The following is a 48,500-nucleotide window of genomic DNA, read 5'->3' on the forward strand; positions in this document are numbered from 1 at the left end:
AAATGTTAAGATACTAAAAGCGAAGACTTGGACGTTAGATGGCGAGCTCGTTGAAGAAGCAGTAGAGGTGAAATAAAAATGGCACAATATACGCGAAAAGAAGTAATTGAAGAGGCTCATAAATTAGCAAGGATGATGGCAAATATCGAAGAAATTGATCGATTTAAGCAATTAGAAGCTAAGTTAAATGAGAATCAAAAAGTTCAAAGTATGATTAAGAAAATTAAAGCTTTACAAAAGCAAGCAGTTAATTTTCAAGCCTATGGGAAGCATGAGGCACTAAAAAAAGTTGAGGCTGAAATTGATCGTATCCAAAATGAAATTGATGAAATTCCTATTGTTCAAGAATTTAAAGATTCTCAAGTTGTTATTAATGATATTTTACAATTAATATCAAATACCATTGCCCGTGATGTAACGAATGAAGTGATTCGGTCTACTGGTGGAGATTTACTATCAGGAGAAACTGGTTCGAAAATTAATAATGGGTCTGGTTGTGGACATTAATTTAATTAGGAATGAATTACTAGAGGATGCCTGAGGTGGGGCATCCTCTTATTTTTTACGCTGTTTTCTTAAAGATTACTATTATTATGCGTAACATACGATTAATACGCAGTACAGTGAAATTAAAATAGTGCTGAGATATCGCTTCGGCAGAATACTTCGCTGCGGGTCTCACTTTGGCAAATGTTCCCGCAGGTCAAGGAAGGCTTCGGCAGCGTTACATCACATGAAGAAAATTGACTTTATTTTCGAGTAGTCTACATGTATTTCCTACGCTGTATAGTGGATTTATATATTCGTGTAATTCATCGAGGAAAATGAGTAGAAACTAGACGAAAAGCTGACATTCGTGTAATTCATCAAGGAAAATGAGCAGAAATTAAACGAAAAGCTGACATTCGTGTAATTCATCAAGGAAAATGTGTAGAAACTAAACGAAAAGCTGACATTCGTGTAATTCATCAAAGAAAGTGAGCAGAAATTAAACGAAAAGCTGACATTTGTGTAATTCATCAAGGAAAATGAGTAGAAACTAAACGAAAAGCTGACATTCGTGTAATTCATCAAGGAAAATGAGCAGAAACTAGACGAAAAGCTAATATTCGTGTAATTCACAAGAAGGCTCACCAGCCACCCGCGGAAAGCGAAGTGTATTTCCGGAGCGCGTATCCAAGCTCACCTTTTGTTGCGCATTATAGGTCTATTATGCAATAAACAAGGAATACGAAAAGAGCTTATTTTTATAAAAGGTATTCAGTAATTTTTTAAAGTTTTTTGCTTTTATCCGTACACATTAGTGGGCAGCTGCATAGGATGAACTAGAAAACCTTTACTGGGTCTACTTCCATCATATGTGAAAAATAGTTATGCACTTTAGGTAGATAACCTGCATAAAATGACTATGAAAAAAAGAGGAGGTTTTGGTTCATATGTCTTTTCTTGATCAAGAATATCGGGAAATTATTACGAAAGCTGTCATCGGAAAAGGGCGCAAATTTACGCAGGACACAAACAAGATTACACCATCACATAGACCGGCAAGCATATTAGGGTGCTGGGTTATAAACCATCTCTACAATGCAAAGAAAAAAGGTGACGAAATTGTAGAAGTCAATGGAAGCTATGATGTAAACATTTGGTACTCTTATAATGACAACACAAAGACAGAAGTTGTTACAGAGCGTGTTTACTATACGGATCACATTAAACTAGCAGTCAAGGATGCACACACGTTAAATCACGATTTTGAAGTATTTGCCAAAGTTATTCAACAGCCGAATTGTCTAGAATGTGACATTGCTAACCATGATCAAAAAATTGTGGTTGAAGTGGAACGTGAATTTCTTGTTGAAGTTCTTGGGGAAACAAAAGTAACAGTTAAAGTAGATCCAAATGGTATAATTGCTGACGATGACGATTGGGACTTTGAATTGTCTGATGACGAGTTTGATGAAGTCGATCCCGATTTTTTAGCAAACGTTGAAGAAGAATGATACAAATATTGTGATTGGAGTGCGAATATTTATTTGCACTCTTTTTTTGTGATCAGAAATTTTTTACGACATGATGGTCAGTTAATTCAAGTGAAATAACTACACCAAATTAGCATCGGAGGGACTTGGATAAGTACTTGTGGCTAAACAAGATTTTCTTATTCGAATGCTACGAGTTGTTTTCAGTGATATGATATAATTAAAAGAGAATTTTGGATCGTGTTGGGGGAATAAGTATGGCATATACACCAATGATACAGCAATATCTAAAGATAAAGGCAGATTATAAAGATTGTTTTTTATTTTTTAGGTTAGGCGATTTTTATGAGATGTTTTTTGATGATGCAATGGCCGCATCTAGAGAACTAGAAATAACGCTTACAAGTAGAGATGGTGGAGGAGAAGAAAGAATTCCTATGTGTGGAATTCCCTATCATTCTGCGGAAGGTTACATAAAGAATTTAGTTGAAAAGGGTTATAAGGTTGCTATTTGTGAACAAGTAGAAGATCCGAAAGCTGCAAAAGGAGTTGTGAAGCGAGAAGTTGTTCAGTTGATTACCCCAGGTACTGTTATGGAAGGGGGAATGTTAGAGGAAACGGAGAACAATTACTTAGCAAGCATAAGCTTATTTCCTGATAACTCGTTTGTCGTTGCATATAATGACTTATCCACTGGTGAAACGAATGTCACGATCATTGATAGTGGATGGCAGGCTTTATTAAGTGAATTATATAATCGTCCAATTAAAGAAGTAGTCGTATCTACCGATATGGATCATGCGCTTCAAAGTGATTTAAAGGAGAGGTTACAAGTAACGATCTCTTATCAAGACAGTACGGCAATTCCTGATTCACTTAACTACTTGATGGCTAATTTAACAGATGAGCGGTTAATAGAGTCTTTTGGCAGAATGTTAAATTATATTCAATCTACGCAAAAACGTTCGTTAGATCATTTAAAGCCTGCCAAAGAAATAGAATTAAAGCAATTTATGTCACTTGATATGTTTTCAAAAAGGAACTTAGAATTAACAGAAACAATTCTCCGAAAAGGTAAACAAGGAAGCTTACTGTGGGTGATTGACCAAACGGTGACTGCTATGGGTGCTCGTATGTTAAAAAAATGGCTAGAGCGACCAATGCTAAATCGTGCTAGGATCGAAGAACGGTTTAATCTAGTAGACGGATTTTTAGAGCAATATTTTGAACGTGAATCAACTAGAGATATATTGAAATCTATCTATGATCTGGAGCGATTATCTGGGAGAGTTGCATACGGAAATGTGAATGCAAGAGATTTAAATCAATTAAAAATTTCATTACAAAAAATTCCTGAATTAAAGGAATTATTAATGAAATTTCAAAACCAGCGGGTACAAGCCCTAGGAGAAGAAATCAATCCGTTAGATGATTTATTTGAGCTGCTCGATAATAGTCTTATCGAGGATCCGCCTATTACAATTAAAGAAGGCGGTTTGATAAAAGATGGATTTAATGGGCAGTTGGATGATTACAGAGACGCATCTAGAAACGGAAAAAAATGGATTGCCGAATTAGAACAAAAAGAAAAACAAGAAACAAATATTAAATCATTAAAGATTGGTTATAATCGAGTGTTTGGTTATTATATCGAAGTAACGAGAGCTAATCTTCACTTATTGCCGGAAGGAAAATATGAGCGGAAGCAAACACTAACAAATGCAGAAAGGTTTATTACACCTGAGTTGAAAGAAAAAGAATCCCTGATTTTAGAAGCAGAGGAAAAGAGCGTTGATTTAGAGTATCAATTATTTATTAAGATTCGTGATCAAGTAAAGGAATATATTCCACAACTACAAGATTTAGCTGACAAAATTAGTAGAATAGATGTTTTACAAGGATTTGCTACGATTAGCGAACTTAACGATTACCATCGACCATCGTTTAATGATCACCGAGAAGTTAATATTCAAGAGGGCCGCCACCCAGTAGTAGAAAAAGTAATGAAAAATGAGGCCTTTGTACCTAATGATGTATCGATGGATAAAGATACCAACATTTTGCTCATTACTGGCCCAAATATGTCGGGAAAGAGTACTTATATGCGCCAATTAGCGTTAACATCGATTATGGCTCAAATCGGCTGTTTTGTACCATGTTCAACAGCTAATTTGCCAATCTTTGATCAAATATTTACAAGAATTGGAGCGGCAGACGATTTAGTTTCAGGTCAAAGTACATTTATGGTGGAAATGCTTGAAGCAAACCATGCCATTACTAACGCATCTGAAAATAGTTTAATACTTTTTGATGAAATAGGAAGAGGAACAAGTACATATGATGGGATGGCATTAGCGCAAGCAATTATCGAATATTTACATGATCATGTTCATGCGAAGACCTTATTTTCTACACACTATCATGAATTAACAACTTTAGACCAGAGCTTGAAGCAATTGAAAAATATTCATGTTCGTGCAGAGGAATACCAGGGGAAGGTTGTCTTTCTCCATCAAATTCAGGACGGAGCAGCAGACGAAAGCTATGGGATACATGTTGCAAAGCTGGCAGAATTACCCGATTCCTTAATTAATCGTGCCAACGTCATATTGAATCAATTAGAAAGTAAACAAACGGATTCAGCAGATAAGAGTAATCCATTGGATGATGATCAGCAGCTATCCTTTTTTATTAATGAAAAAAAATCAAACCAAACAGAAAAGTCGTTCAAAAAAAATGATAACAATCTAATACAAAATATAAAAAGCTTAAATCTGATGGAAATGACACCCATGGAAGCAATGAATGAATTGTATCAATTGCAAAAGAAAGCGAACGAGAAGTGAAAGGAGAATCCAAATGAAAATATTTCAAATGCCTGATTCTCTTGCGAATAAAATTGCAGCAGGTGAAGTAGTTGAGCGTCCTGCTTCCGTAGTAAAGGAGCTTGTAGAAAATAGCATCGATGCTAATAGTAGTTGGATTAAGGTGGAGATTAGGGAAGCTGGTTTAGAGCAAATTAAAATTACGGATAATGGAGAAGGAATGTCAGAGGAGGACTGTTTGCTAGCCTTTCACCGTCATGCGACTAGTAAAATCCGAAATGAGAAAGATTTATTTCATGTTCGAACTTTAGGTTTTCGTGGCGAGGCTTTGGCCAGTATTGCAGCTGTTAGTCGGTTAACAATTAAGACTTCCACTGGAGAACAAGCTGGTACCATGGTGGAATTAGAAGGTGGAAAGGTTGTTGAAACTTCCAAAAGTGATGCAAGACAAGGCTCAGAAATTAACATTCAAGATTTATTTTTCAATACACCTGCTAGGTTAAAATATATGAAAACCATTCATACAGAGCTAGGTCACATTACAGACGTTATTAATCGTATGGCATTATCACACCCAAATATAAGGTTTGAACTTATTCACAATGATAAACAACTTTTTTTATCATCAGGACGAGGGGATTTGCTACAAATTATTGCTCAAATTTACGGGATGTCTGTTGCGAAAAAAATGATTCCCGTGGAGCATCAAACACTTGATTTTACAATTAAAGGGTATATTGCTAAGCCGGAAGTTACTCGAGCGTCAAGAAACTATATTTCAACAATCATTAATGGGAGATATATTCGTAATATTCCTCTTACAAAGGCAATTACGAATGGGTATCATACATTACTTCCAATTGGTCGTAATCCTTTAGTCGTATTAATGATCGAAATGGATCCTATTTTAATTGATGTAAATGTCCACCCAGCTAAGCTGGAGGTTCGATTTAGTAAAGAAAAAGAGTTATATGAAGCGGTGGAATCAACGATTAGAAGTGCATTTCGGAAAGAAACATTGATTCCAAGTGTCCAACAACAACAACCAAAAAAACAAAAAGACACTTCTCATCAAGATACATTCTCGTTCAACAGTCATGATAATAGAAAATCTGACCTGTTCGGTGATGATACCTCAACCGTTCAAAATGAAAAAGAATCGCAATTAATGGAAGATGCCTTTTTAGCTGCTCAGCAATCGGCTGCTGAAACAGTTACCGGTTATTCTGCCCCAACTGAAAACAATGTGGAAGATCATCCGGATGAAGAAATGGAAAAGCCTACAATTGCAATCGATTCGAATCGAGTACCAGTTATGTATCCAATTGGTCAGCATCATGGAACGTATATTTTAGCTCAAAATGAAAATGGACTATATATCATCGACCAACATGCTGCACAAGAACGAATTAAGTATGAGTATTTCCGTGATAAGTTAGGAGAGGTTCCTAATGAATTACAAGAGCTACTCATTCCACTTACTTTTGATTTCTCTCGGCCAGAAGCACTAATGATTGAGCAATACCAAGAGGAATTAAAGAGGGTTGGTCTGTTCTTTGAACACTTTGGTCAACAAAGCTATGTTATCCGTGCACATCCCCAATGGTTCCCAAAAGGGTTTGAAGAAGAAGTAATCCGAGAAATTGTGGAGCAAGTCATTACTGAAGAACGAATAAATATTGCCAAAATAAGAGAAGAAGCAGCCATATTGATGTCTTGTAAACGATCTATTAAAGCCAATCATTACTTAAATACGGATGATATGTTTCGTCTATTAGAGGATTTACGGAAAACTACGGATCCATTCACTTGTCCTCATGGCCGGCCAATTATTATTCACTTTTCGGAATATGAAATGGAAAAAATGTTTAAACGTGTGATGTAATTTATCGGGGCTGTCCCTTTGCGTTTGTGACAGCCCCATTTTTTGTGTGGTTGAGGAGGTTAGATCATTACTTTATGGTCAGCCTATTTTCTTTTAAAAAAGGTTAGCTATTATCGGTTGATGCATTATCATATGGATCTTCACTTTCTTTTCCTTTTTCATCGTGAGTAGGATGTGCACCTGGTACTTTTCTCGGAAGATCTTCATGAAAGTTACGTCCTTCATAGGTAAAATTACTATAAAACTGCTGTCCTTCCTTCCAAGGAGTATCTTTATTTCTGACAAGCTCCGTTTTGTTCGTTAATGAACCATACGGACCTTCAGGATATTCTTCAGATGTTAAAAAATTTCTCTGTGTTTCTACATTGGAGAAATCTGTATATTTTCGGTCTTTTTCACTCATAATCAACACCTCCGTTTAAAATTAGTGTAAACATGAAATGAAAAATTATGTTCTATTAAAGTTGGATGATTGAATTTTGAAGCACTCGAAATCAGTAGAAAATTAATGAAAGATGCGGTTTCCCAGGTAATAATCTATATTTCAGTCCATAACTTTAAAAAAATACCAGAAGTTGTTCCAATACTAAAATTGTCACAAAGGCGAATAAAAATTGGATCCTAACCAAAAATAGTGAAGAGACGTTAGAAAGGTAGGTGAGGGTCGAATGCAAGATAATCAAAAGTTAATTAATTTTTTAAATCAAGAATTATCCAATTTTGCTGTGCTTTACATCAAGCTTCATCGTTATCATTGGTTTATTCAAGGTAGGCATTTCTTTAAGTTACATGAGGTGTTCGAAGAGCTTTATAATGAAGCGGCAGAAGATTTAGATGAAGTGGCGGAAAGAATCCTAGCCATCGGAGGAAAACCTTTGGCAACGATGCATAAATACATTAAGGAAGCAACCTTACAAGAAGCACAAGCAGATGATAAAGAAAATGAGATTATTCACCAATTGTCTGAGGATTATAAAACAATGATTAAAGAAATTAAAGAAACTGGAGTGCCATTAGCAGATGAAATGAATGACCAGCCAACAGTTGACTTGCTAAATGACATTCACGGAAGATTCGAAAAACATGTGTGGATGCTTAGAGCGTATATTGCTTATGAATAAATAGGAAGGTTGTCGCTTATTTAAGCGACAGCTTTTTGTAATCAATAAAGTACATTGCAGAAATACTTGCATCGTGTATAATGATAAATCAGATACATAGATGAAAAAGTCTTTAGGGGAATGGTGATGAAACAAAAAGTAGTTGCAATAGTAGGACCTACAGCTGTTGGGAAAACAAGTTTAAGTGTAGAAATCGCAAAGCGGTTTAATGGAGAAATCATTAGTGGTGACTCTATGCAAATTTATAAGGGAATGGACATTGGAACAGCAAAAGTAACGGAGGAAGAAAAAGAAGGTATCCCACACTATATGATTGATATAAAAGAACCATATGAATCCTTTTCTGTTGCTGAGTTTCAATCACTAATACAGCAATATATTCAAGTTATTGCAGGCAAAGATCGCCTACCAATTATTGCTGGTGGAACTGGATTATATATACAAGCAGCATTATATGACTATAATTTTGCTGAAAAGGAAAGAGACGAGACATATCAAAAAAAAATCGAACAAGAAATCGAAGAGTATGGAATGGAAAATGTATTTAAACGGCTTAAATCAGTAGATCCGGAACAAGCTGATAAAATACACCCAAATAATAGAAGACGAGTGATACGTGCATTGGAAGTTTATGATCGGACTGGGATGACCATGTCTGAATACCATGAGCAACAGATGGGGGATTCAGGTTATGAACCAATTATTATTGGACTTGAAATGGATCGGAAAGAGCTCTATAAGCGGATAAATCAAAGAGTCGATCTTATGATTGATTCAGGACTAATTGACGAAGTCCGCTCATTATATAATCGGGGAATAAAAGATGCTCAAGCCATGAAAGCAATTGGATATAAAGAACTCATTCCATATATAGAAGGTACGATGTCCTTAGAGGCGTGCGTGGAGGTATTAAAGCGTAATTCTAGAAGGTACGCCAAGCGACAATATACATGGTTTAAGAATAAAATGGATGTTCATTGGTTTCCAATATCAGTTGAGCAGAAAGATGAAAACTTTAGAATTATTTTAGATGATTTAGCAGGAAAGCTCTAAAAAAAATAGAAATAATAATTTATAGATAGAAAAGAGGAGGATAAACCAATGACACAATCAGTGAACATTCAAGATCAATATTTGAACCAATTACGTAAAGATCGTATTCAGGTTACTGTATTCTTAACAAATGGCTTTCAAATCAGAGGAGTAGTAAAAGCATTTGATAATTTTACAGTGTTAATCGATACAGACGGTAAGCAACAATTGATTTTTAAGCACGCTATCTCTACATTTGCACCATCCAAAAACGTTACGTTAGAAAAAGAATAGTTATGAACAAAAGGGTGCCTGTATCCTAAACGGTCTGGCACCCTTTTATATTGTTTAAAAAGCTATTTTAAAGTTTTATTAAATCTTTCCATATCTAGGTCCTTCTTTAATCTATTCACATGAAAAGGATTAGCTGATTCCTTATTTGCCTCCGTGCGTATTCCAATTTGTTTTCCAACTGAATCAGAGATAATTCCCTCTTTTTTTCCATCGAAATGTGGGTGTTGTTCACCATAATCCCAATCTTGCATGATTACATTCACCTCCTAAGTTTAGGGTTCCTAATTAAAATGAAAAAATCCATTCGTACCTTTAAGAGGATAATGAAAAGTAGAATAATTTTATAACTGTATTACAAAGCTATAAAGGATAAGTTTTCGGAAATCACAATGAAAGGATTGTATCAATGAAAAAACAATTTGTGCTTCTATTTAGTTTGATTTTATTCATGTTACTGAATATATCTCCAGCGCATGCAACGAATAATCCCAGAAATATATATGAGGTCAAATCAGGGGATTATTTATGGAAAATTGCAAATACCTATGAGACTTCTGTGAAAAACTTGAAACAAATCAACGGTCTGCAATCTGATTTACTATTAGTTGGTCAGAAATTAAGGGTTCCCGTCATGTACGAAGTTGTCTCTGGGGATACCTTATGGAAGCTTTCTCAAGCATTTAATTCTACAGTCCAGTCCATAAAAACAACAAATGGACTTACATCTAACATGATTTATATCGGTCAAAAATTAAAGATTCCTCCTAAAAAACTGAACATGCAGGGACAATATGTTCTTATGACCAGGGAAGAATTTAAGGATTGGCTATTTAACCATAAATTCACTAGAGAAATTGGTACCATCCAACAACATCATACGTACCAACCATCCTATCAGCAATTTAATGGTTCGAATCATTTTGCGCTGTTGAAGGGCATGGAAGATTATCATGTTAATGGGATGGGATGGAGCAATATTAGTCAACAGCTGACTACATTTCCAGATGGGACAGTAGCAGTTGGTAGGCCATTTAACACACCTCCCGAGGGTTCTTTTGGTTTACTAGATGATTCTGTCATGCATGCAATTGAAGCTAATGCACTGGCTATTGAAAATGTTGGGAATTTTGATGCAGGTAATAATCAAATGACCGCGGAACAAAGGGACACGATTATTACGGTCACTGCCTTACTCATGCTAAAGTTCGGACTAACGCCTTCTATTGACAGTATCACATACCATCATTGGTGGGATATTAACACGGGAGAAAGAGTCTTGGATAACGGTGAAGGACATGCTATTAAAACTTGTCCAGGTACAGGATTTTTTGGAGGGAATTCCACGACTACTGCAAAAAATAATTTTTATCCATTAGTTAGGCAAAAAATGCAAGAAATTTTAGCATCTATGCCATAGTTGTCTCCCTCGCTAATATTAAATAAATTTAACACCATGAACCGCGTCAAATTAATGATTGTAACTAATTTTTATAGGCATTTGTCACATACTTTAGCTTATTTGCGTATAATGTGGTGAGTAAGGGGTGGTGACGTGGATTCTCAAGTATCATTAAATAAAAATGGTCAAATTAATATTGTATTGCATGAAAGAGAGAATGTTGTCATTGATAACAAACAGCAATTCAAAAATGAAGAAAATAGTCCTTTTCAAAGGATTGATCAGGAGTTTTCCTCTTTTATTGGAATGAACCGCCTAAAAGAAACCATTAAGGAAATTTACGCTAACATTCAAATAAATCAAAAGAGAGAAGAAGTCGGACTGAAAACACAAAAGCAAGTACTCCATATGTTATTTAAAGGGAATCCAGGTACCGGGAAAACAACTGTTGCAAGAAAACTAGCAAAGGCATTTTATGAAATGAACGTATTATCCAAGGGCCATTTCGTAGAAGCGGAACGTGCGGATCTTGTAGGGGAATATATTGGCCATACAGCTCAAAAAACAAGAGAACTAGTTGAAAAAGCAATGGGGGGTATTTTATTCATTGATGAAGCATACTCCCTAGCAAGAGGTGGAGAAAAGGATTTTGGAAAAGAAGCAATTGATACGTTAGTGAAACATATGGAGGATCATCAGAATGAATTTATTTTAATTCTTGCTGGGTATCCAAATGAAATGGATCATTTTTTAACATTAAATCCCGGTTTAGCCTCACGGTTTCCAATTGTTATGGAATTTGAGGATTATACTGTAGATCAACTGTTACAAATCGCTAGACAGATGGCAGTTGAACGGGAATATCAATTAACAAAAGAAGCGGAGTGGAAGTTAAGAGATTATTTGATTAAGCAAAAGCAAGGCTATAATAATCACAATTTCTCTAATGCTCGATTTGTACGGAATGTTATAGAAAAATCCATTCGAAAGCATGCTGTACGCTTAATGAAAAAGAATACGTTTAATACCGAGGAGTTAATGTTAATTAACAAGAGTGATTTAACCTTTGAGTAATCAAAAAAATCAAAACTCAATTTAAGTAGTTCAATACTGTTGGATGGAAATCTCTTCGAGCATAGAGGTAAATTAACAATAGAATTAGACACAGACAATAACGCATGGATAATAATGAATCCATGCGTTTTAATCATCTAAATATGAATATTAAAAATTGAGTTGTTTGGGAAAATTACTAACGTATGGTTATTTTTGTCTCATCGTTTGAAATCAGTTTAGCAATAATGTGAGTCAAAAGTTAAAGCTAAGATATGGGAAATTCCACTTTCTCTGCCATTTTTGGTAAAATAAATGAACGTATTTAAAAATAGACGAACGCAAATTAGAAATGAGGTTTACGAATGCAAGAAAAAGTTTTAATTGTAGCAGTTTATCATAACAACAAGGACGATGAGGAACGATTCCAGTACTCTTTGGACGAACTTCAATCATTAACCGAAACCGCGAAAGGTGAGGTTTTAAAAGTTATTACCCAGAAAAGGGATAGGATCCATCCAGCCTTGTATTTGGGGGATGGGAAGATTGAGGAAATTAGGAAATATGTTGAGGAAATGGAAATTGATTTAGTTATATCAAATGATGAATTGTCTGCAGGGCAATTAAGAAATCTTAATGATCGTTTAGGTGTACGGATTATAGATAGAAGTCAGCTGATTTTAGATATATTTGCACAACGAGCAAATACGAAAGAAGGTAAGCTGCAGGTTGAATTAGCTCAGTATCAATATATGCTGCCTAGATTACAGGGACAAGGTCAAGCTTTATCGAGACTTGGAGGTGGTATTGGGACAAGAGGTCCTGGTGAAACCAAGCTTGAATCAGACCGGAGACATATTAGACGAAGAATAGATGAGATAAAGAGAAGGCTGTCAACAGTGGTTAACCAGCGAGAACAATACCGAAAGAGAAGAAAGGAAAATCGAGCATTTCAAATTGCCATTGTTGGTTATACGAATGCTGGGAAGTCAACGCTATTCAATCGTTTAACAAATAGCAAATCTTTGGAAGAAAATCAATTATTTGCAACATTGGATCCAATGTCGAGGCAAATCCAATTGCCCTCAGGTTTACGTGCAATTATAACGGATACCGTTGGATTTATTCAGGATCTTCCGACATCTTTAATAGCTGCTTTTCGGTCAACGCTTGAGGAAGTAACAGAAGCTGATTTTATTCTTCATATGGTCGATGCTTCTCATCCTGATAACCAACAGCATCAACAAACGGTGCTAAAGCTTTTACAAGAATTAGATGCGGACAAGATTCCAATGCTAACTGTTTATAATAAAAAAGATTTATTGACAGGTGAATTTATCCCGCAAGCCCATCCATTTTTACGAATAAGTGCATATGATGACGATGATATTAGGCAGATGCTTATCAAAATGGAAGAGGTAATTAAAGACGAATGGGAGTTTTATAACGTTTTTATCCCTGCTTCAGAAGGGGCTTTGATTCAAAAGTTAAATAGGAACACAATTATACACGATCAAACATTCCAAGATGTAGACGAAGGCTATATGATTCAAGGGCATATCGATCCAGATCACCCATTGAAATTTAGAATGAAGGAGTAGCAACAGCGCATGATCAACGGTTTAGAAAAAATAGTAGAGGAAGCCATAGGGCAACAGCTTAATTTTATTGATGAAATCGCAGCAAGCAACCAAAAAAGGGTTCTTAATGCTTTCCGTAATAGAAAAGTTAGTGACAGTCATTTTAATCCTACAACTGGTTATGGATATGATGACTATGGTAGAGATGTATTGGAATCCGTTTATGCAGATGTTTTTGGAGGAGAGGACGCGCTAGTACGTCCGCAGATCATTTCAGGAACACATGCAATCACTACCGCATTATTTGGCGTTTTAAGACCAGGGGATGAATTGCTTTACATTACTGGTAAACCTTATGATACGCTTGAGGAGGTTGTAGGGAGTCGTGGCTCTAATAACGGATCCCTAAAGGATTTCAATATTGCTTTTCATGCTGTACCTTTAACGGAAGCGGGAAATGTTGATTGGACAGGTATAAAAAAGCATCTTAATAATAATACTAAAATGGTTGGTATTCAAAGGTCAAAGGGATATGCGAATAGACCTTCTTTCACAATTAATGATATAAAAGAAATGATTCAGTTTGTAAAAGAAATTAGCCCAGAAGCGATTGTCTTTGTTGATAACTGCTATGGAGAATTTGTAGAAATAGAGGAGCCCACTCATGTAGGAGCAGATTTAATTGCTGGATCTCTCATTAAAAATCCTGGTGGTGGAATTGCACGTACCGGTGGTTACATTGTTGGCCAAAAGCAATGGATTGACTTATGTGCAAATCGATTAACAGCACCAGGTTTAGGTAAAGAAACGGGAGCTAGTTTAGGTTTATTACAGGAAATGTTCCAAGGATTATTCTTAGCTCCTCATGTGGTTAGTGAGGCTTTAAAAGGGGCAGTATTCTCGTCTAAACTACTATCATTGATAGGATTTCAAACAACACCAGCATTTGATGAAAAACGAACGGATTTAATTCAATCGGTTCAATTTGAAAAAGCTGAACAAATGGTAGCATTTTGTCAGGCCATTCAAAAAGCTTCACCTGTTAATTCACACGTTGTACCATATCCTGCTCCGATGCCAGGTTATGAAAGTGATGTTATTATGGCCGCAGGAACATTTATTCAAGGAGCAAGCCTAGAACTGACAGCAGATGGGCCAATAAGACCACCGTTTCAAGCATTTGTTCAAGGTGGGCTAGTATATGCTCATGTTAAAATAGCATTAATGGAAGCTGTTGAAGCTTTATATGAGCAAGGATATGTTTCCAATTTATAATAAAATGTAATTTATTGTAATAGAAGCTTACATAACAAGCATTACTTTTATGACAAATTTAAAAAATTTTTTAAATTTTTTTATGTAAAGAAAGCTCACACGTATTGACAATTTATTTTCCGATTGTATAATGAAAATATGGAAAAGATGAAAATGAAAGGGGTGGAAAAAATGAGCGATTTAGATAGACGTTCGATGCCCTTATTTTCCATAGGTATTGTTAAGTCCCTTACTGACTTAACAGCTAGACAGATTCGTTATTACGAAGAGCATGATTTGATTCATCCAGCTAGAACAGATGGTAATCAACGATTATTTTCCTTTAATGATGTTGATCGGTTACTAGAGATAAAAGAGTTAATCGAAAAGGGAATAAATCTAGCAGGTATAAAGCAAGTTCTGTCTATTAAAGATTTACCAAAAACAAAAGAGTTGGATGAGGATCAAGAAACACCAGAGCTATCAGAAAAAGAATTAAGAAAAATTTTGCACAAAGAATTACTAGATACTGGTAGATTTGGTAAAGCTTCGTTGCGACAGGGAGAATTATCACGATTCTTCCATTAAAAGAAATACTTTAAAGGAGAGGAAAACATGGCAAAATTCACAAAAGAAGAAATTAAAAAACAGATCGAGGAGCAAAACGTAAAATTCATTCGTCTACAGTTCACTGATTTACTTGGGACTATTAAAAACGTTGAAATCCCTTTGAGCCAACTAGATAAAGCGTTAGACAATGAAATGGCTTTTGATGGTTCGTCTATTGAGGGGTTTGTGCGTATTGAAGAATCTGATATGAAATTATATCCAGATCTTGATACTTTCTTAGTATTCCCTTGGACATCAGAAAAAGGTAAAGTTGCTCGCTTTATTTGTGACATTTATAATCCAGATGGAACTCCGTTTGAAGGGTGTCCACGTTATAACTTAAAGCGTAACCTTAAGAAGATGGAAGAACTAGGATTTACTGCATTTAACCTTGGTACAGAACCAGAATTCTTCCTTTTTAAGCTTGATGAACAAGGTGAACCAACCCTTGAATTAAATGATAAAGGCGGATATTTCGATCTTGCTCCTACAGATTTAGGGGAAAACTGTCGCCGCGATATTGTTTTAGAGCTTGAAGAAATGGGATTTGAAGTAGAAGCATCTCACCACGAAGTTGCACCAGGTCAGCACGAAATTGACTTTAAGTATGCTGATGCTGTAAAACATGCTGATGATATTCAAACATTCAAGTTGGTAGTTAAAACAATTGCTAGAAAACATGGATTACATGCTACATTTATGCCAAAGCCGCTATTTGGAGTTAATGGTTCTGGTATGCACTGTAATATGTCTTTATTTAAAGATGGAACAAACACATTCCTTGATGAAAATGGTCCATTACAATTAAGTGAGACTGCTTATCAGTTTATTGCAGGTATTATCAAGCACGCATTGAACTTTACAGCTGTTACTAACCCAACAGTTAACTCATATAAGCGTCTAGTTCCTGGTTATGAAGCTCCTTGTTATGTTGCTTGGTCTGGAACAAACAGAAGTCCATTAATCCGTGTACCAGCTTCAAGAGGTATGAGTACTCGTATCGAGGTGCGTAGTGTAGACCCTTCAGCAAATCCATACCTTGCAATGTCAGTACTACTAGCTGCCGGTCTAGATGGAGTTGAAAATAAACTTGAGGCACCTAAAGCTATTGATCGTAATATTTATGTTATGGATAAAGAAGAAAGAGAAGCAAATGGAGTTAAAGATCTACCAGCAACTTTATCTGACGCTCTAGTAGCATTAGAGCAAGATCCGGTTATTGTAGAGGCATTAGGTGAGCACCTATTCGAACACTTTGTTGAAGCAAAAACAATTGAATGGGACATGTTCCGTACTCAAGTTCATCCTTGGGAAAGAGAACAATACATCCAGTCATATTAATCTATTACTTAAAAATTCCTTGGTACATTTGTGCCAAGGAATTTTTTTCGTTGTCTAGGAAATTGAAAAAGTATATGTGAATGATTGTCGGAAAAAATAGTACAATACATAAAAAGAAAGTTCTCTTAAAACGGAGGGAAACAATTGCAAAAACCTAGATACTATTCAAATATTTATTGGCACTTTACTGGGGGACCGGTATCGCGCGGTAATGAAATTGTGTGGCATAATTTTACCTGTTTAAAAGATGTAAAAAAAAATACAAAATTAAGGCCCCATAAGGAAGCGATGGATAACTTGAAAAGTATTATTCATTCAAATGTGTTAAAGGCTACTTGTACGGAACTTATTTCTAGTAATGTAGAAACAAAGAAATTTTGTAGTGTTTGTGATATCCCTTTAGTGGATCTACTCTATCATCGTAAATATTATGGAGACTATGCAATCGGGTTTAATGCAAACAAAATTCATGAAAATTTCCATCCAGTATTATATATAGATCCAACATATACAAGGATAAATACTTCATATTATGAGATGGAGGATCACACAGAAGATGATATTATGCTTTGGAATCTTATTGGATTAAAAAAAGAAAATCCTCTATTAAACTTTATTAAAATAACTAATTTTAGTTTGGAGTATGATCACTCTTTTTATGGCGAGCGTGAATGGCGATGCTTAGACGATTTTCATTTTAAGGACAAAGAGGTAGAAGCGATTATCGTTCCCAAAGAAGAAGTAGAAATAATTAACCATTTTTTAAAAGATAATGGTTATCAAAATATTAGTGTCATCAGTTGGGACCTGATTGAAAACATATAAAAATCCGGAAATGTGTAAATAGTCCGGATTATCATATGTTTTGTTCCACGTTAGGAAAGTATAAAATTTTAGCTCTGAAATTAATCGAATTAATCGACGTAGTAAAAATTTTTAGGAACTAAGTGTAAGCGCAACTATGCGAACGCCTGCGCCTAAAGGCTTGCGCTAGCCAAGTTTTCTTTAGAAAACAAAAAACTTCTAATGAATATGACGATACAAACCAATTACCTTTCCAAGAATAGAAACATTTTGATAAATCAAAGGGGCCATTGTTGCGTTTTCTGGTTGTAAACGAATATGATCATGTTCTTTAAAGAAACGTTTCACCGTAGCTTCCTCATCTTCGGTCATCGCTACGACTATTTCTCCATTTTGAGCTGTTTGTTGCTGTTTTACGATAACCATATCACCATCTAAAATACCAGCTTCTATCATACTGTCTCCTACAATTACAAGCACAAAGATTGTATCATTTGGGCTGGCAATTGTATTTGGAATTGGCACATACTCCTCGATGTTCTCAACTGCAGTAATTGGTAGCCCTGCAGTAACCTTACCAATTACAGGTGCAAATGTTGCGTCCTCTTTAGGTATGGTATTTTCATCACTAAGATCTAACACTTCAATTGCTCTTGGTTTAGTGGGATCTCTGCGGATGTATCCTTTTTTTTCTAATCTTGAAAGATGCCCATGAACAGTAGAGCTTGAAGCCAATCCAACAGCTTCTCCAATTTCTCTTACAGAAGGTGGATATCCCTTTTCTAACACTTGTTCTTTAATATATTCCAATATTGCTAGTTGTCTCTTTGATAGTTTTGTCATAAAAAACCACCTCGTACATAATATTTTATTAGCCATATTATACCATGTTAATGGTAGATGTACAAACATTCGTTCGAGAAAACCGTTGACAAGAACTAATGTTCGTATATAATTATAGACAGAGAGGAACGTTCGTTCTGTACTTGCTTATAATATTAAAGGAGGAGTTTATAATATGTTTCAAAATCTTTCAAAAGTTGATTTGTTTTATTTTGTATCATTTGTATTCACATTAGGTTTTCTATACTTTAGTCTTGTAACAGTCTGATTGTAAAAGAAATAGAATAGAGGGAAAATATAAATGGATGCTATTATATATTGTCGTGTTAGTACGGCTAAGCATGAGCAAGCTAGTTCACTACAAAGACAAAAGGAAGAACTGATTGAACTTGCTGCTCAATCTCAACTAAACATTGTAGAGGTAATCGAAGAGAGACAAAGCGGTTATCAAGTAGATCGTGAAGGAGTTTTTCAAATGTTGGATTATTTTTCTTCTGGTAAAGCTAATTGTCTACTTATCCAAGATGAGACAAGGCTGGGAAGAGGTAATACCAAAACAGCTTTGTTACATCAATTGTTTAAATTAAACATAACAATTTTCACATTAAGTCATCAAGGACAATTACAAGTATCTGAATCGGATTCTATGGTTCTTCAAATCGTTAGTGTAGTAGAAGAGTATCAAAGAAAGATACATAACCTAAAGATTAAGCGAGGAATGAAAAAAGCAATTGAAAAAGGATATAATCCTAGTAATAACTTGTCACGTATCGATCAAGCTTCAGGAAGGGAACGGATAGATTTTCCGATTAAAGAAGTTGTACGATTGAGAAATAATAATTTAACATTTGCCGAAATATCAAGTACGTTAAAGGGATTAGGCTACAACATATCAAGAGCTACGGTTCATAGAAGGTATAAAGAGTTTATATCACTTGAAAATGATAAAAACAATCATATAGAATAAAAAGACAAGAACCTTTAAATTGGGTCTTGTCTTTTTATTTGTTTTTACATTTTCTAAATTACAAGTATAGTTGGTTGAAAGTATAATAAGAACTTCGATGCTCGTTAAAAGATGACACGAATGTCGAGTTTTTCTGAAAAATTTGGGAATGTTAGTAAGGTAGTGCTTGAAAAATCAAAAGGAGACTTACAATGCTTTCAAAAGAAAAAATTAATCGAATCAATTTCCTTGCACGGAAAGCAAAAGATGAAGGATTATCTTCGGAGGAAAAGGAAGAACAAAGAAAACTTAGAGAAGAATATTTAAAAAATGTACGTAAATCGTTCAAAAACCAGTTTAAAGGAATGACTGTGATTGATCCGGAAGGAAAAGATGTTACACCCGATAAAGTAAAAAAGCTTAAAAATGAAAAAAAAGATAAATACCATTAAAAAGGTTGGAAATGGTTTAAATTGTCTTAATATGTCAAAGTTTTAGCTTTAATTCACATGATAGTACTTGTTTATTCTCCTGATTCATTATAGGATAATAATTGTACGTACATATTTATACGTTGGAAAGGGGATAAAAAATGTCTAATCAAACAGAGCAACTATCTATTAATACCATTCGTACGTTAGCCATAGACGCGATAGAAAACGCTAACTCTGGTCACCCTGGTTTACCAATGGGTGCAGCTCCTATGGCTTACACACTATGGACTGAATTTATGAACCATAATCCTAAAAATTCAAATTGGTTTAATAGAGACCGATTTGTATTGTCTGCTGGACACGGTTCCATGTTACTTTATGGACTTTTACATCTATCAGGATATAACGTTTCCATTGATGATTTAAAAGGATTTCGTCAACTAGGCTCTAAAACACCTGGTCACCCTGAAGTTGATTTTACTGATGGTGTGGAAGCAACAACAGGTCCATTGGGGCAAGGAGTTGCGATGTCAGTGGGAATGGCGATGGCTGAAAAGCATCTTTCAGCACAATATAATCGTGATCAATATTCTGTTGTTGATCATTACACCTATGCTTTAGTTAGTGATGGTGACTTAATGGAAGGTATTTCCCATGAATCAGCATCGCTTGCTGGGCATTTAAAGCTTGGTAAATTAATTGCTTTATACGACTCCAATGATATTTCTTTAGATGGTGATCTTCATAAGTCATTCTCTGAAAATGTTGAAAATCGATTTAAAGCATATGGATGGCAAGTACTAAGAGTGGAAGATGGAAATGACACTTCTGAAATTTCAAAAGCAATTGAACAAGCGAAAGCAAATACTGATCAGCCTACACTTATTGAAGTGAGAACTGTTATTGGCTATGGGTCTCCGAATAAATCAGCTTCTGCAGCATCCCATGGTGCTCCACTTGGATCAGATGAAGTAAAGCTAACAAAAGAATTTTATCAATGGGGACACGATGACTTTCATGTTCCTGAAGAAGTTTACAACGATTTTCAAAGCAAAATTGTTGAACGTGGTCAACAAGCAGAAAAAGAGTGGAATACTTTATTTGAGTCATATCAATCTGCTCATCCTGAATTAGCTAAAGAACTAATTACAGCAATAAATGGTGACCTTCCTAGTAACTGGGATAAAGAATTGCCGGTTTACGAAGCTGGTAAAGATAAACTTGCTACTCGTGCATCCTCAGGGGAAGTATTGAATGCGATTGCTAAATCCGTACCATATTTCTTTGGTGGTAGTGCGGACTTAGCTGGTTCAAACAAAACAACAATCAAAGATGCCGGTGATTTTTCTCGCGATGACTATACTGGTAGAAACATTTGGTTTGGTGTCCGTGAGTTTGCAATGGCAGCAGCACTAAATGGTATGGCATTACATGGAGGATTAAAGGTTTTCGGCGGTACATTCTTTGTTTTCAGTGACTATTTACGGCCGGCGGTAAGATTGTCCGCTATTCAACATTTACCTGTTACTTATGTATTAACCCACGACTCTATTGCTGTTGGAGAGGATGGACCAACTCATGAACCTGTTGAGCAGTTAGCAGCATTCAGAGCAATGCCGAACCTTTCAGTAATACGCCCGGCAGACGGAAATGAAGTACAAGCAGCATGGCGCTTAGCTCTAGAATCTGAAAGTACACCGACAGCATTAGTTTTAACTAGACAGGGACTTCCTACCCTTGAAGGAACAGCTGCGAATGCTTATGAAGGTGTCAAAAAAGGTGCTTATGTTGTTAGCCCTGCATCAAAAGAAACACCAGATGCATTATTAATGGCAACAGGATCAGAAGTTTCGTTAGCAGTAGATGCACAAAGTGAACTAAAAGGTAAAGGTATTGACGTAAGTGTTGTTAGTATGCCTTCCTGGGATAGATTTGAGAAACAGGATAAATCTTACCGTGATCAAGTATTACCACCTTCTGTGAAAAAGCGTTTAGGAATTGAAATGGCTTCTCCATTAGGTTGGGATAGGTATACTGGTGACGAAGGAAAAATACTGGCGATTAACGAATTTGGTGCATCAGGTGAAGGTGGCAAAGTAGTAGCAGAGTATGGTTTTACAGTAGAGAATGTTGTGAAACAAGTAGAATCATTATTTAACTAATATTTAAACCCTTGGCTTTTAGTCAAGGGTTTAACTATGAAGTAAAGTTGTGTAATTTTAAAAAGTTACTTTATTTACATGCAACTGGAAGGATAGTAATAGAAAAATGATAAAACGACATAAATAGACAAAAAATAATTTTATATTTTACAAGGTGTGACAGGAACTTTGTAGCTATTTCTGTATAATGTTTGTCAAAGTGGGAGGGACAAGCATATGCAGAAATATTCAATATTTTGGATTGAAGAAGAGTTTTGTTTTCACTATTTTTATAAATCAGAAATCTTGTATCGTTTTTTGAATGAATATTTAAGCAATGCTTCAAGAAGTGATTTACTTGCACAGTTTAAATTTGTTACAAAGAATATACCTTATCATCCATTAATGACCGATATAAGAAAATACCATAAAAACAAAATAAAGATAATTAAAAATGGGAAAGATATTATATTGTTATTGGACAATCACCCACTAGAAATACAATGTTATGATCGATATATGACTGTTAGTTGTAGTTCGGTTGAGATAGCTGATAATGTATTATTTCAAGCGTTAAAAGCTTTTCATCCTAGTTTTTTTATTATAGAAAACGGTACTACAAATTCTGGTTGGATAACACCTGTAAAGAAAGAAATATTACTTTAACACAAGATTGCATGAACATTTTTCAATGAGTATATAACATTTTACTTTGTCTTAATAGACAAGTATTGTATTATTTAAATGGTTTTACTATACTGTATGAGAGACAACATGAAGGAGGAAAAGCTTACATGGCAACAATTTGGGTTGTACTTATTGCTATTTTAGCCTTAATTGCTGGTGTAGCTCTAGGGTTTTTCATTGCAAGAAAGTATATGATGAATTACTTAAAAAAGAATCCACCAATTAATGAACAAATGCTTCGAACATTGATGATGCAAATGGGACAAAAGCCTTCCCAAAAGAAAATCAATCAAATGATGCGTGCAATGAATAATAATCAATTTAAACAATAATATATTTTGAGCGTTGCATTGCACAATATAAATCCCTTGACATTTGTATGGTCAAGGGATTTATATTATTTGCCATATTATCATTTTTGGCTGTATAAAGTAACATAATATAAGAAATTGACTACTTTTTTTGATAAGATAGAGTAGTAACTGAATTGAGGTGGATGCTATGGTTGAACTAAATATATTTATTGCGTTTGGGGCAGGGTTTTTATCCTTTATCTCTCCATGCGTATTGCCTTTGTACCCAGCATTTTTATCATACATTACAGGCATGAGTGTTAATGATATAAAAGAAGAAAGTGCCATGTTCAATGCCAAAAGTGTAATACATACTATCTTTTTTATCATTGGCTTTTCGAGTATTTTTGTACTTTTAGGTTTTACAACATCTTTTATAGGTGAATTTCTTCTAGTTTGGCAGGATGCTATCAGACAGATAGGCGCAATACTAATCATATTTTTTGGACTAGTGATTATAGGTGTATTTAATTTTTCATTTCTAATGAAAGATAAAAAAATCAAATTTAAAAATCGTCCATCAGGTTTTTTTGGTTCATTTATTATTGGAATGGCTTTTTCTCTTGGATGGACACCATGTACAGGGCCAATCTTGATGTCTGTTTTGTCTTTGGCGGCAACAAATCCGGAATCCGGCGTTCTTATGATGACTGCTTATGCACTTGGCTTTTCTGTACCATTTCTCATCTTGTCTTTTTTTATTGGGAAGCTAAAATGGATCAAACGAAATGCTCCGAAGCTAGTAAAACTCGGTGGCTATCTTATGATATTTATGGGAATATTTTTGTTTTTTGATTTTATGACAAAATTAACTTCGTTTTTGGCCAGCTGGTTTAGTTTCTATGGCTTTTAAGTAATGGAATTTATTGCAATTTTATATTATTATTAAATTATGATAAATTAAAGGAGTTTTTTTAAGTGACACGATCAAATGATTTGATTTTAAGAACAACAACAACATTAATAGCATTTATCTTGTTTGGGTTTTCCATTTATTTATTTCTGGCAGGTCATAGCGCTCCTGGTGGAGGTTTTATAGGTGGGCTGATGACTTCAGCAGCAATTTTATTAATGTTTATGGCATATGGTCATAGAGCTGTCACAACAATTTTGCCAATCAATTATAGGCTTTTAATTTCTATTGGACTTTTCATTGCAGTGTTAACGAGTGTTGGTTCATTTTTGTTTGGGGAGCCTTTCTTAAGTCAAACTTTTGAATACTTTTACGTACCAGTGTTAGGGGAAAAAGAACTTGCTACGGCTTTATTATTTGACTTGGGTGTTTATTTTACAGTAATAGGTGTGTCAATGACTATCATTTTAACAATTGCTGATGATCGATAAAGAGAAAAGTTCATGCAGCGTTGGTATCACACACACGATTATTCACCGTGTTAAAATGTTACTAGGGGGGGAAGGTAAGTGGCAAAAATCTTAATTGTTGACGATGCGAAGTTTATGAGAATAACTCTATCGAATATACTTAAAAATGGTAATCATGAGGTAGTAGGGGAGGCAGAAGATGGACAACAAGCGATAACCTTATACAAAGAACAACAACCTGATTTAGTAACAATGGATATAACAATGCCTGAAATGAACGGAATGGATGCACTAAAGGAAATTATGCATATCGATTCTAATGCTAAAGTAATTATGTGTTCTGCAATGGGGCAACAGAAGCTGGTAGTCGAAGCAATAGAACGAGGTGCGAAGGATTTTTTAGTAAAACCTTTTGATGAAAGTCGAGTACTGGAAGCAATAAATCGAGTACTAAATGAACCGTACGTTAAATAAAGAAAGAGTTGATACATATGTTTTGGGCCACGGCCAGTACAGTTGTTGGTATTATGATGGCTGTTGCCATGATCTTTGTCCGAGCAAGAGCAGCTAAAAAGCCAGCTAGTGTTCGCAAAATTATTTTACCTCCTCTATTTATGAGCACTGGGGCTTTAATGTTTTTGTTTCCAATGTTTCAAGTTTCCTGGAATAAAGTACTTGAAGCTGTTTCTGTCGGCATAATTTTTTCCGTTTTATTAATTAAAACTACAAAATTTCAAATTCAAAATGGAAGTATATATTTAATACCATCTAAATTTTTTATTTTAGTATTACTAGTACTTCTTATTTTACGAATTGTTTTAAAATTGGTCATAGGACAGTCTATCTCATTTGGAGAAACTAGTGGCATGTTTTTTTTATTAGCTTTAGGTATGATAATTTCTTGGCGGTTATCAATGCTTGTAAAGTTTAAAAGAATACAAAAAAACCTCGAAACAAAAAGAGAAATGTAATGTTGTTTCGAGGTTTTTTTATATTCTTTTAGAATAACTCCATTATGTATAATTTAAGTTGAAAGAAGTATGCTTAATCAAATAACTCTTGATACGGAGTAACATCTATATTTTTATCATCTAGTTTCTTCTTTAAAAATTTATGATCACGCTTTGGTGTTGCTAATATATATCCTTCAATAAGTACGTCGTGTGTTATTTTCTCTTTATTCTTAGCTAGAGCAATTTCTCCGATCTTACTAACGATTTTTTGTCTAGCAACATCTCTAAACAATTCTGGTACTGGAGAAATAAGTTCCTCTAGTAACACTTTCTCTTGATCATCCCACATATGCTTTGTTCGTTCGTAGTAATATTCTTCCCAGTCTAATATTGATTTTCCATCTTCTTTAGGGAGTTTTTTAAGAAACTTCCTAAACATAAAAAAACCACCGATTGAAATTAACCCAACCAGGATAAAGGTCCATGCTACAATAAAGATTGAAAATCCCAATGACATATTATCACCTATTCTAACTTATACTTATAGTAAAAACGGATTAAATTTGTTAAGAGTAAATGTAATTAATTTTTTAGCAAATATTTTTTTCGATTTGAGACTTTAGATTTGTAAAAGAATTAACGGATGTTAATGATGTATGTTCTTATAGAGCAAAAGTTTTATTTTTTTAATTTTTGTAGTAATATTACTAATAATTGCAAAAAATACAATCTTTCTCCACAAATTATAACAATTTACAACGCGAATCGTTAATTTTCTGATATTATAATGATAATGGTATTGCTATTATAAAAGGAATCATCATAATTTACAAGATAAGGATAAGTTCATCGTAATAAAAAGGGATGGTGTGAAGAATAGGGGGAAGGTTTATCTGATGTCAGACTATTTCGGTAATGACGATAACCATTTAAAGAAAGATTTTCACACAGAGTCTTCAACATGCAAACAATTAAAACCGTACAAATTATCTAATTTACCTACGAACATATTAGACTGGATTGAAGAACATGGGTTTGATTTAGTTATCATTTGTGATGTACTTGGTAGAGTATTATATGTTTCCCGCTCTGTAAATCATATGCTAGGGTACGACTCTGATACACTTCTCGGCAAACAAATGCTTAGCTATCTTCCTCAAAATGACCAACAATTAATAAAGGAATGGTGTCAAAATACCCCAAACAAATCGAAGAAGTTTACAGTAAGCATCCGTGATGTTTTTGGCAAATACGTCTGGGTGGAATCAACGATTGCATCAATTAGAGATGAAGAGACAAATTGCCAGTTATTTATATCATTGTATAAAGATATAACGGATAAAAGAGAAGCTGAAGAAATGCTGATACGATCAGAAAAAATGTCTGTAGCTGGACAACTAGCTGCTGGAGTGGCACATGAAATAAGAAATCCTTTAACATCCTTAAAGGGATTTGTTCAGTTACTACAGGCTGGAACAACAAAAAAAGATGAATATTATAAAATAATGATTGATGAAATTGACAAAATTAATAATATTACTTCAGAATTGCTCTTTATATCAAAACCGATGACAGATGAGAAAAACTGGGAAAAAATATTGGCAATGATTAACGATGTTGTAACCTTGTTTCAATCTCAAGCTAGACTGTATAATATTGACCTTGTTGTAAAATCATCTGAAGATAGAGAAATTTACTGTGACAAAACTCAAATTAAACAAGTGTTAATCAATTTATTAAAAAATGCAGTTGAGGAAATGTTGGATGGTGGGACGATTGTTGTGGAAGTGGATTATAATGATTCGCTTTGTATTGTCTCAATAATTGATGAAGGACCTGGTATTCCAGAACATATCATACATAAATTAAAAGAACCATTTTTCACTACTAAGAAAGACGGTACAGGTTTGGGGCTAATGATTTCGAATAAAATTGTAGAAAATCACCAAGGTAAAATCGATATTGTTAGAAACAAAAAAAAAGGAAGCACGTTTAGAATTACTATACCAATAGCTCCTAGTTAGTGCCCATTAAAGAAACTCCCAAACAAAGCAGGGAGAATTCTTTAAGGGCATTTTATGATGTTTACATATCGTGTGAAGCTCCCTTTTTTTGCCTGCTGTGATTTTTATTTTTTACTTTTTTTGAACCACTTAAAGGTTCATTCGGTTGATTCTTGTTTTTATCCTTTGCCAATTTGCACCCTCCTTTGCACTTATTTTTAAGAAGATCGCTTTTTTTATACATTGGTTGTTTTAAAAAGCTATCATGTACAACAAAAGATTAATACGCAGTACGATGTCCCTTACATTAGTAACATGATTTTATTGACACAAGACAGCATGGATTGATAAAAACAAACAATTTAGTTAGATATACAATAAATTCTTTCAAAATATTTTACTTATAAACCGATTTCATTTAAAATGAATAAGGTGCATAAAAATGCTTTACTTTGGGGACTGGAGAGATCAAAGATGATCCAACATATTTAAAGGGGGTAACAAATACGTATGACAAAAAATGATACTTATAATGCACGTAAACAATTTGAATTGAATGGAAAAAAGTATAACTATTTTGAACTAAAAGCTTTAGAAGCTGCTGGAATTGGTGAGATTTCACGCTTACCGTTCTCTATCCGTATTTTACTTGAGTCTTTAGTAAGACAATATGATGGACGTGTCATTAAAGAAGAACATGTTGAAGGGTTAGCAAAATGGGGCAAAACAGACAGTACAGATGTTCCTTTCAAGCCTTCACGTGTTATTCTTCAAGATTTTACAGGTGTACCAGCCGTAGTTGATTTGGCTTCCCTTAGAAAAGCCATGGTAGATATGGGCGGTTCTCCTGAAAAGATTAATCCAGAAGTACCAGTGGATCTTGTTATTGACCACTCCGTTCAGGTAGACAAGTATGGAACAGATGATGCATTACAAGCAAATATGGAATTAGAGTTTGAACGTAATGCAGAGCGTTATGAATTCTTAAATTGGGCACAAAAAGCTTTTGACAATTATCGTGCTGTACCACCTGCAACTGGTATTGTTCACCAAGTTAACCTTGAATATTTAGCTAATGTTGTACATGCCATTGAAAATGAAAATGGTGAGTTTGATACGTTTCCTGATACATTAGTCGGTACTGACTCTCACACTACTATGATCAATGGTCTTGGTATATTAGGTTGGGGCGTTGGTGGTATTGAAGCAGAAGCTGGAATGCTTGGACAACCTTCCTATTTCCCTGCACCAGAAGTAATCGGGGTTAAATTTACAGGAAGTTTTCCAAATGGTACTACTGCAACAGACCTTGCGTTAAAAGTGACTCAAGTGTTACGTGAGAAAAAAGTAGTTGGAAAGTTTGTTGAATACTTTGGTCCTGGTTTAACGGAAATGCCACTAGCAGACCGTGCAACAATTGCTAATATGGCGCCAGAATACGGTGCTACATGTGGTTTCTTCCCAGTTGATGAAGAAGCTCTTAATTATTTACGTTTGACAGGACGTAGTGAAGATCATATTGCATTAGTTGAAAAGTATTGCAAAGAAAATAACTTATGGTATTCATCAGACCAGCCTGATCCAGAGTTTACTGAACTTGTTGAAATTGACCTTTCTGAACTTGAACCAAACTTATCTGGGCCGAAACGTCCACAGGATTTAATTCCGCTTTCAAAAATGAAGGAATCTTTCAACGAAGCGGTTACTGCTCCTGCAGGGAATCAAGGTTTTGGATTAGATAAAAGTGAATTCGATAAGGAAGTTAAAATTGACCACCCAAGTGGAAAATCTTCTGTTATGAAAACAGGTGCTGTTGCAATTGCTGCAATTACTTCTTGTACGAATACATCGAATCCATATGTCATGTTAGGGGCAGGTTTGCTTGCAAAGAAAGCGGTAGAAAAAGGTCTTGAAGTACCCGGATATGTTAAAACATCATTAGCACCCGGTTCTAAGGTTGTAACTCGTTATCTAGAAGATTCTGGATTAATGAACTACTTAAACGAACTAGGATTTAACTTAGTAGGTTATGGTTGTACAACCTGTATCGGTAACTCTGGTCCTTTATCAGAAGAAATCGAAGAAGCAATAGCTAAAAACGATTTAACGGTTTCTTCCGTATTATCTGGTAACCGTAACTTTGAAGGTCGAATTCATCCTTTAGTAAAGGCTAACTACCTTGCTTCTCCACCATTAGTAGTGGCTTACGCGTTAGCAGGAACTGTTGACGTTGATTTAAATAAAGAACCAATTGGGAAAGATAAAGATGGTAAAGCTGTTTACTTTAATGATCTTTGGCCATCATTAGACGAAATTAAAGAACAAGTAAAACAAGTTGTAACACCAGAGATTTTCCGCAAAGAATATGAGAATGTCTTTAATTCCAATGAGAAGTGGAACGAAATAGAAACAACAGACGAACCATTATATAAGTGGGACAGTGAATCAACGTATATCCAAAATCCACCATTCTTTGAAGGGTTAGAGAAAGAAGCTGGTAAAGTTGAAGATTTATCTAACCTGAGAGCTGTTGGTAAATTTGGTGATTCTGTAACAACAGACCATATATCTCCGGCTGGTGCGATTGCTAAAGATATGCCTGCAGGTAAATACTTGCAAGAAAAGAAAGTTTCTCCTCGTGATTTTAACTCTTATGGTTCTCGTCGAGGAAATCACGAAGTTATGATGCGTGGTACTTTTGCAAACATCCGGATTAAAAATAAGCTAGCTCCTGGAACAGAAGGCGGATATACAACATATTGGCCAACAGAAGAAGTAATGCCAATTTATGATGCGGCAATGAAGTACCAACAAGATGGAACTGGCCTGATTGTTATTGCAGGTAAAGATTATGGTATGGGAAGTTCCCGTGATTGGGCTGCCAAAGGAACGAATTTATTGGGGATCAAAACTGTTATTGCAGAAAGCTTTGAACGTATTCACCGTTCTAACTTAGTAATGATGGGTGTTTTACCTTTACAATTCAAGGACGGAGATAGCAATGAATCCTTAGGATTAACAGGTAAAGAAGTATTCGATATACAAATTAATGAAAATGTGAAGCCACATGATCTAGTTAAAGTGATTGCTACTGATGAAGAAGGTAACAAAAAAGAATTTGAAGTAATCGCTCGCTTTGATAGTGACGTTGAAATTGATTATTATCGTCATGGCGGTATTCTTCAAATGGTACTACGAAACAAATTGGAAGTATAATAATACAGAAAAAAGACAGCTTGTCACAAGCTGTCTTTTTCTTTACATATGGAAGAAAAGAAATTATGATTTATAAAGATGTAAACAAATGATACTAATCTTAATATAAAATAAAGGTTTCGTCACTTTATCGTTTTAGGCAAGCGTCAACCTTTTAGAAAATCCAGCCAATGTAATATAGTATTAATCATTTTTGTAATGATAAAGGAAGTGTGACTGTTGTATAGAAAAATTTTTGCATTTAGTCTTCTTGTAGTATTAATTGCAGTTTTCGTATATGAATTAACAGAGAATCATCAAAACAATAAAAGTTCTTCTAATTCAAATAATGAAATAGATGTTACTGGTGATACGTCAGTCGATGGAACAGCGATTGTAGCTCCTAACGATAAAGCGTTAGAGGTCGGTGAAAAAGCCCCGAATTTTACGTTAGAAACAATAGATGGTCAGAAAGTTACGCTATCTGACTTCGAAGGACAAATCGTTTATTTAAACTTTTGGGCTACTTGGTGTGGTCCTTGTCGAGTTGAGATGCCTGAAATGCATGATTTTCAAAATGAATTCGAGGAAAAAGTCGAAATGATCGCTGTAAATGTTACGAATACGGAATCAAGTGTTGAAGTTGTAGAGGATTTTGTAGCTAGAGGTGATTTTTCATTTACTATCGTGCTGGATGTAGAGTCAAAAGTAAGTGAACAGTATAATCTTTTAAATTTGCCTACTACGTATATTATTGGAAAAGATGGGAAGATAAAAGAGAGAGTCATGGGGCAAATGACATATGAGTATATGGAAGAATTGTATGTAAAACATAATTAATTGTTATATTTATCAGGAAAATGGTAATCCTTTTACTAAATAATGCGAAAAGGAGAGGATTACTATTTCACTAAGAAAAAAACCAACTTTTGAAGAATTACTTTCACAAAGTAGAGAAGAGATACTTCAGGATGAGCAAGTACTCGAACAAATTGACGAAAAAATAGAAAATCGCATAAATGCATCTTTTAAAAAGGATGCCTAAAAATGACCATAATAGGTCATTTTTTTACGCTTTAAGAAAGACGAGACGAACGTCGAGTTTTTCTTAACGAAACAATTCCCTGTTATCAAATGCATAGGAAAAGCTTATCAAACAAATAATAATTTTGCTATCCTAAAAGAAAGGGGATGTTAGGTCTATGGGGAATCCAAAAAAGGATTCAAAGCATTTTAGACCAAGTCATTTAGGAACTCAGCCATTAGAGGCTGGAGGTAACAAAGGGAAGAAGATGCAGGTAAAATCGAATGAAAAGCCTAAAGTTATTCAAACTAAAGGACATTAGGAGGTGAGTCGAAATGAGCCAGCATTATCAAAAACCTAATCCAGATAATCGTGAAGATAACGTCGATAAATTGCAGGAAAAAGTACAGAATACTATCGAAAATATAGAAGAAGCTCATGAAACAATGCGATTCGCCTCGGGAGAAGAAAAGCAAAAAATAGAAGCAAAAAACCATCGTAGAGAAGAATCAATACAATCTATGCGAGAAGAAATTAAAGATGAATACCGAAATCAACATTCATAATAATAAGGGTCTGTCCCAGTTAGGGCAGGCCCTTTCCATTTGGCATCCTTTCAGCTATGCTGAAAGTCGTGTGAAATCTTGATTTTCACACGATGAGTCAAAAATCAACGCGAACTTTAACACAGCCTTTCGTTTAAAAAACTACATAATGCAACATAATATCTCCGAACCATTCTCTATGATAAAATAGTAATAATGAAGGGAGCGGTGCTATTTGAATACCGAAAATAACTATAAATTAGAGACAACTATTGTTGAATGGAAGACAATACACTCCATACCGCCTCTTAAAGAAGTTGAAGTATTACGGAATATAGATGCTGTTCAAAAGCAGAATTTATCATTATCATCAACATCAATTTCCATATTATATAGTATGCTTGTATTTTATCGGTTAAAAAGAAGTTTTAATGATGATCGTATTACCGATATTTTGTTAGAAGAAGCGAAAAAATATGATGATCCCCCAACAACTTTAATCGAGATAATGGAAATGAAGTCTTTTTTTAATTTTTATTCTACTTTTAAGGATTCCACACTGGAAGATTGGTCAATCAGGGAAACTGACTTTGATCCGGCAAAACTAAAAAAAATCAATGAATTATTATCAGATATTGATCAAATACAACAACAGCACAAAACAATGAAAGAAGCTGAAAATAGTCCGTTAAGTAAGCTTCAAGGAAAAATAGTAGAGGAATTAAGTATTTTAAAGGATAATTTATATGATGCAATAGAAATGTTGGAAAATAAAAAAACGGGTGTTCCAATCCAGCAATTAAATAATCAAGTTAAAAAAATTGTTCAGCTCCTATCTGATTTCTATAACCAATTTCCTGAAGTATTTAGGTCTTCTATGACAAAAGATCCACTCGTAGAATTAGAAGGGATGGTTGGTCTAAAAGAGGTCAAACAGTATATCCATAAATACTATCATTACTTACAATATCAAAAAGAAAGAAGAACAATTGGGTTTCATATGGTTGATGAACCTGGATTACATATGATAATTACTGGAAACCCGGGGACAGGGAAGACAACGATAGCAAGGCTATTGGCGGCTATTTATTATGAATTAGGCTTATTAGAAGCAAATCATGTTACGGAAGTTAACCGATCACATTTAGTAGGATCTTACGTGGGACAAAGTGAAGAAAATACTATTAACTTTGTGAAACAATCTATCGGCGGGATTCTTTTCATAGATGAGGCTTATAGTTTAAAGAGAGAAGGTCAATCTGGGAATGACTATGGCCAAGCTGTGATTGATACATTAGTTTCAAGTATGACAAGCAAGGAATTTTCCAATCGTTTTGCCGTAATATTAGCTGGATATCCAGAAGAGATGCGACAATTTTTATGGTCAAATCCAGGGTTAAGAAGCCGATTTCCAGAACAAAATCATATTGCGTTACCTAATTTTAAAATGGATGAGCTGATTCAGATTGCTGAAAACACAGCAATTGAAAATGATTACTTTTTTACAGAGGAAGCTTTAAACCGATTTGAGAGTATTATTGATCAAGCAAGAGTGGATGAGACGTTTGGGAATGCTAGAACAGTCCGTGACCTTGTGTTAAAAGCAATTTTTCAAAAAGGTGCTACCAAACCTTTGTCTGCACAAGAAAATTGGCTTGAACATATGCGAATTGATGTAAATGATCTTGATTTGATGGAAGATGATGTAACTGAGCAAAATCCAATGGATCAGCTGGAACGGTTGATTGGTCTAACTAACGTCAAGCAAGAGGTGAGAAAGCTTTCTTCTTTTGTCCGTATTCAACAACAACGAAAACAAGCAGGATTACCGAAAGTTCCTGTGCAATTACATGCTGTGTTTTCTGGAAACCCCGGTACAGGGAAAACAACTGTTGCCAATATTTATTCAGAAATTTTGCATGAATGTGGATTGTTAAAAAGAGGTCACTTGGTAATTGCTTCTAGAAGTGATTTAGTTGCTGGTTTTGTCGGGCAAACAGCAATAAAAACGAAGCAAAAAGTCCGTGAAGCATTAGGTGGAGTATTGTTAATAGATGAAGCCTATGCTTTATTTCGGGGAGAAAAAGATTTTGGAAAAGAAGCAATCGATACATTAGTTGATGAAATGACGAAGCATAATGAAAATTTAGTAGTAATTCTAGCAGGATACAAAAATGAAATGAAGCAATTTATTGCCAGTAATCCTGGTCTAGAATCAAGGTTTAAGAAGTATATAGAATTTGAAGATTACAATAATGAAGAAATGTTACAAATTACTAAATATCACGTAGCAAAATACCAATATGAAATGACTGATGAGGCTCGACATTATTTGTCAGATCAATTTAAGCAATTCAAGGTTGATGGAAATGCAAGGTTTGTTGTTAATCTAATAGATGAAGCCATTCAATTTCAAGCACTAAGAATGGGAGAGACAGATGATAATGATTGGACAGCATTTAAATTGCTTACCGGCGATGATTTTAAAAATGCATGGATAACCATTAGGGGGAATAACCATTGAAAGTTGTTGAAGAATTAATTAAAGTAAGATATCAAGAAACCGATCAAATGGGTGTTGTTTATCATGCGAATTATTTAGTTTGGTTTGAGATTGGAAGAACAGCATTTATCGAATCTCTCGGTTTTCAATATCATGAGATGGAGACTGAAGGTATTGTTTCTCCTGTTATTGATGCGCATATGTATTTTAAACAGCCGATAAGGTATGGACAAGATGTTTATGTTAAAACTTGGATTGAAGAATATGATGGCTTACGTACAACTTACGGATATCAAGTAGAAGATACAAATGGAAATGCAGCTGTCACAGGAAGCACCAAACATGTCATTGTTAAAAAAGATAATTTTAAACCGGTATCGTTAAGGCGAAAGTTTCCTGAATGGCATCAAGCTTATATAAATGCACTTGGTGAGTGAGGGATAGTATGGCTTTTGGTATTAATCGAGCAGAATTATACATGTGGAAAGAGTTAGTTTACCAAGGGAAAGTTGCTTTTTTAACACACTATTGGTTGGATCCCAGATTTCCAAATTGTAAGACGGTTACAAAAGTAGGATGTAGTGACTTAGATAAATTAATTGAATGGGGAAAACAATATGGATTAGATCCTTGCTGGATTCATTTAGATCCTAGGTTTCCACATTATGATTTATTTGGGGAAAGACAAAAACATATTTTAATGGAAGAAGAGCAATGGGAGCAAATTTCAAAATTTAACTTATGATTTAATAAGGCCTATCTTTTAAAAGAAGATAGGCCAATATAATTACTCTTTTTTATTACTTTTTGTTTCTTTTTCAGGAACTGGGTCAAATCCTCCAGGATGAAACGGATGACATTTTAAAATCCGTTTTATTGTTAAATAACTACCCTTTACTGCTCCAAACCGTTGAAAGGATTCCAAACCGTATTGGGAACATGTTGGATAAAACCTACAAGTAGCTGGCTTTAGTGGACTAATAATTTTTTGGTAAACCCGAATACATGTGATAAAAATATGTTTCATTTCATTACTACATTTCCAATTTTTTATCATAGGTAATCGAAGCAATTGCATCATGCAAATGAATAGATTCTTCGTTTCGGCACATTACTGAAAACTTTTCTATAAAATCGATCTCATAAAGATCAGCCGCAACTAAACGAACAATATCTTCTACAAATCTTGGGTTTTCATAGGCATGCTCTGTTATCATTTTCTCATCAGGTCGTTTAAGAACGGGATGAATTCTGGCACTAGCATTACTTTCAGTAGCTTCCAGAAGCAGTTGTTTCCAATCAAAATCCTTGTCATTAAAATCGTTACTAAGAGTTACATCCATAGAGACGATTCCGCGTTGATTATGGGCACTATATTCACTTATTTCCTTTGAACAAGGACATAGAGTAGTAATTGTTCCAGTTAAGCCAACCTCTATATCATATCCTTTCTCTATATCATAAGACACCTTAATTTTTGCATCCGCATGGTTTAAACCAGCTAACTCTGAAGCTGGACCTTTTCTTTCAAAAAACCAAGGGAAGGATACTTCCATCATAGCGTCCTTTTGTTTTAATCTTTCTGCTAAATCTCTTGTGAATGTTTTTAATAAATCAATACTAATTTCAAATGAATCTGTATTGTAATACTCATGCAGTTGTTCTGTGAAGCGACTCATGTTTGTCCCTTTATTGTCTTTACCTATGCTAGATGTGAATGTAAATGTACCAATCGTTGCTTGTGAGTGAGGCTCCATCTTGCTACCAACTGTAATTGGATGTTTTACATTTGAAATACCAACTGCATCTATATCAAATAAAAAATCTTTTTTTGTATTTTGTAAATCAGCCATTTCTTCTTTGTTTTCAGGCTTTGTTCTAGGACCAGGTGAAACAGATCCAAACAATTTATGGCGATCAATTTTATTAGGTAGTACTTTTTTATGGTTATGTTCCGTTTTATTCATTGTTTCGACTCCTTTCAGCCAATTTCCACTATTTCAAAGTATACTCAACAAATTATTAATATTCAATTTTTTTAATTGTTTAACAGAGCCAAGTGTAAAAAAGACCAGACACGTATGTCAGGTCAGCCATGCTATTTTATACAACTGTTTCAATGATAGCACCATATTTGCTCACATCCATTTTATTTTTGGTTCTGTTTTATTAATAATCCGTTTTATGTTTGTTCGGTGTCGATAAAAAACAAATATAGTTAAGATGGATGTGATGATGATTAGTCCTGTATTTTGCAGAAAGAAACTTACAATGATCGTTATAATTCCAGTCACCATGGATGCAAGAGATACATACTTAGATAGATACAATACGATGAAGAAGGTTATTAATATGATTAAAAATAAAAAAGGACTAACCCCAAGAATGATACCACCTGAAGTTGCTACTGCTTTGCCTCCCTTGAAATTTGCAAAAATAGGATACATATGTCCAATCACTGCAAAAACCCCTATAAGAAGAGGGTTTATCTCGACCCCGAATAGGATTGGTAGCTGGGTAGCAAGTGTACCTTTCAGTATATCAGCTAATGTAACAGTGATACCTGCTTTAATTCCTAGTACTCGGAATGTATTGGTACCGCCAAGATTGCCACTTCCATGATCTCTGATATCTGTTTTATATCCAATTTTTCCGACGATTAATCCAAAGGGAATAGAACCAATAAGATAAGCTAGAATAATTATGATGATTATTAACATCGTTTAGAAACTCCTTTATTTGTCAAACTTGTACCGTTATTTTAACATGAAGTATGATGAGATAGTACTTTATTATAAAAACAATGCTTTATTCATTTTTAAATTATACATAAAACATTAAACTAGAGAAAGAGAGGGTATTATCAAATGGAAAACCCTTCCAGAAAAGAACTGAAAGAATTGTTAAAAAATGCTAAAACAATAGCTGTCGTTGGGCTTTCTGACCGTCCTGATCGAACTTCTTACCAAATAGCCAAGGCAATGCAACAAGAGGGATATAGAATTATCCCTATTAACCCAAACATAAAAGAATCTCTAGGTGAGCAATCCTATGCATCTTTATTAGATGTTAAAGAGCCAATCGATATTGTGAACGTATTCCGAAGGTCTGAGTTTCTTCCCAACCTCGCCAAACAAGTTGTGAACACTAATACTACTGTTTTTTGGGCACAACAAGGAGTAGTTAATGAGGAAGCATACAATTACTTAAAGAAACATAATATAACAGTTATTATGAATGTATGTATAAAAGTTGCCCATTCGGTTTTACTAGGAAAGTAAGCTAAAGGCAAGAAATCTCTGTTCATTAGCAGGGATTTTTTCTTTTAACTATAATTATATAAGAAATCAACCATAAAATAATGTTTGCTAATTTGTTGAAACAAGCTAAAATAAGACAAGTACACCTTTACATAATCAAACACTTGTTCTACTATGGATGATAAATTAATGATAATGATAACAAATAAAGATTTTGCAATGAGTTTAATGATGCAGCATGGGTAAAAGAAGGGAGTCGATATTGATTGAGTAAACAAACAACGCCACAATATACAGATGAATCTATTCAAGTGCTAGAGGGATTAGAGGCTGTAAGAAAAAGACCGGGAATGTATATAGGAAGTACAGATGCTAGAGGATTACACCACCTTGTTTATGAAATTGTTGACAATGCTGTCGATGAGGCACTGGCGGGTTACGGTAATCACATAAAAGTAACGATTCATCCTGATAACAGCATTTCCGTTGATGATAAAGGACGTGGTATGCCAACTGGAATGCACCAAACTGGACGACCAACTCCAGAAGTAATACTTACGGTATTACACGCAGGTGGTAAATTTGGGCAAGGTGGATATAAAACTAGTGGTGGGCTTCATGGAGTAGGTGCATCTGTAGTTAATGCGTTATCGGAATGGCTTGAGGTTACCATCTATCGTGATGGAATTGTATATAAACAACGATTTGAAAAGGGCGGTATTCCTGTTACTTCTCTGGAAAAGACAGGAACGACAAAAAAAACGGGAACAACGATACACTTTAAGCCTGATTCGACAGTTTTTACGACAACAACGTATCAGTTCGAAATCTTATCGGAGCGATTAAGAGAGGCTGCTTTTCTACTTAAAGGAATGAGAATTGATTTAATTGATAAAAGGGTTAACGAGGAAGAAACGTATCAATACCCAGACGGTTTAGTATCTTTTGTTGCTTATTTAAATGAAGAGAAGGATGCGTTACATCCGGTTGTTTCCTTTGAAGGTGAGCAACAGGAAATTGAAATTGATTTTGCCTTTCAGTTTAACGATGGCTATGCCGAAAGTATGTTATCTTTTGTAAACAACGTAAGAACCAAGGATGGGGGTACTCATGAATCCGGTGCCAGAACAGCTATTACACGAGTATTTAATGATTATGCACGAAAAGCTGGAATGTTAAAGGACAAGGATAAAAACCTTGAAGGAAATGATATTAGAGAAGGTTTTACAGCCATCGTTTCTGCTCGAATACCAGAAGAAAAATTACAATTTGAAGGTCAAACAAAAGGAAAGCTTGGAACGTCTGAAGCAAGATCTGCTGTAGATGCAGTAGTTTCTGAAAACCTACTTTATTTTTTAGAGGAGAATGCTGATGTTGCAAGTATGTTAATCAAAAAAGCAATTCGTGCGAAGGATGCACGAGAAGCAGCTCGGAAAGCTAGGGAAGATGCAAGGTCTGGTAAAAAAAGAAAAAGAAAAGATACCATACTAAGTGGTAAGTTAACACCAGCTCAGTCAAGGAACGCAGAAAAAAATGAATTATATTTGGTGGAGGGTGATTCAGCTGGTGGATCCGCAAAACAAGGAAGGGATCGAAAGTTTCAGGCTGTTTTACCGCTTCGTGGAAAAGTAATTAATACGGAAAAAGCGAAACTTGCAGATGTTTTTAAAAATGAAGAAATTTCTACGATTATCCACACAATTGGTGCTGGTGTTGGTGGTGATTTTAACTTAGAGGATGTGCAGTACAATAAAATTGTGATTATGACAGATGCAGATACGGACGGTGCACATATTCAAGTATTACTGCTAACCTTCTTTTATAGATATATGCGCCAATTAATTGAATCAGGTAAAATCTATATTGCTCTACCGCCACTTTATAAAGTTTCAAAAGGAAAAGGAAAAAAAGAGAAGATTCATTATGCGTGGAATGAACAAGAAATGAAAAAATATATGGCAGAGTTTAAAAATGGTTATATCATCCAAAGGTATAAGGGTTTAGGTGAAATGAATGCTGATCAACTATGGGAAACAACGATGAACCCTGAAACCCGTACACTTATACGTGTTACCATTGATGATTTAGCAAGAGCAGAACGAAGGGTAACAACCTTAATGGGGGATAAGGTAGAACCACGAAGAAAGTGGATCGAATCCCATGTCGAATTTGGATTAGAAGAGGAAACGAATATTATTGATAATGAAAATATTCACTCATAAAGGGGGAGACAATTTTTGGCTCAGGAAAAGTTTCTAGATTTGCCGCTTGAGGAGGTCATTGGTGATCGATTCGGGCGTTATAGTAAATACATTATTCAAGATAGAGCATTGCCGGATGCAAGAGATGGTTTGAAGCCTGTTCAGAGAAGGATTATCTATGCAATGCATGAAGAAAGGAATACAAATGATAAGCCGTTTCGTAAATCGGCCAAAACAGTAGGTACAGTTATCGGTAATTACCATCCACACGGTGATTCCTCTGTCTACGAAGCAATGGTACGACTTAGTCAAACATGGAAGGTAAGAAATGTATTAGTTGAAATGCACGGGAATAATGGTAGTGTAGATGGAGATCCACCTGCTGCAATGAGATATACAGAAGCTAGACTGTCTAGTATATCCTCCGAATTAGTGCGGGATATCGACAAAGAAACCGTCGATTTTATCCCGAATTTTGATGATACCATTGAAGAACCAGTCGTACTACCTGCAAAGTTTCCTAATTTGCTCGTTAATGGTTCCACAGGTATATCTGCTGGTTATGCAACGGAAATTCCTCCTCATAACTTAGAAGAGGTCATTGATGCAGTAGTTAAAAAAATTGATAACCCATCGATTACTATTGATGAATTGATGAAGGTTATTAAAGGACCAGATTTTCCAACAGGTGGCATTATCCAAGGAGTAGACGGATTAAAACAAGCATATCAGTCCGGTAAGGGAAAAGTGGTTGTCCGTGGTAAGGCGGAAGTAGATAAGATTCGTGGAAATCGTGAGCAAATTGTTATTGATGAAATTCCTTATGAAGTAAATAAAGCTTCTCTAGTTAAAAGAATGGATGAGTTGCGGTTAGATAGGAAAGTAGAAGGCATTGCAGAGGTAAGAGATGAAACGGATCGTACAGGGTTACGAATTGTTATTGAGTTAAAAAAAGATGCAGATAGTGAAGGAATATTAAATTACTTATATAAAAATACTGATTTGCAAATTACTTATCATTTTAATATGGTGGCTATTAAGGATAAGACACCAAAGCTACTGAATTTAACAGAGATGCTTGAGTCTTATATCTCACACCAAAAATCCGTTGTTACTCGTCAATCTGAATATGACTTGCGTAAAGCAAAAGAGCGAGCACATATTGTAGAAGGTCTAATTAAGGCGATATCCATACTTGATGAATTAATTGCGACGATACGAGCTTCCAAAGATAAGCAAGATGCAAAGGCTAGAATTAAAGAAGCGTATGGTTTTACTGAAGAACAAGCGGAAGCTATTGTTAATCTTCAATTGTATAGGTTAACGAATACAGATATTACTTCTTTAGAACAGGAAGGAAAAGAGCTAACAAAAAGAATTGAAGAACTTGAAGCAATACTAAGTGATGAGAAAAAGCTTTTTTCAGTAATAAAAAATGATTTGAAACAATTAAAAAAGAAATATGCTGATAGCAGGAAAACTGTTATTGAAGAAAAAATTGAAGAATTAAAAATTAATTTAGAAGTAACTGTAGCTAGTGAAGATGTACTTGTATCCGTAACAAGGGATGGCTATATTAAAAGAACCAGTTTACGGTCCTATGCTGCATCAAATGAAGAAGATTTAGCAATTAAAGATGAGGATCATCTGATTACCTTGTATGAAATAAACACAACAGATACAATTTTATTGTTTACAAATAAGGGTAGATATATATATATTCCAGTTCATGAGCTCCCGGATATACGTTGGAAAGATTTAGGTCAACATATTTCTAATTTTGTTTCCATTCAAAAAGACGAAACGATTGTAAAAGCTGTTCCGGTAAGAGATTTTAATCAAGAAAGCTATCTCTTGTTCATAACGAAAAACGGAATGATTAAGAAAAGCGAGTTACATTTATATGAGGCTCAAAGATACTCCAAAGCGTTAATAGCAATTAACCTAAAAAAAGGTGATCAAGTACAAAATGTTCATGTGACAAATGGCCATTCCGACATATTTATTGCGTCCAATCAAGGTTATGGTCTATGGTATCATGAGTCTGAAGTAAGTCCTGTTGGCCAAAGGGCAGCAGGTGTAAAAGCCATTCATCTAAAAGAAGGAGAATATGTAGTCAATGGAGTAGTTTTTGATGATTTAGTTGAGGACCCTAATCTTGTTTTAATTACACATCGAGGAGCTTGTAAACGAATGAAGCTCAATGAATTTGAACAGTCCTCACGAGCAAAACGAGGGACAGTTATGTTACGGGAATTGAAACGGAACCCACATCAAGTTGCAGGCTTCACTCTAGCAAGCGAAAAGGACACAATTGAGATCAAAACAGCGTCTGGTTCTGTTCATACGATTTATCCGTTAGAACTACCTAAAAGTGATAGGTACAGTAACGGGTCCTTTATTATTGATACTGATGAATTAGGTGAGGTTATGGAGATTTGGAATAAAACAACATACAAAAAGGTATTTGAAAATGATAAGTAAGGAACAAAAAGTGACTTCAACATTATACTGCTGTTGAAGTCACTTTTTTATTGCTGTTATTATAGGTCGACAATGGATGGATAGTTATTTGTATGGTTCTAAAACCTGTACCTACTAAAGTCATCTATTCCAATTTTTAAAACCTTAAACTTTAGCTTTCTGCCCATATTTATTGGATAGTTGCTGCTTAGACATAAATAAGTAAACAGGGTAATGATTCTTCACCTTATATGAAAATAAATAAGTTAAAGGCAGCCAAGACAACTGTTTAAACCATTTATAAAAAGGGCTTGTTATTGGAAAGGAATCGAATCCTAAGCGTTTTGTTCCTTTTTCCAATGTTGTTATCCCTATAATCGCTTTAATATCGTCCTTGCAGACATGATTATTAATGTAAACAACTAAATCAGGCAGTGATTCCTTTACATACTTATAAACCAATAGTGCCTTTTTCACATTGTTGTCGATTGTTTTAATTTCTTTTAAGATTTTAATATTATATAAATGGATTTTCACCAATAAATCATTTCTTTTAATAACTGTTCCATCCGAAAGTGTATAATTGGGACCTTTGTATTTTGTTAATCGTACTCTAAAGATACTTTTTTGTATCGTTTTGGAATTTATTTGCTTTAAATTTGAAAGTGAGTAATACACTGGATCTAATAAATTCCAGATTGTAATTAATGATGTTTTAATCATATTTTGTCATTCCTTTGCTTTTTTAATCAAATGTTCTTACGTAGTATTTGCGGTGTTTAAAACATCATTCAACTGATTCAACATAAAAATTACTTAAAAAACATAGTTATATAATGCAATATTTTTTTAATTCATTAACAAAAGTGTTATTCTTTAAGGGAAAATAAGTGTTTAAAAAGGAGATACGTTAATGGATAATCGTTTGTTTCGAGACGCAATGGGCAAATTTGCAACCGGTATAACAGTTGTTACTACCGATTATCATAACGAAACACATGGAATGACGGTAAATGCCTTTATGTCAGTCTCTTTAGAACCTAAATTAATCGCGATTTCAATTGATGAAAAAGCGAGCATGTTTGAGATATTAAAGCATAACGACAGCTTTGGAGTAAGTATGCTAACAGAAGACCAAAAAGACTTATCCATGATATTTGCAAAACAGATTGAAAATAAAAAACAAATCCAATTTCAACAGTTAGATGGTGTTCCTATTCTAAAAGATGCTCTAACTGCAATTTCCTGTAAAATTAGGAATCGGATAACCGCCGGAGATCACATGGTAATTATTGCAGAGGTAACAGATCTGGAAGTCAATCATGGTGATCCAATTCTTTATTTTGGTGGCAATTATCGAAATATCGCAAAGGAATAATATTGTTCTTTTATAAAATAAAACAGTTATATGCTGTTTTATTTTTTTATTTACACACTTATCGTATTCTTGGTTGTTTTTTATTACGCCATTGACCTATAATGCGACATAACCTTTGCATGGAATTGCTTTAATTCACTTTTTTTGAATCGGGTGCAATAATCGCTTCGGCAGAATACTTCGCTTTCCGCGGGCACGGCCTCAGCCTCCTCAGAAGCACAGAACGCTTATTGCGGGGTCTTCGGACACGTGCTGTTCCCGCAGGAGTCTACGTATTCTGCCTACGCTTAAAGGGATACTCCGATTAATGGTAAGTTTATGTACTGGGACTCATGATCGTGGAATGCTTCTCTTCGCTTTTTTACAAAACAAGACAGGTCGAATCCTCGAAAATATAGACTAATTTTTTGCGTGCGATATAACGTTACTAATGTTTTCAACATCACAAAAGTAAATGAAGAGTCTGACATTTTCAGCAGCTTGGATTTGTTCTCTTAAGTAAATAAAAATTTGTCCTATTGCGATAGATAAGATGTTGCAAAGAAGCTTTTACAAATCTTTACTATATAGCGGAGGAAATACACGTAGACTCCTGCGGGAGGAATGGCATCGGTGAGACCCCGCAGAGCGAAAGCTCGAGGAGGCTCACCAGCCGCCCGCGGAAAGCGAAGTGTATTTCCGAAGCGAGTATAAGCACCAACCATCTTTTCAGTTATGTCGCAGTTATCTTATTTTACGCATTGTCATTTACTTAGGTAAAACACTAGTATTAGAATCTGAAAAGATAAATAATGATGAACACTAGTCATAATCGAGCATAAAACGTATAATAGTTGTTATTAATACGGAATGAAGGAGCAATTATCAATGAGTCCTTTAGTAACCAATTCTGTCAATCCAGCAACCATTGCAGCTTTTTATAAAGAGTATAAAGAGGCTGATCATATTAAATTGGCTAATAAAACATTAGATTTATTAGATAAAAACGATAATAGTGAGTATGTGGTTTGTTTCTCTGGACATTTTTCAGCTGGAAAGTCAACAATGATTAACCATTTAATTGGTCAAGACGTGTTACCTCAAAGTCCTATTCCAACAAGTGCAAATGTGGTTAAAATTTCTTCAGGAGAAGGATTTGCTAGGGTATTTTTTAATAAGCAAGACCCGGTCGAATATAAAGAGCCATATGATATGGAGACAATAAAGACGTTTTGCAAAGACGGTGATGCAATAAATCGTGTTGAAATTAGTAAGGATACACGAGCGATTCCAGCAAATGTTTCCATACTGGACACACCTGGAATCGATTCAGCTAATGACGCAGATCGTATTATGACGGAATCATCCTTGCATATTGTAGATGTAATCTTTTATGTAATGGATTATAACCATGTTCAATCAGAAGTTAATTTGCTATTTTTAAAGGAAATGCAAGACAGGGGCAAACCTATTTTTATTGTTATCAACCAAATTGATAAGCATCATGATAGTGAGTTATCATTTGAAGCATTCAAAAATAGTGTTAATGAAACATTAGCAAACTGGGGGATTATCCCTGAGCAAATATTTTATACTTCTGTGTTAGATATGAACCAAGAAAACAATGAAATTCATGATTTAGAAGTGAAAATTCAAGAACTAATGAACTTTGGTCACTATTCGTTAGAAGAAACAATCGAAAAATCTTTATCATACTTCATCGAACAGCATATTGAATGGTTAGAAGACAAAAATCAAGCAAAAAAAGATAAGTTAATGAATGAATTGGATCATCTACGGATAGTTAATGAAACTTCTTTAGATTCTAGAGCGGTAGAAGCCAACTTGGAACATTTAACATATGTAGAAGAAAACGCTTTTAGCGAATTTCAATCGGAAGTAGATAAAACGCTAAAAAATGCGTATATTATGCCTTTTGAATTACGTGAGAAGGCTGAAGCAGTTCTCCACTCACAACAAAAGGGTTTTAAAGTAGGAATCTTTTCTACAAGAAAAAAAACAGAGGCTGAACGGCAAAGACGTCTAAATGAGTTATATGAACCCTTAATGAAAACCGTGAAGGCCTCCATTGAATGGAAGCTTCGTGAAAAACTGTTATCGTTTGCTAAAAAATATGGAGTACAGCAATCAACTATTATTGAAAAGATACAAGCATTAAGCATAGCATTTCAACCGGATGATTTGGTTCAATTAATTAAACCAGGTGCTGGCATAACCGGTGAATACCTTCTTATATTTACACAAGATATCGCCAACACAATCAAACAGCATTATAAACAAGTTAGCGTTGATGTGTGGAATGATATAAAGACTATCCTGACAGAGGATACAAAAGGCAAAATGGAATCGCTATCCAATCAGCTTGAAAGCAAAAAACAACAGGAACGTCTTCAGAAAGAGTTAATGCTGTTAGATGAAAATATAGAAAATCAAAGACAGGAATTTAGTGAACTACTAGCGGTTGGTGTAAATGAACAAACTACTCTAACTGATGCACGGGAACAAGTCAAAAATCGATACAAAACTATTCAATTATTTGAAGGAGTACCTGAAAAACAAGCAGAAACAAATACTTTAAATGGCAAGGAAGATAAATCTTTTATTGTAGATGAGCCAAAAAGCCATAAAACAGTTGATACAACAATCAAAGATATTGAAACGGTGATTTCGACCATTCGAGGATTACCAGGATTCGATGCTATGATAAAGGATTTATCCAGAAGACGAGAACGACTTGAGAATAAACAGTATACCGTTGCCTTATTTGGTGCTTTTAGCGCTGGGAAGTCCTCGTTTGCAAATGCATTATTAGGGGAGAAGGTGTTACCTGTATCTCCAAATCCTACAACAGCAGCAATAAATAAGATTAGTCCGCCCAACGATCAATATGAGCATGGAACTGTTGTTGTAAAAATAAAAAACGAGAAAGATTTATTGGATGAACTTGAACAAATTGTCGAAGTTAACTCCTCGTATACTTCGCTTCAGCCATTTATACAATTGTATAGAAGTGAAGCAGTAGACAAAGATAATCGTGTAACGAATAAGCATAAGTTATTTGTTGAATCGGTTATGGAAGGATACGAGCAATTAGGTGAATACCTCGGCAAACAATTAACGATAAATTTGAATGAATTTCCAGATTATGTTTCAAAAGAATCACTCGCTTGTTATGTAGAATGGATGGAATTATATTATGATTGTGCGTTAACTTCACAAGGAATTACGTTAGTTGATACACCTGGTGCTGACTCCATTAATGCAAGACATACAGATGTATCGTTCGAATATATCAAACAATCGGATGCAATTTTATTTGTTACGTACTATAACCATCCTTTTTCAAAAGCAGATCGGGAGTTTTTAATACAATTAGGTAGAGTAAAGGATGCATTTAGCCTTGATAAGATGTTCTTCATTATTAATGCTGCCGATTTAGCAAAAAATGAAGAGGAATTAGATATGGTTAAGACTTATATTTCTGATCAGCTTCTGCAATTTGGTGTAAAACAACCAAGGATGTTTGCTCTATCGAGTAATGAGGCAATAAAAGAAAAGTCGGGGGAAAATACAAAATCGCGTTCGGGAATCGAAAAATTTGAAAAAGCTTTTGATCATTTTGTTCACCATGAAATTATGGATCTCTTTGTACAATCCACGTATCATGATATGAAGAGAATCAAAAATACAATGAAAAAGTATTTAGACGCAGCTTCTCTTAATAAAGAAGAAAAACAATTGCAAATTAGTCAGTATGAAACAGAATTAGATTCGATAGCAACACTTATAAAAGAGTCAGGGATAGATTCCTATTTTCAGGAAATCGAACAAAAAATAGAAAAGCAGATTTATTATGTAAATCAACGTCATTCTATTCAATTCGGTGATCGATTTAAAGAGTCATTTAATCCATCTACAATTAAAAGTAAGGGTAAAGATGCTAAAAGTGAACTGAAAAGCAGTCTTCAGAAAATGATGAAAGATATAGGATATGAGCTTGCTCAGGAATTAAGGGCTGTCTCATTACGAATAGAGTTTTTTATTCAACAAAAAGCTGTTGAATGGAATAATAAAGTAGAGAATGAGTGTAATGCAATTCATGACGGCCTAACACTTCCAAAGGTTGAGGATGTATCATTAACAACACCAGGTTTTAAAACAGCTTTCGATCATTTAGATTTATCTATTTTTAACAGTGCTTTGAATCAGTTTAAAAATACAAGGGCATTCTTTGAAAAAAATGAAAAAGAAGAGATGAAAGAGGTTATATTAGAGCAAATAAAGCCGCTAGTCTCTGATTATTTACAGGAAAATCAACAGATGTTGAAAGAACACTATAATCTAGAGTCTGATCAGCTTTTTACCAAAATAAAAGAAAAAGCAGGGAATGCTGCCGAGCAATATTATAACGGTTTAAAACACTCATTAACTGACGAAATAAATGTAGAGGATGTAAGAGAAAAAGTTAAACAGTTAAATATGATTAACTTCTAGTATAAAAAAGAGGCTATCCAAATAAAGTGGTCCCTATGTCAAGGACACTTTTAAAAAAAGGCCTTAAATTTTAATAATTAATAGCGTATTCTTCCGGTAAGGAGGAGATACGACATAAGAACCAGTAACTCTTCTGCCTCAGAAAGTTACTGGTTTTCTTAAATTTCATTCGTGTCTTAGATGTATATATGAATAGAAGTTTTATAAAGTCAATTGATATCTTTCAAGTATATATGCTGGGGGAAGATGTTCCGTGTTACATTCACAGGTATTGTAAACAATTGGATGATTCACAATGGCAGAGATTTTATGAACAGATGTTGGAACCTGTTACCTTTGTCACGGACATCGCTTACCTTTTCTATGTATTAAAATGGATTCTAAAGTATGATTTTGATGATTTATCCTATGCTGTGTATTTTCAAGATAGGATGGATCCCGAATGTATTCCACAGTCACTAATTAAAGATGAGTGGTTGCCGTTACTGTGGAATCGCTATGGGCAGCGTTTGGAGAAAGAACTATTCGAAATCCATTGTAGCTCAAATGATGCATCATCCGTAACGGATATCATTGGT

48 protein-coding genes (1 of these 48 only partly in view) are annotated in these 48,500 nt (G+C 34.7%); 39 read left to right on the forward strand and 9 right to left on the reverse strand.

Annotation, left to right across the window (positions count from 1 at the left end; genetic code table 11):
- From miaB to mutL, 5 genes are all read left to right on the forward strand, one after another.
- Positions 1-76: the final stretch of a tRNA (N6-isopentenyl adenosine(37)-C2)-methylthiotransferase MiaB gene (miaB, locus tag JOC48_RS12725; RefSeq protein ID WP_204500243.1), read on the forward strand. 1,502 nt of this gene lie to the left of the window's left edge; only the last 76 of its 1,578 coding nucleotides appear in the window; the start codon falls outside the window, past its left edge; it ends in the stop codon at positions 74-76.
- Between the two features lie 2 nt (positions 77-78).
- Complete coding sequence (locus JOC48_RS12730; protein WP_204500245.1) at positions 79-507, forward strand: YlbF/YmcA family competence regulator; 429 nt, start codon at positions 79-81, stop codon at positions 505-507.
- 929 nt (positions 508-1,436) lie between these two features.
- Entirely contained in the window at positions 1,437-2,000 is a 564-nt protein-coding gene (gene cotE, locus JOC48_RS12735; protein WP_204500247.1) for an outer spore coat protein CotE, read from the forward strand.
- A 236-nt stretch (positions 2,001-2,236) separates the two neighbouring features.
- Positions 2,237-4,825 carry a DNA mismatch repair protein MutS gene (mutS, locus tag JOC48_RS12740; RefSeq protein WP_204500249.1) on the forward strand — a complete coding sequence of 863 codons (2,589 nt, stop codon included), beginning with the start codon at positions 2,237-2,239 and terminating at the stop codon, positions 4,823-4,825.
- A gap of 13 nt (positions 4,826-4,838) precedes the next feature.
- Positions 4,839-6,689: a DNA mismatch repair endonuclease MutL gene (gene mutL / locus JOC48_RS12745; RefSeq protein ID WP_204500251.1), complete on the forward strand. Its 1,851-nt coding sequence runs from the start codon at positions 4,839-4,841 to the stop codon at positions 6,687-6,689.
- A gap of 103 nt (positions 6,690-6,792) precedes the next feature.
- Here the strand turns inward: mutL and JOC48_RS12750 are convergent, their stop codons facing one another.
- Entirely contained in the window at positions 6,793-7,092 is a 300-nt protein-coding gene (locus JOC48_RS12750; protein ID WP_204500253.1) for a hypothetical protein, read from the reverse strand.
- Positions 7,093-7,357: 265 nt separating this feature from the next.
- Between JOC48_RS12750 and JOC48_RS12755 the strand changes: the two genes are divergently transcribed.
- The 3 genes from JOC48_RS12755 to hfq all read left to right on the forward strand — a co-directional run bounded on the left by JOC48_RS12755 (position 7,358) and on the right by hfq (position 9,136).
- Positions 7,358-7,810 (forward strand): Dps family protein, encoded by a 453-nt coding sequence (locus tag JOC48_RS12755; protein WP_204500256.1) that lies wholly within the window; start codon positions 7,358-7,360, stop codon positions 7,808-7,810.
- A gap of 126 nt (positions 7,811-7,936) precedes the next feature.
- Positions 7,937-8,863 carry a tRNA (adenosine(37)-N6)-dimethylallyltransferase MiaA gene (gene miaA / locus JOC48_RS12760; protein ID WP_204500258.1) on the forward strand — a complete coding sequence of 309 codons (927 nt, stop codon included), beginning with the start codon at positions 7,937-7,939 and terminating at the stop codon, positions 8,861-8,863.
- Between the two features lie 48 nt (positions 8,864-8,911).
- Positions 8,912-9,136, forward strand: coding sequence for an RNA chaperone Hfq (gene hfq / locus JOC48_RS12765; RefSeq protein ID WP_204500260.1), 225 nt, complete (start codon positions 8,912-8,914; stop codon positions 9,134-9,136).
- 62 nt (positions 9,137-9,198) lie between these two features.
- Here hfq and JOC48_RS12770 read toward each other — a convergent pair whose 3' ends face one another.
- Positions 9,199-9,387 (reverse strand): hypothetical protein, encoded by a 189-nt coding sequence (locus tag JOC48_RS12770; protein ID WP_204500262.1) that lies wholly within the window; start codon positions 9,385-9,387, stop codon positions 9,199-9,201.
- A gap of 155 nt (positions 9,388-9,542) precedes the next feature.
- Here JOC48_RS12770 and JOC48_RS12775 point away from each other — a divergent pair, with 155 nt between their 5' ends.
- The 7 genes from JOC48_RS12775 to JOC48_RS12805 all read left to right on the forward strand — a co-directional run bounded on the left by JOC48_RS12775 (position 9,543) and on the right by JOC48_RS12805 (position 17,197).
- A complete protein-coding gene (locus tag JOC48_RS12775; RefSeq protein ID WP_204500264.1) occupies positions 9,543-10,553 on the forward strand; it encodes a peptidoglycan recognition protein family protein in 1,011 nt (336 codons plus the stop codon).
- A 135-nt stretch (positions 10,554-10,688) separates the two neighbouring features.
- Positions 10,689-11,609, forward strand: a complete 921-nt coding sequence (spoVK, locus tag JOC48_RS12780; protein ID WP_204500266.1) for a stage V sporulation protein K — start codon at positions 10,689-10,691, stop codon at positions 11,607-11,609.
- Between the two features lie 344 nt (positions 11,610-11,953).
- The gene (gene hflX / locus JOC48_RS12785) at positions 11,954-13,189 is read left to right on the forward strand and encodes a GTPase HflX (protein ID WP_204500269.1); all 1,236 of its coding nucleotides are present in this window, start codon (positions 11,954-11,956) and stop codon (positions 13,187-13,189) included.
- A gap of 9 nt (positions 13,190-13,198) precedes the next feature.
- Entirely contained in the window at positions 13,199-14,443 is a 1,245-nt protein-coding gene (locus JOC48_RS12790; RefSeq protein ID WP_204500271.1) for a methionine gamma-lyase family protein, read from the forward strand.
- A 171-nt stretch (positions 14,444-14,614) separates the two neighbouring features.
- Positions 14,615-15,010, forward strand: a complete 396-nt coding sequence (locus JOC48_RS12795) for a MerR family transcriptional regulator (protein ID WP_204500273.1) — start codon at positions 14,615-14,617, stop codon at positions 15,008-15,010.
- A gap of 27 nt (positions 15,011-15,037) precedes the next feature.
- Positions 15,038-16,372, forward strand: coding sequence for a type I glutamate--ammonia ligase (gene glnA, locus JOC48_RS12800; protein WP_204500275.1), 1,335 nt, complete (start codon positions 15,038-15,040; stop codon positions 16,370-16,372).
- A 144-nt stretch (positions 16,373-16,516) separates the two neighbouring features.
- Positions 16,517-17,197, forward strand: coding sequence for an abortive infection system antitoxin AbiGi family protein (locus JOC48_RS12805; RefSeq protein ID WP_204500277.1), 681 nt, complete (start codon positions 16,517-16,519; stop codon positions 17,195-17,197).
- Positions 17,198-17,395: 198 nt separating this feature from the next.
- On the opposite strand, the gene lexA is transcribed toward JOC48_RS12805, so the two are convergent.
- The gene (gene lexA, locus JOC48_RS12810; RefSeq protein WP_204500279.1) at positions 17,396-18,019 is read right to left on the reverse strand and encodes a transcriptional repressor LexA; all 624 of its coding nucleotides are present in this window, start codon (positions 18,017-18,019) and stop codon (positions 17,396-17,398) included.
- A 301-nt stretch (positions 18,020-18,320) separates the two neighbouring features.
- Here lexA and JOC48_RS12815 point away from each other — a divergent pair, with 301 nt between their 5' ends.
- The 9 genes from JOC48_RS12815 (at position 18,321) to JOC48_RS12855 (ending at position 24,874) form a co-directional block, all read left to right on the forward strand.
- Positions 18,321-18,986 carry a YneB family resolvase-like protein gene (locus tag JOC48_RS12815; RefSeq protein WP_204500281.1) on the forward strand — a complete coding sequence of 222 codons (666 nt, stop codon included), beginning with the start codon at positions 18,321-18,323 and terminating at the stop codon, positions 18,984-18,986.
- 191 nt (positions 18,987-19,177) lie between these two features.
- A complete protein-coding gene (locus tag JOC48_RS12820; RefSeq protein WP_204500284.1) occupies positions 19,178-19,417 on the forward strand; it encodes a DUF896 domain-containing protein in 240 nt (79 codons plus the stop codon).
- A 140-nt stretch (positions 19,418-19,557) separates the two neighbouring features.
- Positions 19,558-21,561: a transketolase gene (gene tkt / locus JOC48_RS12825; RefSeq protein ID WP_204500286.1), complete on the forward strand. Its 2,004-nt coding sequence runs from the start codon at positions 19,558-19,560 to the stop codon at positions 21,559-21,561.
- 216 nt (positions 21,562-21,777) lie between these two features.
- Positions 21,778-22,206: a sporulation inhibitor of replication protein SirA gene (gene sirA / locus JOC48_RS12830; protein WP_204500289.1), complete on the forward strand. Its 429-nt coding sequence runs from the start codon at positions 21,778-21,780 to the stop codon at positions 22,204-22,206.
- A gap of 128 nt (positions 22,207-22,334) precedes the next feature.
- Positions 22,335-22,559, forward strand: coding sequence for a YneF family protein (locus tag JOC48_RS12835; RefSeq protein WP_204500292.1), 225 nt, complete (start codon positions 22,335-22,337; stop codon positions 22,557-22,559).
- Positions 22,560-22,728: 169 nt separating this feature from the next.
- Entirely contained in the window at positions 22,729-23,433 is a 705-nt protein-coding gene (locus tag JOC48_RS12840) for a cytochrome c biogenesis CcdA family protein (protein ID WP_204500294.1), read from the forward strand.
- Between the two features lie 65 nt (positions 23,434-23,498).
- Positions 23,499-23,924 (forward strand): Na(+)/H(+) antiporter subunit B, encoded by a 426-nt coding sequence (locus tag JOC48_RS12845; RefSeq protein ID WP_204500297.1) that lies wholly within the window; start codon positions 23,499-23,501, stop codon positions 23,922-23,924.
- Between the two features lie 78 nt (positions 23,925-24,002).
- Positions 24,003-24,377: a response regulator gene (locus JOC48_RS12850; protein ID WP_204500299.1), complete on the forward strand. Its 375-nt coding sequence runs from the start codon at positions 24,003-24,005 to the stop codon at positions 24,375-24,377.
- Positions 24,378-24,394: 17 nt separating this feature from the next.
- The gene (locus tag JOC48_RS12855) at positions 24,395-24,874 is read left to right on the forward strand and encodes a CcdC family protein (protein WP_204500301.1); all 480 of its coding nucleotides are present in this window, start codon (positions 24,395-24,397) and stop codon (positions 24,872-24,874) included.
- 73 nt (positions 24,875-24,947) lie between these two features.
- Here the strand turns inward: JOC48_RS12855 and JOC48_RS12860 are convergent, their stop codons facing one another.
- A complete protein-coding gene (locus tag JOC48_RS12860) occupies positions 24,948-25,373 on the reverse strand; it encodes a DUF2621 family protein (protein WP_204500303.1) in 426 nt (141 codons plus the stop codon).
- 379 nt (positions 25,374-25,752) lie between these two features.
- On the opposite strand from JOC48_RS12860, the gene JOC48_RS12865 reads away from it, so the two are divergent.
- Positions 25,753-26,880: an ATP-binding protein gene (locus JOC48_RS12865; protein WP_204500305.1), complete on the forward strand. Its 1,128-nt coding sequence runs from the start codon at positions 25,753-25,755 to the stop codon at positions 26,878-26,880.
- Positions 26,881-26,941: 61 nt separating this feature from the next.
- Here JOC48_RS12865 and JOC48_RS12870 read toward each other — a convergent pair whose 3' ends face one another.
- Positions 26,942-27,103, reverse strand: a complete 162-nt coding sequence (locus tag JOC48_RS12870) for a small acid-soluble spore protein P (protein WP_204500307.1) — start codon at positions 27,101-27,103, stop codon at positions 26,942-26,944.
- 266 nt (positions 27,104-27,369) lie between these two features.
- Here JOC48_RS12870 and acnA point away from each other — a divergent pair, with 266 nt between their 5' ends.
- The 8 genes from acnA (at position 27,370) to JOC48_RS12910 (ending at position 34,871) form a co-directional block, all read left to right on the forward strand.
- Entirely contained in the window at positions 27,370-30,075 is a 2,706-nt protein-coding gene (acnA, locus tag JOC48_RS12875; RefSeq protein WP_204500309.1) for an aconitate hydratase AcnA, read from the forward strand.
- Positions 30,076-30,294: 219 nt separating this feature from the next.
- Positions 30,295-30,894 carry a redoxin domain-containing protein gene (locus JOC48_RS12880; RefSeq protein WP_204500311.1) on the forward strand — a complete coding sequence of 200 codons (600 nt, stop codon included), beginning with the start codon at positions 30,295-30,297 and terminating at the stop codon, positions 30,892-30,894.
- Between the two features lie 64 nt (positions 30,895-30,958).
- Positions 30,959-31,099, forward strand: coding sequence for an FbpB family small basic protein (locus tag JOC48_RS21285; RefSeq protein WP_204500351.1), 141 nt, complete (start codon positions 30,959-30,961; stop codon positions 31,097-31,099).
- A 157-nt stretch (positions 31,100-31,256) separates the two neighbouring features.
- Entirely contained in the window at positions 31,257-31,400 is a 144-nt protein-coding gene (locus JOC48_RS12890) for an acid-soluble spore protein N (protein WP_204500313.1), read from the forward strand.
- Positions 31,401-31,413: 13 nt separating this feature from the next.
- Positions 31,414-31,644, forward strand: a complete 231-nt coding sequence (gene tlp, locus JOC48_RS12895; protein ID WP_204500314.1) for a small acid-soluble spore protein Tlp — start codon at positions 31,414-31,416, stop codon at positions 31,642-31,644.
- 214 nt (positions 31,645-31,858) lie between these two features.
- Positions 31,859-34,147, forward strand: coding sequence for an AAA family ATPase (locus JOC48_RS12900; RefSeq protein ID WP_204500316.1), 2,289 nt, complete (start codon positions 31,859-31,861; stop codon positions 34,145-34,147).
- A complete protein-coding gene (locus JOC48_RS12905; RefSeq protein WP_204500318.1) occupies positions 34,144-34,563 on the forward strand; it encodes an acyl-CoA thioesterase in 420 nt (139 codons plus the stop codon). The genes JOC48_RS12900 and JOC48_RS12905 overlap by 4 nt, the downstream gene beginning before the upstream one ends.
- 8 nt (positions 34,564-34,571) lie before the next feature.
- Positions 34,572-34,871, forward strand: a complete 300-nt coding sequence (locus JOC48_RS12910; RefSeq protein ID WP_204500320.1) for a hypothetical protein — start codon at positions 34,572-34,574, stop codon at positions 34,869-34,871.
- Between the two features lie 42 nt (positions 34,872-34,913).
- Here JOC48_RS12910 and yidD read toward each other — a convergent pair whose 3' ends face one another.
- From yidD to plsY, 3 genes are all read right to left on the reverse strand, one after another.
- On the reverse strand, positions 34,914-35,153 hold the full coding sequence (yidD, locus tag JOC48_RS12915) for a membrane protein insertion efficiency factor YidD (RefSeq protein WP_204500322.1): 240 nt from the start codon (positions 35,151-35,153) through the stop codon (positions 34,914-34,916).
- 7 nt (positions 35,154-35,160) lie between these two features.
- On the reverse strand, positions 35,161-36,093 hold the full coding sequence (gene folE2, locus JOC48_RS12920; protein ID WP_204500324.1) for a GTP cyclohydrolase FolE2: 933 nt from the start codon (positions 36,091-36,093) through the stop codon (positions 35,161-35,163).
- 171 nt (positions 36,094-36,264) lie between these two features.
- A complete protein-coding gene (gene plsY, locus JOC48_RS12925) occupies positions 36,265-36,846 on the reverse strand; it encodes a glycerol-3-phosphate 1-O-acyltransferase PlsY (protein ID WP_204500327.1) in 582 nt (193 codons plus the stop codon).
- A 147-nt stretch (positions 36,847-36,993) separates the two neighbouring features.
- On the opposite strand from plsY, the gene JOC48_RS12930 reads away from it, so the two are divergent.
- The 3 genes from JOC48_RS12930 (at position 36,994) to parC (ending at position 42,071) form a co-directional block, all read left to right on the forward strand.
- Positions 36,994-37,407, forward strand: coding sequence for a CoA-binding protein (locus JOC48_RS12930; protein WP_204500329.1), 414 nt, complete (start codon positions 36,994-36,996; stop codon positions 37,405-37,407).
- A 245-nt stretch (positions 37,408-37,652) separates the two neighbouring features.
- Entirely contained in the window at positions 37,653-39,608 is a 1,956-nt protein-coding gene (parE, locus tag JOC48_RS12935; RefSeq protein WP_204500331.1) for a DNA topoisomerase IV subunit B, read from the forward strand.
- A 15-nt stretch (positions 39,609-39,623) separates the two neighbouring features.
- Positions 39,624-42,071: a DNA topoisomerase IV subunit A gene (parC, locus tag JOC48_RS12940; RefSeq protein ID WP_204500333.1), complete on the forward strand. Its 2,448-nt coding sequence runs from the start codon at positions 39,624-39,626 to the stop codon at positions 42,069-42,071.
- A 144-nt stretch (positions 42,072-42,215) separates the two neighbouring features.
- Here parC and JOC48_RS12945 read toward each other — a convergent pair whose 3' ends face one another.
- A complete protein-coding gene (locus tag JOC48_RS12945; protein ID WP_239584357.1) occupies positions 42,216-42,773 on the reverse strand; it encodes a YkoP family protein in 558 nt (185 codons plus the stop codon).
- 190 nt (positions 42,774-42,963) lie between these two features.
- Between JOC48_RS12945 and JOC48_RS12950 the strand changes: the two genes are divergently transcribed.
- The 3 genes from JOC48_RS12950 to JOC48_RS12960 form a co-directional block, all read left to right on the forward strand.
- Positions 42,964-43,428, forward strand: coding sequence for a flavin reductase family protein (locus JOC48_RS12950; protein ID WP_204500335.1), 465 nt, complete (start codon positions 42,964-42,966; stop codon positions 43,426-43,428).
- 867 nt (positions 43,429-44,295) lie between these two features.
- Positions 44,296-47,922, forward strand: coding sequence for a dynamin family protein (locus JOC48_RS12955; RefSeq protein WP_204500337.1), 3,627 nt, complete (start codon positions 44,296-44,298; stop codon positions 47,920-47,922).
- A 281-nt stretch (positions 47,923-48,203) separates the two neighbouring features.
- Positions 48,204-48,500: hypothetical protein (locus tag JOC48_RS12960; RefSeq protein WP_204500339.1), on the forward strand; the 297-nt coding region annotated here is incomplete at its 3' end.

Source organism: Aquibacillus albus (assembly GCF_016908325.1).
In the GTDB taxonomy this organism is placed as follows: domain Bacteria; phylum Bacillota; class Bacilli; order Bacillales; family Amphibacillaceae; genus Aquibacillus_A; species Aquibacillus_A albus.

Coding starts and splice junctions, on each gene's coding strand:
- JOC48_RS12790 (WP_204500271.1), top strand. CDS start 13,199: ATGATCAACGGTTTAGAAAAAATAGTAGAGGAAGCCATAGGGCAACAG.
- JOC48_RS12950 (WP_204500335.1), top strand. CDS start 42,964: ATGGATAATCGTTTGTTTCGAGACGCAATGGGCAAATTTGCAACCGGT.
- JOC48_RS12890 (WP_204500313.1), top strand. CDS start 31,257: ATGGGGAATCCAAAAAAGGATTCAAAGCATTTTAGACCAAGTCATTTA.
- hfq (WP_204500260.1), top strand. CDS start 8,912: ATGACACAATCAGTGAACATTCAAGATCAATATTTGAACCAATTACGT.
- acnA (WP_204500309.1), top strand. CDS start 27,370: ATGACAAAAAATGATACTTATAATGCACGTAAACAATTTGAATTGAAT.
- glnA (WP_204500275.1), top strand. CDS start 15,038: ATGGCAAAATTCACAAAAGAAGAAATTAAAAAACAGATCGAGGAGCAA.
- tkt (WP_204500286.1), top strand. CDS start 19,558: ATGTCTAATCAAACAGAGCAACTATCTATTAATACCATTCGTACGTTA.
- JOC48_RS12930 (WP_204500329.1), top strand. CDS start 36,994: ATGGAAAACCCTTCCAGAAAAGAACTGAAAGAATTGTTAAAAAATGCT.
- folE2 (WP_204500324.1), bottom strand. CDS start 36,093: ATGAATAAAACGGAACATAACCATAAAAAAGTACTACCTAATAAAATT.
- lexA (WP_204500279.1), bottom strand. CDS start 18,019: ATGACAAAACTATCAAAGAGACAACTAGCAATATTGGAATATATTAAA.
- JOC48_RS12840 (WP_204500294.1), top strand. CDS start 22,729: ATGGTTGAACTAAATATATTTATTGCGTTTGGGGCAGGGTTTTTATCC.
- JOC48_RS12855 (WP_204500301.1), top strand. CDS start 24,395: ATGTTTTGGGCCACGGCCAGTACAGTTGTTGGTATTATGATGGCTGTT.
- JOC48_RS12945 (WP_239584357.1), bottom strand. CDS start 42,773: ATGATTAAAACATCATTAATTACAATCTGGAATTTATTAGATCCAGTG.
- JOC48_RS12755 (WP_204500256.1), top strand. CDS start 7,358: ATGCAAGATAATCAAAAGTTAATTAATTTTTTAAATCAAGAATTATCC.
- hflX (WP_204500269.1), top strand. CDS start 11,954: ATGCAAGAAAAAGTTTTAATTGTAGCAGTTTATCATAACAACAAGGAC.
- JOC48_RS12835 (WP_204500292.1), top strand. CDS start 22,335: ATGGCAACAATTTGGGTTGTACTTATTGCTATTTTAGCCTTAATTGCT.
- JOC48_RS12870 (WP_204500307.1), bottom strand. CDS start 27,103: ATGTATAAAAAAAGCGATCTTCTTAAAAATAAGTGCAAAGGAGGGTGC.
- JOC48_RS12770 (WP_204500262.1), bottom strand. CDS start 9,387: ATGCAAGATTGGGATTATGGTGAACAACACCCACATTTCGATGGAAAA.
- sirA (WP_204500289.1), top strand. CDS start 21,778: ATGCAGAAATATTCAATATTTTGGATTGAAGAAGAGTTTTGTTTTCAC.
- JOC48_RS12910 (WP_204500320.1), top strand. CDS start 34,572: ATGGCTTTTGGTATTAATCGAGCAGAATTATACATGTGGAAAGAGTTA.
- miaA (WP_204500258.1), top strand. CDS start 7,937: ATGAAACAAAAAGTAGTTGCAATAGTAGGACCTACAGCTGTTGGGAAA.
- JOC48_RS12795 (WP_204500273.1), top strand. CDS start 14,615: ATGAGCGATTTAGATAGACGTTCGATGCCCTTATTTTCCATAGGTATT.
- plsY (WP_204500327.1), bottom strand. CDS start 36,846: ATGTTAATAATCATCATAATTATTCTAGCTTATCTTATTGGTTCTATT.
- JOC48_RS12775 (WP_204500264.1), top strand. CDS start 9,543: ATGAAAAAACAATTTGTGCTTCTATTTAGTTTGATTTTATTCATGTTA.
- JOC48_RS12820 (WP_204500284.1), top strand. CDS start 19,178: ATGCTTTCAAAAGAAAAAATTAATCGAATCAATTTCCTTGCACGGAAA.
- mutL (WP_204500251.1), top strand. CDS start 4,839: ATGAAAATATTTCAAATGCCTGATTCTCTTGCGAATAAAATTGCAGCA.
- JOC48_RS12730 (WP_204500245.1), top strand. CDS start 79: ATGGCACAATATACGCGAAAAGAAGTAATTGAAGAGGCTCATAAATTA.
- JOC48_RS12955 (WP_204500337.1), top strand. CDS start 44,296: ATGAGTCCTTTAGTAACCAATTCTGTCAATCCAGCAACCATTGCAGCT.
- tlp (WP_204500314.1), top strand. CDS start 31,414: ATGAGCCAGCATTATCAAAAACCTAATCCAGATAATCGTGAAGATAAC.
- yidD (WP_204500322.1), bottom strand. CDS start 35,153: ATGAAACATATTTTTATCACATGTATTCGGGTTTACCAAAAAATTATT.
- JOC48_RS12750 (WP_204500253.1), bottom strand. CDS start 7,092: ATGAGTGAAAAAGACCGAAAATATACAGATTTCTCCAATGTAGAAACA.
- cotE (WP_204500247.1), top strand. CDS start 1,437: ATGTCTTTTCTTGATCAAGAATATCGGGAAATTATTACGAAAGCTGTC.
- JOC48_RS12860 (WP_204500303.1), bottom strand. CDS start 25,373: ATGTCATTGGGATTTTCAATCTTTATTGTAGCATGGACCTTTATCCTG.
- JOC48_RS12815 (WP_204500281.1), top strand. CDS start 18,321: ATGGATGCTATTATATATTGTCGTGTTAGTACGGCTAAGCATGAGCAA.
- mutS (WP_204500249.1), top strand. CDS start 2,237: ATGGCATATACACCAATGATACAGCAATATCTAAAGATAAAGGCAGAT.
- JOC48_RS12865 (WP_204500305.1), top strand. CDS start 25,753: ATGTCAGACTATTTCGGTAATGACGATAACCATTTAAAGAAAGATTTT.